Genomic DNA, 57,671 nt, shown 5'->3' with positions numbered 1-57,671 from the left:
AAAACATCTCATCAAATGGTTGATTTTAAGTGGCAAGATGTCTCCGGCGATTGGCAGCAATTTAGCCAATGGGTGCAGGGGCCAAGCTATGTATTCCTTGGCTTCTTAGGCTGTTCAGAAGTCTGCTCGATGCGAATCGGACAAATGGGCCAGTTGAACAGTTGGCTGGATTCTTTGCCTGCATCTCAAGGACAAAAGGTAAACTTCTTGTTTATCACTATCGATCCTGACAACGATACTCCAAGTATTAGAGCTCAGCTTATTGATTCTCGTTCTGACCGTTTTTTTAGTGCCACTCTCCCGCCAAGCGAATTAACTAAACTACAATATAGTTTACGAGAAAAGCTAAACGCTGATGAGGCTACGCTAAATCATGTTGGTAATTTATATTTATTTTCGTCGAATGCTACTTTGCAGCGTATTTACACGCAATGGCAGCTGTCGGTCGAAAGTATGCAAGCCGATTTACAGCCCCTATTATAATAAAAAGAGAATTAATCTATGAGTAGCGATAACGTTAATACTGAACAAACTTTGCGTAACGATGTTTATGTTTTGCGATTACTGTTAATTCAGCCGCCAATATTATTCATTAGTGGCTTATTAGGCTCGCAACTTACCTTCTTTGCCATTATTAGCGCTATTGCTATTTTGCTCATTACTTTGGCAGCCTATCAATTGCTTAAAGGTACCCACCTTTTTGGTATTGTGGCGGCAGTATTGATGATGACTACGTCAGCTGCATTGATTCAAACCCAAATGGGAATGATTGAAATGCATTTTCATATTTTTGCGTCGATGGCCGTGTTTCTCATTTATCAACGGTGGCAGCCCTTGCTTGCAGCCCTATTAACGGTTGCCGTACACCACCTTTTGTTTACTTATATTCAGTTGCAACAGGGCAGCATGTTTGGCCAACAAATAATGATTTTTGCGGGTGAATGTAATTGGAATATCACTTTTATTCATGCAGTATTTGCCGCAGTAGAAACGGCCATATTGATGCTGCTTGCGTCTTTTATGCGTCGTGAATCATCGGCTAATCAGCGTATTGCCATAGCCATTAAAACTATCTCAGAGAACAAAGACCTCACTATTCGTTTGAATTCTGAAAGCAGTTCCGCTGAGCTGGCGTTTAACTCGATGTTAGATCAATTATCGCAGCTATTTACCGATTATAGAGATATAGCAAAACAAATGAGTACCACGACAGACGAGCTTAAGCACACCAGTGATTTAACTCAGCAAGAGGTAAACATTTACGAACAGCAAGCCAATACTATTTCACATACCGCTCAAGATGTTATTCAGCGAATTAATGAAGTAGCAGATAATAGTCACATGTCAGCCACCCAGGCTAAAGAAGCGGCGACCTCTAGTATAAGTGATAGGCAAAGCGCCTTAAACGTAATGAAAGATATGGGCTTACTGGAAGCGAACACTACAGAAGTGAGGGGCTCTCTAACCGATTTAACTTCCGAGGTGAGCGCCATTACTAACCTGTTGGAAGGCATTCGTAGTATCTCTGAGCAAACCAATTTATTAGCGCTAAACGCTGCCATTGAAGCCGCTAGAGCGGGGGAGTCGGGTAGAGGGTTTGCGGTAGTAGCCGATGAAGTAAGGTCATTGGCGCAACGCACCAGTCAATCTACCGATGAGATATCTACCGTACTCAATCGGCTCAATGTAAGTATGCTTAAAACGGTCGAATCTATGGACCTTGGGCAAAAACGTACCGAAGACAATGTAAAACACACTAACAATATAGCTGAAGGTTTGGGGCTACGTTCAGAGCAAATAGGTCAAGTAGCACAGCTAAGTGAACAGGTGGCAGACGAAACCAAGTCACAATCTGCCATTTTGACCAATGTGGGTAATGATATATTAGAGAATACCGATTCCATTCAAAAGTTAGCTTTACAAGTTCAGGAATTAGCGAGCGCCGCAGAGAATATTCAGCTTATTGCCAAAGCTTACCAAACTAAGGCGGCCACTTATAAAGTCTAGTAGCATTGCTCGCTGCAAGCTTGCAAGTGTAAACCCCAAGTAGATAATAGGGCTTTAACTAAAAATAAAAACCAAGCGCTGGGCGCTTGGTTTTTTAATAGGCATTGTTTAAGTTTGTCGCTTACTTAGAACTTGTACTTAACACCGATACGCGTTTTAAGTTGACGTTCGTTGGTTTTACTACTCACGCTTGAGTTCCATAGCTCGAAGTATGGGCGCCAGTTTTCAATTTGGTAGCCAACAAATAGACCTAAATCCCAGTTGTCTGCACCATTATCAAACTGTCTGTCTTTGCCTGTATCAACGTCAAATTCATGGCTGTACCAGTAGTTGGCTTCATAATCTAATTTAAGATTAGGCATGCTCTTAATTTTATAGCCACCGGTTAATGTTATCTTAGATTTATTCCAAGTTTCACCACCGTAAGAGCTTGCTTCTTCCGAGTATTTACGGATTTCGTAGCGGTAACGAAGCGCAGTTTTTAAACCAAAATCAGACTTGTAACCAACGCGAAATTGCGGCTTATAGGTAATTCTGTTGTTGCCGAAGGTAATCGGCATCCCTGGATGTACATACCATTTTTTGTTTAATTTGTGCTTATAGCCCCAATCAAACTCTGAATCACCACGTTGTAAGTTTTGTAAGAAGCCACCCTCGGTGCCATCGGCGTTTTCACCGCTTTCAAACTTCATTTCTACGCTGTAGTTCCAGCTACCTGCGTCACTCACTTTTGTCGAGTCACCGATTTTAATACGTCCAGCATGCTGTTCAGTTTCATGCTTGTATTCAGTACGGATATCAAGCTGTCCGGCGACGGCTGTGCCACTTAAAAAAACAGCGGCAATGGCAATTGGTAAGGTTTTCATTTTATTCATGATAAAATCCGTTTTGTTATAGGGCTTTATAAAGCCCGAGTTTTAGGTTTTATTTTTAGTTTTACTACTTGTTAAGGGTAAAGCAACTCTACGTCGCGCTCAGCCCATATTTCTGCGAGGTTTTTCTTTACGGTGTACTTCGATAAATCACCAGATTTAGATAAATCTAACAATTGTAGATTACTTTGCTTCATTGATGCAGGCACCGCGTCTGAGTTTAGGACCTCACGGTTTGCTTTTATCACATCTTCATTAATAAAGACGAAATCTGCTGCGGTTGCTACTGAGCTAATTGCAAGGCATACGGCGATAGCAAGAGGTTTATAGCTTGTCATTGAGGTTCCTTGTCGACACGGTCACTATGTAGTTATGTAATACAATTGAATGATATTTAGAAATCACAGGCTTATCTGTGAACTCGATCGAATTATTAAGTATTTTTGTATGATTTATTGCTGGGGTGTAAAAAAGTGTGCACTAGGTAGCATATACAGCATTTCCCATGTGCCGTTCGGCGGGTAATCAACCGTTACTTAGTGTAGGAGGGCAAGCAATAAATAACTAGCGCAAAGCGCTTTAGTGCTGGTGAAGCGTTAACTCCTCATAGTTAGGGTTTTATAGTGGGCTTGTGCTTTAGTTAAGCTTATTCGTATGCTGGCTATGAAACAGATGTGCTTTCGTATCGGAAGGCAAGTCTAGTTTGAAACCTAAGAGAATCCATGGTTGTTGTGACTCACTTGCTTGTTACTATCTTATCCAATCGCGGTCACGCCCACCCCTAGTGTTAAGCACACTACTGTTGATTGCGCAGGCAACTGCCAGTGGTGCTGGCATCAACTAGCCAAGATCACTTTTAAGCTCTAGCCCTTCTTTTGTATGACTAAATGTTTATATTCATGTGAGTTAAGGCGGATGAGTGCTGAGCAATTTTTCTCAACAAACCGGTATGTTAAGTGCTTCAACAACAGATCCCCCTCTTAAACCCAGTTATTAAGCTTCCTGTAGACTTTTTTAACTTAGTTACTTGAAATCAAAATGGCTTACCCCCATATCGTTTATCAACTAAAGAAGTATGTTTAAAAGCAAGGAAATATAACGATGACTGATGCAGTTCATGCTGAGACTCATGGCTTTCAAACTGAAGTAAAGCAATTACTTCAATTGATGATCCACTCCCTTTATTCCAATAAAGAAATCTTTCTACGCGAATTGGTGTCTAACGCCGCCGATGCCGCCGACAAGCTTCGTTTTAAAGCTCTAGAAGATAACTCGTTGTTTGAAAACGATGGTGACTTACGGGTACGTGTAAGCTTCAACCAAGATGCTAAGACCATTACATTGTCGGATAACGGCATTGGTATGACACGCGATGAAGTGATCGAGCATTTAGGTACAATTGCTAAATCTGGTACCAAAGAATTTTTTGGTCAGCTAAGTGGCGATAACGCCAAAGACTCTCAACTGATTGGCCAGTTTGGTGTGGGTTTTTACTCAGCCTTTATTGTTGCTGATAAGGTGACCGTAGAAACTCGTGCAGCTGGGGCTGAAACAAGCCAAGGCGTACGTTGGGAAAGTGCAGGAGAAGGTGATTACACCGTTGCCGATATCACTAAAGAAAGCCGTGGTACCGACATTATTCTGCACCTTCGCGAAGACGAGCAAGAGTTTTTAGATAGCTGGAAAGTTCGCTCTATCATTACTAAGTACTCAGACCACATCTCTATTCCTGTGCAAATGTGGAAAGACGAAACCCCTGAGTCAGATGGCCCAGACGGCGAAAAAATAGCGGCGGTACCTGGTGAGTGGGAAGCAATAAACAAAGCCACTGCGTTATGGACTCGCACTAAAAATGACATCTCTAAAGATGAATACAACGAGTTTTATAAGCATATTTCACATGACTTTGCCGACCCGCTAAGCTGGGCGCATAACAAAGTTGAAGGTAAGCAAGATTACACCAGCTTGTTATACATTCCGAGTAAAGCGCCGTTTGATATGTGGAACCGCGAGCGTCAACACGGGCTTAAACTGTATGTACAACGTGTATTCATTATGGATGACGCTGATGAGTTTATGCCGGGTTACCTGCGTTTCGTGAAGGGTGTGTTAGATTCAAACGACCTTCCGTTAAACGTATCTCGTGAAATTCTTCAAGATACTAAAACCACCGCTAATTTACGCAGTGCGTGTACTAAACGTGTGCTTACTATGCTTGAGCGTATGGCGAAAAATGATGCTGAGAAGTATCAAAGCTTCTGGGCAGAATTTGGTCAAGTATTAAAAGAAGGTCCCGCCGAAGATTTTGCTAATAAAGATCAAATCGCTAAGTTGTTGCGTTTTGCTTCTACGCATAGTGATAGCAGCGAACAAAACGTTTCGTTTGCCGATTACATCGAACGCATGAAAGAAGGCCAAGATAAGATTTACTATGTTACTGCAGATGGCTACGCCGCTGCTGCTAACAGCCCGCACCTAGAAATCTTTAAGCGTAAAGGCATTGAAGTATTACTGATGCATGACCGTGTAGATGAGTGGTTAATTAGCCACCTATCAGAAGCTGAAGGTAAAACGTTGGTGTCGGTAACCAAAGGTGATTTAGACCTTGGTGACTTGGATGACGAAGAAACTAAAAAGCAAAAAGAGCAAGATGAAAGCGAATACGCAAGCTTTGTGACTCGCGTTAAAGACAGCGTTGGTGACAAGGTTAAAGATGTGCGCTTAACGTACCGCTTAACCGACACGCCTTCTTGTATTGTTGTTGATGATAACGACATGAGCACCCAAATGCAGAAGTTGATGCAAGCGGTGGGTCAAGATGTACCAGAGCAGAAGTATATCTTTGAGCTTAATCCCCAGCACGCTCTTGTTAAGCGCATTGCCGATGAGCAAGATGAAGAGAAGTTTGCTGAGTGGGTAAGTCTTCTGCTTGATCAAGCCACCCTGGCTGAACGCGGCAGTTTAGAAAACCCTTCTGATTTCATTAAGCGTGTAAACCAACTACTGGCATAAGCGTTTATTTGAGCTATAAAAGCAGCACTCAGTGCTGCTTTTTTTTTATTTAAGTAAATAATCAGAGAGTTAGTGCAAAGATAAAGCGATAGATCGTTGCTACAATAAAGCTACAAAATCAATTTATTTTGGGAAGAATGATGCGAATATGGTTTCTAGTATTGAGTTTGACATACAGCTGTTTCGCAGTCGCTACTACTAAGGTCACTTTGTGGAATGCGCATAACCCTTCAGCCTATCTTGACGCTGCGATTCAACAGTACGAACAATCCCACGATGTGCTTATTGAAAAAAATAACTTTTTATCTGAAAAGCTCCGTGAAGAAGTGTTAAATCAAGCGAGAACCAACACTCTACCAGACATTCTTTATGTACCGAGTGACTTTGTGGGAATGCACGATCTGATTTCTTTAACGCCAGTGCCTAAGGATTGGTTGTTGCCTACCACTGATGCTCGGGTATTAGGAGCAGGTTATACCGATGGGCATCAGTACGGTATACCGTTGTTTCAAGGAAATCATTTAGTACTTTATTACAACAAGTCACTGGTAAAGCAACCCGTGGATAACTGGTCGGAATTGCTGAAGCAACAGTCACAATTTACTGAAAAGGGTCTGCAAACTATCGTTTGGAACTATTCCGAAATGTATTGGTTTATCCCATTTCTTACGGCCTTTGATGGTTGGCCAATAGATAATGGTAAAGTGACTTTAGATACACCTCAAATGCGTAGCGCTTTGGCTTATTACAAACAACTAAAAGATCTGGGTTTGGTTGACCCTAACTGTGATCATGACTGTAGCGTGCAGCGATTTAAAGACGGTGAAGCTGCTTACATGATTAATGGTGATTGGATTTACAACGACCTTAAACAAAACCTCGGCGAGCAACTGGGTGTTAGCTTGTTACCTAACATAGAGGGAAAACCTATGTTACCGATGTTTTCTGGCTATGTGTTGAGCTTTCCTCGCTTGTCTACCAGTGATCATAATTACCAACATATAAAATCGTTTGCTCTTTATATGCAGAGTAACGCTGCACAAGATATTATTTATCGTGAAGGGGGGTTATTGCCCTCGAATGTCGATGTTTTACAACAACAAACCGCTGAGCAAACTGAAAACGATAAAAATATGTTAAAGCAAATGGAATCTACCAAAGCGATGCCAAGCGACAGAGAGATGACGATAGTATGGCTAGCTATACAACGAGGTTTTAATCGTTACCTTGAGCACCATTACTCTATTGATCAAGCGACTCAATTAATGCAAAAAATCGCGGATAAAGAAGTCGCGAAACTCGGAACAATGAAATGACCATCAGGCTTCGGTCTATTACATTCATTCTACTGATATTGGTAGCGATCGTACCGGTTACGGTATTGTCTATTACTCTGTATAAACAGATGTACAATTTTACCTACCAGTCTGTCGATAGTCGTTTGGCGGCTTCTGCTAGCCAAATAACCGCGGAGCTTTCACATAGTAATGAAGTATTAACCAATGGTTTGCGTTTATTAGCAGAACAAGACAGCGTTATTAAGAGTATTGATGAACTTTTATATTCTATCCAATTACCAGCCATACTCGGTAAGTTTGTTGCGGATACACCCTTAGTTGAATCACTCTATCTCGTGGATGCAGATGGTTTTGTTATTGAATCATCGGGCGGCAACATTTTAGCGTTAGAACAGTCAAACATCTTACATCAAGACCGTGCCTCTCCCTTTATCACCGAAAAGATAGGCACCAAAAGTAAAATTTACTTAATCGATAATTACTCCTTGGTGACACGCAGTGGCATGCATCATAGCCTCGTTCATGTAGTGCCTATTTATAGTGATAATGCCATGGATCATGTGAATATAATGGGGTATTTGATAGCCGTAGTGCCTGTGTACGCACTCACAGATGCAGTCAGCATAGAATTACAAGATCAAGAAAGCTTAGCGATTTATTTCAAAGGTCAGCAGTTAGAAGGTAACTTAATCGGTGATGACAATTATGATGTCTCTCACTCTAGCAGTCTAATTTTGTCGGGTAGGGCTTATCAAAACTCTGTTTGGCTAAGTATTAAAGTAGGGCAACGACTAGAAACGCTAGACGCTCAAGTTCGCGACTCAATGGCACCAGGCATGGCGAGTAGCTTGATTGTCATTATCGTTATTATTGCTGTGGTGATGCTATTTGCCCACTTGGTCTCAAAAGCATTTGGTCAACTATACGCGCTTATTAAAGATTTTGAAAAAGGTCGCCAATCAGAGTGGTTGGGTGAGAGCCACATTGCCATACAAGAGTTTGCAGATGTCGCCGCCTTACTCGCAGAAATGAAAAGTACCATAGGCGAACAGTTACATACGGTTAATAAGAAGAACAAAGAATTGGCCCGGATCGACAAGTTACGAGCAAGCTATTTAGAAGAAGTACAAAGCCTTAACAGTAAGCTAGAGTTTAAAGTAGAAGAGCGTACTAAAGATTTAGAGCAGTCTATGGATAAGCTCGGGCAAAGCCATTTTTTCTTTCAGCAGTTAATTCAATTTAGGCGTATTTTAGAATCTAGCGGCGGCAATCGAGAGATAGCAAAAGCGGCGATTCAAATATTAGCTGAATGTTATCCTAATGGCGGAACCATCATACATTTGCCTGCGTCACGCGGTCATCGAATGGTCAATGATTGTTTAGGGGTAGACGTTGAAAACTTTGAGTTGTTGCAAAGCCGAGTACTGGAAAAATCGCGGCGCAGTTGGGATCGGTTTAGTATCGAGTTTAAACAGCAATTAGTGAATGTATTTGGTATACGCTGTGGCAACGGCAGGATGGGTTGGCTGTTACTTAATGAAACCAAATTAACTGAAGACCAAAATAACCAAATATTGCTGTTTATTACCGAATTAAGCGCGTTTTTGGAAAATCGAACCTTAAATGAAGAACTCGATTTTGTCGCCCGCACCGATTCATTAACGGGGATTAAGAACCGTAAAGCGTTTGATGAATTACAGTTCTCTCTTGAAACGCAGTTAGATGCCGAGGTAGGGCTGTTTATTATTGATGTGAATGGCTTAAAGCAGATGAACGATCAAAAAGGCCATGAAAAAGGTGATCAACTGATTATCTCGGTAGCTAGGGTACTGGGAGAATGTTGCACAGGCATTACCGCTCACTTTTACCGTATTGGCGGGGACGAATTTGCTGCGGTACTTTCAGGCGAACAGTTGGCTTTAGCTGAGCAGTTAGAAGAGCGTTTAATGGCACGGCAAAACAACCGCGTTGGTATTGAGTTGGACAGCTTCGCAGGAGAGCCGTTAGTGAGCTTTTCGGTTGGTTACGCCTCTACCAACGATGTCGATTTTAGCGACCTTTATAAGCTGGCTGACCAAAACATGTATCACAACAAACAATCTTATTATTCAATACTTCGACAGACTGAACTTTAGTCTTGCTCCACTTGTAGTATTGGCTTCAGCAGTGTAAATTCACGTTTCGAATAAAAGCACTATAAAACTAGACCAAGGAACAGCATATTATGCGCATCATTCTTTTAGGCGCTCCTGGCGCGGGTAAAGGCACCCAAGCACAGTTTATTATGGAGCGTTACGGTATCCCTCAAATTTCTACCGGTGACATGTTACGAGCAGCAGTCAAAGCTGGCACTGCCCTAGGCATCAAAGCAAAAGAAGTAATGGACGCCGGACAACTAGTCTCTGATGAGCTTATTATTGGCTTAGTAAAAGAGCGTATCCTAGAAGACGACTGTGAGAAGGGTTTCTTGTTAGACGGTTTCCCTCGCACTATTCCTCAAGCTGATGCGATGAAAGACGCGGGTATCAAAATTGACGCGGTTTTAGAATTTGACGTCGCTGACGAAGAAATCGTAAAACGTATGAGTGGCCGTCGTGTTCACCCTGGTAGTGGCCGTGTATACCACATCGTATACAATCCACCGAAAGTGGAAGGTAAAGATGACGTAAGTGGTGAAGATCTTGTGATTCGTCCCGATGATGAAGAAAGCATTGTTCGTGACCGCTTAGCTATTTACCATAATCAAACTAAGCCTCTAGTGAGTTACTACGGTAAAGAAGCAGAACGAGGTAACAGTAAATACTTTAAACTAGATGGTACTCAATCTGTTGATGCTATCAGTAATCAATTAGTTGAATTGCTAGATTAATTGCTAATAATTCAGTAAAAAAAAGCGGCCTTTGCCGCTTTTTTTTATCCCCTAGATTACCGTACACTGTGCTTTCAACTTTGAAGGAATAATTGAATGCCGCAAAACGACAATGATTTAAAATGTGCAGTGGTTTTAGTTAATCTTGGCACCCCTGATCAAGCAACACCGAAAGCGGTAGCCAAATTTTTAGGCCGTTTCCTATCAGATAAGCGGGTGGTAAACCTCCCAAGAGTCTTATGGTTACCGCTTTTATATTGTTTGATATTGCCACTTCGTTCACGTCGTGTTGCTAAGTTATACCAGCAAATTTGGTTGAAAAATGGTTCTCCGCTGAAAGTAATTAGTGAGCAAATTCGCCATAAAGTTGCTAACAAGTTAAGCGGTAAGTACGAAGTGTATTTAGCAATGACGTATAGCTCACCGGATATTAAAGAAGTGATTGATCAACTGCTGGCTGCTGGCCACCAAAAAGTGTTATTGCTACCGCTGTATCCACAATATTCGGTATCAACCACTGCGCCAGTATTTGACGCCTATCATCGGGCCTTAAAGAACACTTATAATTTACCTGAGCTAAGAACCATTAAAGAATACTATGCCGAGCCAGCCTACATAGACGCTTTAGCTAATTCTATTAAACAACACTGGGACCTCACTGCCAGAGGGGAAGTATTGCTGTTCTCTTTTCATGGTATACCTGAACGTTATGCTCGAAATGGTGACCCTTACCCGCAACAATGTGAAGATACCGCGGCAAAAGTTGCAGCCGTTTTGGGATTAAAGCAAAACCAGTGGCGACTATGCTATCAGTCGCGGTTTGGAAAAGATCCTTGGATTCAGCCTTACACTGACCAACTGTTACGCCAACTAGCAGAGCAGGGAGTTAAAGCGGTGGACATAATATCACCGGCATTCTCGGCTGATTGTTTAGAAACCATTGAAGAAGTGTCTTGTGAGTTACGCGACGAATTTATCAATGCTGGCGGCGAGCAATATCACTACATCTCAGCACTGAACGATAGCGCGGATCAAATTGAGCTAATGTGTCAACTTATCGAAAAGCACACTAAGGGCTGGTAGCAATAAAAAGCATCAGCTTCAATAGCTGATGCTTTAGCCAATCACACATAGATAATGGTGTGTTATCTAAGCTACTTTCTAAATTTGCCTAATGCGTCTTCAAATTCATAAGGCGATAAAATGAGGCCTTCTTCTAGGTCATTAGGGAATACTGCAATGTATAAATCATCGCCAGTTAACCCTTCAGTCCATCGGCTTCGCCACTTGTTTAATGAAATAGCTTCTGCTTTACAATGTTCCCATTCTCCAGTGGCCCAAGCCTGAGCAAACTCGCGATTAGGCCAAATGGGCACACAGTCTTCATCGTCTGAATTAAGCATGACACAGCCATCGTCATCGATCAGAATCCATAGCTGATTTTGAGCTTTCACTTCTTTAAGCAAATACTGGTAGCGGCGTTCACTGTCGAACTGTTGGATGTTAGCTTGTTGAGATGGGTCGATAGAATCAGACATAGTGAGTCCTTTTAAAAAGCAGATAGGATTAGCATAATTGAAATGTGTTAGGCCGTCATAAAAATCCTCTCTAAAACTTTTAATTGCTCAAACCATCGACAAATGAACGATCGATTGATTATGCTTATGTGATCTTTGTCGTAATACGTGCGATGTTTAACCAAGTTGTGGCATAATGCGCGACCAAACTTTTAGTAAACAGTTTACGCGGCGATTTAAGCGGGCGTAACTTAACCAAGCGGAATTTATACATTGCTTACTTCTTCTAATATCACCATGCAATTTGGCGCTAAGCCATTATTTGAAAATGTCTCAGTAAAATTTGGCGAAGGTAATCGGTATGGCCTAATTGGGGCGAACGGTTGCGGTAAATCTACCTTTATGAAGATTTTAGGTGGTGATTTAGAGCCAAGTGCCGGCAATGTATCCAAAGATCCTAACGAGCGTATTGGTAAACTAAAACAAGACCAATTTGCCTTTGAAGATAAAGACGTTATCGACACGGTTATTATGGGTTATGAAGAGCTGTGGGCGGTAAAGTCTGAGCGCGATGCTATTTATGCAAACCCTGATATGACTGAAGAAGACGGCATTCGTGCTGCAGAACTTGAAGCAGAATTTGCCGAAATGGATGGTTACACCGCTGAAGCCCGCGCTGGTGAGTTATTGCTAGGGGTGGGTATTCCAATTGAGCAGCATTACGGCCCTATGAGCGAAGTTGCGCCAGGTTGGAAACTTAGGGTGTTACTGGCCCAAGTGTTATTTGGTGACCCAGATATTATGTTGCTTGATGAACCTACCAACAACTTGGATATTAATACTATTCGTTGGTTGGAAGGGGTGCTCAACGAGCGCAATTGCACCATGATTATCATTTCGCATGATCGACATTTCTTAAACAGTGTTTGTACCCATATGGCTGATTTAGACTATGGTGAGTTGCGAACTTTCCCTGGTTCATACGATGAGTATATGACGGCTGCTACCCAAGCTCGTGAGCAAATGTTGTCTGATAATGCCAAGAAAAAAGCCCAAATCGCAGAGCTTAAAACTTTTGTTAGTCGTTTTTCGGCTAATGCATCAAAATCTAAGCAAGCGACTTCTCGCGCTAAGCAAATTGATAAGATCCAGTTGGCCGAAGTTAAGCCATCTAGTCGCCAGAACCCCTATATTCGTTTTGAAGAAGAGAAAAAACTTCACCGCTTAGCCTTACAGATAGAAGGCTTAGAAAAGCGCTATGAAGAAACTCTATTTAAAGATTTAAATCTAATGGTCGAAGTGGGTGAGCGGGTAGCAATTATTGGACCTAACGGTATCGGAAAAACGACCTTACTAAAATGTTTAGTGGGTGATACTGAGTTTGGTGGTTCGATTAAATGGTCTGAAAATGCCCAACTTGGCTACTATGCTCAAGATCACTCCGCAGATTTCGAACAAGAAAAAACCTTGCTAGATTGGATGTGGCAATGGGGCAAAGAGGGGGATGATGAGCAAGTAATTCGCGGAACCTTAGGCCGCTTATTGTTTTCACAACAAGAAATCAACAAGTCGGTGAAAGTGATTTCTGGTGGTGAACAAGGCCGCATGCTATTTGGTAAAATGATTTTGCAAAAGCCAAACATCATGGTGATGGACGAACCCACTAACCACTTAGATATGGAATCTATCGAATCGCTAAACTTAGCCTTAGAAAATTTCCCGGGTACTTTGGTGTTTGTTAGCCACGACCGAGAGTTTGTTTCTAGTTTGGCGACGCGAGTTATTGAAATGACCCCTGAGGGTATCGTAGATTTCCACGGCACTTATGAAGAGTACTTACGAAGCCAAGGCTTAAGTGCTTAAGCTAGGTAAGTGTTAATAAAGCAGCCTAGGCTGCTTTTTTTGTGTCCAAGGTTTAGCATTAAACAAAAAGAATCCATAAATTAACTAACATGAGCAGCACAAGTCGCTGTGATTGGCAATTTGTTTAATGAAGCTTTAGAATTGCCACTTTATTGGCTAGTGCCACACTTTAAAAATACCAAGGAACTTTACATGACTATCGCAAAAGACGATGTTGCAATTATTGAATACACCGTAACCGCCAATGGCGAACAATTAGACACGTCTGAAGGCAAAGAGCCACTCGCAGTAATTGTTGGTTTAGGTCAACTGGTACCGGGTTTAGAGCAAGCCTTATTAGGTAAAAAAGTCGGTGATAAATTTGATGCGGACATTGCCGCTGAAGATGCCTACGGTGAGCGCAATGATAACTTGGTTCAAGCTGTGCCTAAATCTATGTTTGGTGATGTTGAAGTGGAAGTTGGTATGCAGTTCCGCGCGACGACTGACGAAGGCGAACAGTCTGTAATTATCATTGGTATGGAAGAAGACGAGGTGATTGTTGATGGCAATCACCCATTGTCTGGTATCGACTTGGCGTTCACTATTGAAGTGATCGAAACCCGTAAAGCCACCGAAGAAGAGTTAGCACACGGTCACGTGCATGCTGAGGGTGGTTGTGGTCACCACCACTAAGCACTAATAATACTTATAGTTGGTCTTCTACCGGTAGTAGGCCAACTATCCACGCTTGAAACTTCCGCCATAGGCTAGCCTTAGGTTCTGAGGTATAAACCGCTTCGGCTTGCTCTCGTCGCTTTTCTATCCACTGTAAATCTTGCTGTTGATCTAATTGCACCCGGTAACTTTTATAAGGTAAATCGGCATTTACCCCTTTAACGATGACCTTTGCTAAGTTGGGGCAGGTGAGTAATAGACCCATTTCTGTGTTGAGATTAATAGATCTAGGATCCCAGTTAAACGAGCCAATGAATATTTTTTCTTCATCTACCACAAACATTTTGCTGTGTAGGCTGGCGCGTGAAGCACCTTTACCGAAAAAGGCCAAACGTTGTTTTTGTTTTGCATCGGGCTTCACTTCGTATAGAAACACATTGCCGGCGACTAATTGTTTGCGGTATTTTTTATAGCCGGAGTGCACGGCTGCCACATCGGTTGCGGCTAAAGAGTTAGTCACGACACTCACATCAATCCCTTTATCTGCCAAGGCAATTAGCCCCTCTGTTCCGGCTTCACCGGGTACAAAGTAAGGCGAGCTAAGTAGGATTGATTGTTCTGCGGCCTCTAACACGCCAGCTAAATTAGTAGATACATCAAAGGGGTAATTGGAATCTTTGTTGGGATGGTCGACCAATACTCGGCCGTCACACCAGTAAATGAAGTCGCGGAAGCTTTGGTTTTCGAGTATTTGTTGATGTTTCAAGTGCGCCTTAACAAAAGACTTAACGCTGTGCTTGAACATCTGCTGCTCTAAGCGTCGAAATTGTGCTTGTACGTCAACGTCTTTGCTATTGAGCGCTTCAATTGGGTAAGCTCTAACATCATTCCAGTATAAGTCGAAAGCTTGGTTAACTTCGGCCACTAGTGGTCCAATAGCAATAGCGTCTAAATCGGTAAACTCTAGGTCATCTTGAGCGCTGAAGTACTCGTCACCAATATTTCTGCCTCCTACCACGGTGACTAAACCATCGATGGTTAGTGACTTATTGTGCATTCGACTATTTAGGCGATCAAAGTCGCCTAGCATATTGGTACCACGAAAATTGCGGTCGTAAAACGGGTTGAATATGCGGATTTCTATGCGGTCATCTAAGGCTAAGGCCTTAAGAACATCATCGTAGTTAGACGTATTGATATCATCTATCAGTAGTCTTACTCTTACTCCTCGGTCGGCCGCTTCCAGTAGGTAGGCGAGAAAAATTGCGCCAGTCATGTCTTCTTTGATCATGTAGTACTGTGCGTCAATCGTTAATTCGGCTTGTTTGATAAGCGCAATGCGTGCGGCAAATGCGCTAATACCGTCTGACAGAATAGTGATGGCGGTTTTCTCAGGCTGATATTGAGTAATTTGCCGAACTTTGCCGTTGTTAATAGATTCACTATCTGCTGTTAGCGTGTAGCTAGGATGTTTGAATTGGGCAATCAGCTCATCACTAGGGCGTTGAGCACAGGCTAATAACAGCTGACTGATAAAAAAAAGAAAAATGAGATGTCTCATAGGTACGAGCAAGTCCATTTGGTTAACGCAATATAAGCAACTAAATATTATAAGAAATTTTAGACTATTTCGTAAACCATAGCTACTAGATGGCGTTATACATGGGCTTGATTTGTTAACTAGCTGTTAATCCGTTTCCTACCTACTTAGATTACGTATATAATGTCGCGCTTACTTTTCTGAGAATAAAATATGCACACTGCTGAAACCTTGTTTAAACCGGATACTTGTGTAAATCGTCAACGCGCCGCTGCGCCATTTTTGCCGATGTCTCGTAAAGAGATGAAAGTATTAGGGTGGGACAGTTGTGACATTATTTTGGTCACCGGTGACGCTTATGTTGATCACCCTAGTTTTGGTATGGCGGTCATCGGCAGAATGCTCGAAGCCAAAGGCTTTAGAGTGGGTATTATTGCCCAGCCCGAGTGGACCAGTAAAGATGCCTTTATGACCTTGGGCAAACCTAATCTATTTTATGGTGTTACAGCCGGCAACATGGACTCGATGATCAATCGTTATACGGCTGATCGTAAACTTCGTCATGATGATGCTTATACACCCAACAATGAGGGCGGTAAACGCCCAGATAGAGCGGTTATTGTATATTCTCAACGTTGTAAAGAAGCTTACAAAGATGTGCCCGTTGTATTAGGTGGCATTGAAGCCAGTTTGCGCCGTATCGCTCATTATGATTATTGGTCGGATAAAGTGCGCCGCTCAGTATTGTTTGATGCCAAGGCAGAATTACTTATTTATGGCAATGCAGAGCGCCCTTTGGTTGAAGTGGCATATCGCTTAAGCCAAGGCGAAAACATTGCTGACTTATACGATGTTCGTGGCACCGCCATCATACGTAAAGAAGCGTTACCCGGATGGAGTGGCTTAGATTCAAGCCATTTAGACAAGCCCGGTAAAATCGACCCTATTCCTAGTCCCTACACTGAAGTTGAAGAAAGTTGTTCATCAAAAGAAGAACCGGCAGCAGATAAAGGTGCAGATCAAGCGAAGCCGATAGTGGTGCAAATGGAGAAGAAGCGCCCATGGGAAAATGTCTATATTAATTTACCAGCCTTCGAGCAAGTCAAAGTTAATCAAGTGTTATATGCACATGCCTCTAGAATTTTCCATCTAGAGACGAATCCCGGGTGTGCGCGTGCTTTAATGCAGCGCCATGGTGATCGCTATATCTGGCTTAATCCACCTGCCTTACCTTTGAGCACCGAAGATATGGACGGTGTATTTGGCTTGCCTTATCAGCGTATCCCGCATCCGAGCTATGGAAAGGCAAAGATTCCTGCTTATGACATGATTAAGTTTTCAATTAACATTATGCGTGGCTGTTATGGTGGCTGTACTTTTTGTTCGATTACTGAGCACGAAGGCCGAATTATTCAAAGCCGTTCGGAAGATTCCATCATCAATGAGATCGAAGAGATCAGAGACAATGTACCGGGCTTCACTGGGGTTATATCTGATTTAGGTGGGCCTACTGCCAACATGTACCGCTTGAACTGTAAGAGCCCAAAAGCTGAGGAAACATGCCGTCGCTTGTCTTGTGTTTACCCGAGCATTTGTCATCATATGGATACCGACCACCAGCCCACCATTGATCTTTATCGACGTGCGCGCAAAGTAGAGGGTATCAAAAAGATCTTGATTGCCTCTGGTGTACGCTACGACATTGCGATTGAAGATCCTCGTTATGTAAAAGAGTTAGCCTTGCACCACGTAGGTGGATACTTAAAGATTGCGCCAGAACATACTGAAGAAGGGCCTTTATCTAAGATGATGAAGCCGGGTATGGGCACTTACCATAAGTTTAAAGAGCTATTCGATAAATACTCTAAAGAAGCTGGTAAGAAACAGTACTTAATCCCTTACTTTATCTCTGCCCACCCCGGAACCAAAGATGAAGACATGGTGACGTTAGCTTTGTGGTTAAAGAAAAACAAATTTAGGCTTGATCAAGTACAAAACTTTTATCCTTCGCCATTGGCTAACGCAACCACAATGTACCATACAGAGCGAAATCCATTGCACAAGGTTAGCCATACTAGCGAGCGTGTATCGGTGGCGAAGAAGGGCAGGCAGCGTCGCTTGCATAAAGCTTTGTTGCGTTATCATGATGAAAAAAACTGGCCAATTATTCGTGAAGGTTTAGCAAATATGGGGCTTAGTAAGCTAATTGGTAGTGGCTTACAACACCTAGTGCCTGCAGAAAACCGTAAAGGGGCTAAACACAGTAATAGCCGAGGCTTTAAAGGCGCTAAAAATAGCAACTTTGCAGCTACCCGTTTTACCAGTAAACAATTCAAACAAAACCGCTCGTAGCAAGGTGTTTTACTCAGCTTGAACTAAGCACGCTACCTGTTTACCTCGCTAGACATTTAAGTCACTAGCGAGGTAATCAAATTGGCGATCTTATATTACCTGGTGGCGTAAAGCTGTTTTTTAATCGCTGCTGACAATCAAACGCTAAAGTGCGTAACCGTTTGTTTTTCTGATTACTTACTATCTAGTTATTAAACCGACATCACTGGCCTAATCGTGTTAGGGTGTAAAGCTTATCTTTTTTAAACACATCACAGGTAAGCCGCCTTATCTTGTCTGTCGACTTTGTGATTTTAATCCTTCCGATTTGAATTCATCTCATAACTCCGACCTATGGTCCTTTGTGGACTCCACTTATTGGATGATTGAAATGAAAATTGAAATAGTAACTGCGGTAAGCCCAGCTCTGAAAGAAACTGGGTTTGGTTCGGCATTGGCTTGTAACGATGTATTAGCGTCTTTAACTCTGCAAGGACATGTGGTGCGGCTTAGCGAGTGTGGTTCTTTAAAAGACTTAGATGCCGTCACTCATCGTGAACCAGACCTGGTTGTTTTAGCGGCAAAATATATGCCTATAGAAGGTGGTGATAAGCTTTGGTTTTCTGATTATTTCGCGCAACACAACATTACGTTCTCGGGGTCGACCAGAGAAACCCTAAACTACGATTCCGATAAGGTTCTGGCTAAATCACGCCTAAGCAGCTTAGGTATAAAAACAGCTCGCTACTTTACGGCAACACCCGGTGAGTTTTCAGACGAGGAAGAATTGCCGCTTTCATTTCCTTTGTTCCTTAAGCCCACCGATGCGGCCAATGGTAATGGTATCGATGACCAATCGTTTGTAGAAAACTTCAGTCAATTTCAAAGTAAAGTCTGTGCTTTGTATGCAGTGTATAAACAACCCATACTCGTAGAAGAGTTTTTAGCAGGTAAAGAGTTCACCGTAGCTGTGATTAACAGCACTGACGGAACCTTATCCATTTCTGCTATTGAATTAGAACCTCCATTGTCTAGCGGTAACTTAAGGATATTGGGCGCTGTTGTTAAAATCCAGGACACTGAAACGCTCAAAAAAGTTAATGCAGAGCAATTAGAGGAAGTTCAGCTATTAGCTGCTCATTGTTACCGTGCCCTAGGTGTTAGAGGGTATGGCCGTATTGACGTAAAAATGGACCTCAAAGGCGTCTGTTATTTTATGGAAGCGAACCTCGTCCCTGGGATGAAACGTGCTAGCAGCTATTTTCCCAAAGCCTGTGAGATAACTAACCAGCTGTCCTATGACGAGGTGATTAAATTAATGTTTAATGAATCCTTTATGCGTGTCTTGGCTAAACAATCGCTCGACACCATGTTTGAACCAGCACCTCTTAGCTGCGCTGTTTAGCCAGCTGATAATATTTCCCGCCCACATTAATAGAGAGTCGGCGAGTAAAACACCGACTTTCGACACGTCTAAACGTTTGCTCGCAAGCAAACGAAAATACATGGCCTATAGGCGAAATTGATCATTCGTTCATAAAGTCACACCTAATAAAGTATTACCAAGGATAAGACGACATGAATACATTAAAAGTAGGAGTCATTGGGACTTCAAGAAAGCCAGACGAACGCCGTTTTCCCATTCATCCAAGGCATTTACATCGCATTCCTGAGGCATTGCGTCAACAACTCGTCTTTGAAGAAGGTTATGGCGCGCCTTTTGGGGTGTCTGATGATGAGATTGCAGCCTTAACCGGCGGTATTGCCTCTCGCCATGAGTTATTGGCTGAGCTTGGAACGGTCATCATTGCTAAGCCGGTATTGGCCGATCTACAAGAGCTTCGTGAAGGTGGAACACTTTGGGGGTATGTACATTGCGTACAGCAACAAGACATCACTCAAGCCGCCTTAGACCGTAAACAAACCTTGATAGCTTTTGAAGACATGTTTATTTGGTCTCCTAATGGTCATGCCGGTCGCCATACTTTTTACAAAAATAATGAAATGGCGGGTTATTGCGCGGTATTACATTCATTGCAGCTTAAAGGCATTGATGGGCATTATGGTAATCAGCGTAAAACCATAATCTTTGGTTTTGGTGCGGTGAGCCGTGGCGCAATTTATGCTCTTAAAGCTCACGGATTCAGAGATATCACCATTTGTATTCAGCGCCCAGAAGATCAGGTGCGAGAAGAAGTATTAGACTGTCGATATGTAAGAATTAGAGCCGGTAGCGATGACGAAGCTCGTATGATGGTGGTCGAACACGATGGAACATCTAGACCGCTAACAGATCTAATTAGCGAAACAGATATCATTGTAAATGGTACCTTTCAAAATACCGAATGTCCTACCCATTTTGTCACCGAAGATGAAAGTCGCTGTTTGAAACCAAATAGCCTGATCATTGATGTGAGTTGCGACGAGGGAATGGGTTTCTTTTTTGCAAAACCTACTACCTTCAAACAGCCCATGTTTAAACATGAAACCATTGATTACTATGCTGTAGACCATACTCCGAGCTATCTTTGGGAAAGCGCCACGCGTTCGATTTCAGCAGCTCTTATTGTATATTTACCCGTTGTTTTAGCCGGTCGTGATAGTTGGTATGAGAATGAAACGATTCGCCAAGCTATCAATATTGATGGTGGCGTTATTCAAAATCAATCCATTTTGTTATTTCAACAACGTGAAGAAGATTACCCTCACTTGTATACTAATGCTGATAAATCCCTAGTATTAAATAACATCGCTTAATAGCAGCTTGTAGGCGTTTGTTCGAAAAGTATGTAGCTAAAGTAGGCCTTGGGTAACATCTCAAGGCTTAATTAACAACATAGTGCTAATAAGACGTCGAATCCTTTACTGTTCATCGCTCATACATAGTGGTCACGGTGTTGAGTCAAATTGAAATTAGATGTGTTTAGCTACTCGCAATGCTTTTGGTGTATTCATCAATAGCTTTGGTGAGTGATTTTTTGATTTCTAGGATAGGTTTTGAGTGCGGGCACCACAAAGCAATTGGGATAGATATCCCATTTCTCACTTTGGTACATTGTACTCTGACCAAATTTTTAGAAATGTAGCCAATAGTTTCACTCCGTTTTGGCAGCGCGGTCCAGCCCAAATTCATTTGTACCAATTTAATAGTCATTGCTAATTGGTCTACTTCGTCATAATTCGCTGACAGTACCACTAAGCTATTCATGTTTTCATCTAGTAAGGATTTGAGAACAAATTGACGAGTAGATTTTAAAGCAGCATATTGTTCGTCATCAGACATATTAAGCACTTCGCTGTCTTTACTGACGTAAGGGACAAAATCGATTCCACCAAGTAGGGTATAGCTTATATTACTCATCGCTTTTGCATTAGTCACATTTACAATAGCGAAATGGATGGTCTCTTGTTCGAATCCTGCTCTGATTTCTGCTTGTGATCTTACAATGAGGTTGACTCGCATACGTGGATAATCGACAGCCAGTTGTTGACGAATGAGTGCCAATACTGTGTGTGGTATAAAGCTGCTGTAAGCAATGGTAATAGAGTCGAGCTCTCCGAAAGACAAACTAAGAGCAACCTTGTCGAAGGTTTTTGCTTGTTCTAAAGCTTGTTTCGCATAATGGTAAAGCAATTTGGCATCTAGAGTCGGTTCAACCACTCTCGGCGTCCGTTGAAATAACTCTACCGCCAGCATGTCTTCTAAGTTGGCAACAACTTGCCCTACCGTGGTTCGATGCTTATCCAGTTTTATAGCTGCTTTGCTAAATGATCGTTCTTCATATACGGCCACAAAGGCTTGTAGCTGTTCTAGGCTAAAATTCACTGTCTAATTCCTTTTAGGTAAAAGCGCGTTAATCACATGCTGTGTTATACACCGCTTTCCTTAGTGATTGCGGCAAATACTTATCATCATACAAAGCTTGGCTTGGAAATATTAGGGTAATGCGGACGCAATGTCTCATTAAGCCAAAAATTAACCTACATCAAAGCTTGGCCACTTTTTGTTTTCAATCGCTAATTTTGCGAAGTAACCATAATTAATTAGTGGTCTTTCTATCTATATTAGTAATCTATAAATAAGTATTTATTAAATTAGATAAATCTATTTTAACTGTGTGTTTGTCGATATTTTGGTTGGTGCAATGACGTTGGGATGCGAGAAGTAAACATTACAGCGATTTATGATAGCCAAGAGTCACTTCGCCAGAGGGTATAAGGTATTACTGATAGATGAAAAAACAAATAGCATTGCTGGTGTTATTATTAGGGGGCGCTGAGCTTGGTTTCGCCTCAACGATAGAGTCACACACTAGTCCTAGAAAACCTGTCAGCTCAATTGCCAGTACCGCCGATCATTCAAGTTTTGAGGTGTTAAACCAAGAGTTTGACTATGCACCTGATGTTACCGAAGCCTGCTTAGAATGCCACACAGAAGCGGCCAAGCAAGTACATCAAACTTTCCATTGGACTTGGGCTAAAAAAGTGGATGGCATCGATGTTGGCAAAGCCAAAAATGGCTTTAATAACTATTGCGTATCGGCTAAAGGCAACGAGAGTTGTACCCAATGCCATGCAGGTTATGGTTGGCGAAATGAAGACTTTGACTTAGAAGCTGAAGAAAATGTCGATTGCCTAGTGTGTCATGATACTACCAGTACCTATAAGAAATCGGCGGCTTCATCTGGCCATCCATATTATGAAGATCAAGTCATCGGAGGTAAGCTCCAAAAAGCCGTAGACCTGCAATATGTTGCCACCCATGTTGGTCAGCCAGAACGTCAAAACTGCTTAGCTTGCCATGCAAATGGGGGCGGCGGTAATGGTGTAAAACATGGAGATACTGACTTATCGTTAATTGATCCAGAGTTTGAACTGGATGTTCATATGAGCCCAGAAAAACTAGATTTTTCCTGCCAAGATTGTCATACCGCCAGCGAGCACAAGATTTCCGGACGTTACAATGACCGCAAGGCCTTTGTTGACCACCAACTGAATATGGGGCGAAGTGACAGGCAAGGTAACAACGTCTCCTGTGAGTCATGCCATAGCGCTACTCCACACCAAGATAGGGATATCGATAAGCACACCACCAAAGTCGCTTGTGCTGCTTGTCATATTCCAGAAATGGCGCGAGGCCCTTATTTAACCAAGCTTTCCTGGGATTGGTCCACCGCTGGCCAAACTAGAGATGGGAAACCTTTTGTAGAAGATCAAATATTTGATGGGGTTGAGCAACATGCCTATATGAGTAAAAAGGGGACGTTTACCTGGGGGAAAAACGTGGTGCCTGAATACCATTGGTATAAAGGCGAGCTTAAACAGATGACCTTGTTAGATACCATTGATCCAAGCCAAGCGCCCATCGACATTAATCCACCTACAGGCAGTTATAAGGACCCCGATGCTCGAATCTGGCCGTTTAAGGTACATAAAGGCAAACAGCCTTATGATACCGAGTTCAACCGTATTTTGCCGATTAAGTTGTACGGTAGAGCGGGTACCGGAGCATTTTGGACGGAATTAGATTGGGATAAAGCGCTGGCCGCTGGGGCCAAGCTGAATCACCTTGAATTTAGTGGTCATTATAGTTTTATCGAAACTAACGGGTATTGGCCGATTAAACACATGGTAGCACCGGCAAATAAATCGCTGGCTTGTTCTGCATGTCATAGCAGAGATAGCCGCTTGAATGGGCTAACCGATTTTTACCTGGTGGGCCGCGACAGTAACCGTTTCGTTGAATATTTTGGCGCCTTGGCTATCTGGGGCGGATTAACCGGCGTTTTATTACATGCCTTGTTGCGAATATTTACCCTTCGCCGCCGTAAACCTAAGCAGCGTTAGCAGCGATCAGTACAGGACATAATTATGAGTAAAGCGGTGTTGATATTTAAACGTTTTGAGCGTTTTTGGCATTGGGCACAAGCGGCTTTGGTATTATTGCTGATGCTTACCGGGCTTGAACTGCATGGGATTATTGAGCTGTTTGGCTTTGGCCAAAGTTCCCATTTTCACCACTGGGGAGGCTTTATTTGGACAGCGTTGGTGATACTTATTTTTACTTGGGTATTTACCACTGGTGAATGGAAACAATTTATGCCTAATAAAAATGGCATAGATGGGGTGCTAAGGTTTTACCTATATGGAGTATTTGTAGGAGAGGCTCACCCTCATCATATGTCGGCCGAAGATAAGTTTAATCCTTTACAACGTTTGGCGTATTTAGGTTTGTTGTTTGTATTGATCCCATTACAAATAATCACTGGGCTTATTTTCTTCTTTTTTCCAGAGTTACGTGCTGCAGGGTACATTGAGCAAATCGGTACTATCGCGATTATTCATACTTTTTGTGCTTATACGCTTATCGCATTTCTGGTCGTGCATCTTTATCTCATTACTTTAGGCCGCAAGTTGTCTAGTCATATGCAAGCCATGTTAACCGGTAAAGAGTCAGCAGATGAATCAGACAATCACTAAATGAAAGTGTAAGAGGAAGTAAGCATGAACAAGCGATTTGTTATTAATAAACTCCTACTGGGTGGTTTTATCGCACTACTGTCTAGTGGGGTTTTAGCTGACTCAGCAAAGGGTCAAGAGTATTACCTAGAGTATTTGAAACCGTTATTTGGCTATAACGGTCAAGACTTTGCTGCTCAGCACTTAAAGGTAGAGTGGAAACGCTACTTTAAGAAAGATGCTAAGAAGTTTATAAAAATGTATACCAAGAAACACCCAGAAGCGAGTGAATTTCTGCAAAGTGAAAAATTTCTAGAGATAGCACCAGACCTAAAAGATTTTGCGATGAAATACGCTGCCGATAGTGGCGAGCTTGCGGCTTGTGACTAGCAGTGCCGTCAGTCAATAACCTTAACTAAACCATTTATTTTGGGTTTGCTCGTGTTTGAGTAACTTAGAAATCTGGAGGGATCCCATGTTGAATAGAATGATGATTATAGCGACATTACTGCTTACACCTATGTCGTTGATAGCAGCTGAAGTGGTTGGGAAAATCCAATCTATCTCGCAGAATGCGAAGGTGATTCAGTATTTAAATCCAAAAACCAAACAGGTTAAAGTCATTAAGTTTAACGATACCACTACCTTAATTGATGCCGAATCATTTAAGGATCTAACGGTGAATACTAAATTTAAAGCTTCGGTAGATGAAAATGACCTAGCGACTAGCATTAAACGTATTTTGGTTAAATTACCCGCTGAACAAATTATTGATACTGATGCGTTGGCCGACTTATTGGATGAAGGTCAATCGGTGTTTATTGGCGATGCACGACCGTTGGCTATATACCAACAAGGGCACATACCGAGTGCCATGCCAACGCCTTCAAATAAACTGGCAGATAATCTAGATTGGCTGCCTGAAAATAAAGATCAATTAGTGGTGTTCTATTGTGGAGGGGTAACGTGCCCCTTAAGTCCAAAGGCTTTAAACATTGCCCAAGCTAATGGTTACACTAATGTAAAAGCCTATGTTGAAGGTTTTCCCGCTTGGAAAGGCGAAGTGTATCCGGCGCACGTTAATGCTGATTGGTTAAGCCAAAATTTAGACAAGCACCATGTGATCCTAGACGTTCGCACAAAGCCCGCTAAATCTATACAGGGCGCAGTGAATTTACCGGCTGAACAATTAGCTGCTATGCACCAGCAAATGAATCAAGAGAAAGTAGCAATTAGTCAGCGTACAATTTTTGAATTAAGGGATAAAAAAGCCCCCATTATTGTGGTGGCTGATTCGGGCGACGCTGAGCAAGCCATTGAAGCCTATGAAATACTAAGTTTTTGGAAGTTTAAAAATGTGACTATCTTGCAGGGTGGGATAAACCAATGGCTAGCGGCTAACTTACCGAGTGCTGAAGTTGTTAGTCAATTAGTTTACGAGAAAAAGCTCGCCAAAGGCGCTATTACAGAAGCGGACTTTGTTAAAGCGGCTAAGCGAGGTACCGCTACCATTATCGATGTGCGTGACGGCGAAGAGCTTAGTCATGGCAGAGTAAAAGGGTCAATACATATTCCACTTGCTGAATTGGACCAACATTTAGCTAAGATCCCGAAAGAGGGCCTGGTGATTTTTCACTGCGCTGGTGGTTCTCGGGCGTCTTTGGCCTACACCTTGTTAACCAACAAGGGCTATACCAATGTTGGCTTTTTAAACGATAGCTTCGCTGATGTGGCACAAGCTAATGGCATCGAGCTATTGTAGCTTGGGTAGGCATCCGTTAATTTAATACCGCTCAAGATCTTGAGCGGTATTATGAGCGCATCGATAGTGGGGGATAACACCCCCGCTTTGCAACACGGTAATCACCCATTCAACAGCCAGTCGTGCTGTAGCAAAGCCGTGATTATAGCGTTCGTTCTCTAAATGATAGCCAATCGCTAAGGTTCGTTAACAGTGTTAACCGTCTATCTCTGCCATAAAGATCTTGGTGATTATGCAGGGCGGCGACTTTCATTGAAGTAGACGTAATGCCTACACGAGCCAATATTTGTATTACTGGCTTATCACACCCGCTGTGTGCATATTTAATTGGTGATGATTTCATCCTCTGCAGACGATTATAGAAAGAGTGTTTCTGCGATTAATCTTTGTGCAACTTAAATCAAGCACAGAGACCAAAGATATGAATACGTCAGCTTTTAGAAAACTTGTTATTGGAACGGCCTTACTTAGCGGATTTAGCTACGCAGAAGAACAAGCTCCAGACCATGACCCATCTGACTTAACCAGAGCCACCACATCGGCTTATGCAGCAATGAGCAACAACGGCGATTTTAAAGTGTCTGTTTCTGGTTCCTTTCAAGTTAACGAAAAGCAAGAAGCGATGCTAACTGTTGAAGGTACCATGGATAACCAAGGCCATTACAGTGACAGCCGTATTCAATATTTCCATGTTTTTTCAGTCGATAACAACATCGTGCCTAAAGTCGCCGCATCGATAGACATTATCGATAATTCTGCGTTTACCACCGCGGCATTGGGTGGCATTGCAAATTTCCAAACGGGCAGTGACAAGATAAACCTCTTTGCTCGCGCAGGCGTATTGGGTGGGGAGTATAAAAGTGATTTTACAAAAGTGATGGGTGAATCTGACAGTGTGACTTACGGTGCAACCGGCGACATATTTCTTATTATGAAACCAGGTAAAGACGGGACATATTTCATGATAAATCCAGAGTATACCTACATGGGCGGCAGTATAAATACCTCGGTGTTAAAAACGACATTATTGGCTTCTACTCCACTATCTCAAGATAAAACGCGTTGGGGGCAAATCAAAATCGAGAATACTTACGGTACCTCAGAATCTAACCATTATTCCCTAAAAACCGATGACACGGTGGTATGGGCTTTGTATAAGGCGTTCTTCTAAGTGATTAGAGAGCAGCGCTCATGTAGAAAAGATATAGCGAGAATCCAACAACATACAGTGACCACCTATAGGGTCGCTGATGCGGTCAGCGAGTCCAAATATGGAACGCTATGCCCTACCAATGACTCAGGGTTGCACGTTGCATTCAATGGTTGTGTTGTTGGCTCCCGCTTATTCTGCAGAGTGGTTTTGGTAGCGATTGCCAAGATTATTTGGATGTATTTTTATCTATTGGTAAGCTGATTAGCATTCTTGATTGGACGTTAATAGGCTATCGTTTTACTAAAGTACACACAGAATTTAACCATTAGGGTAAGCCTTCATCACTGTATATTTAAGGTCTGTGGTATCAAACTAAAACAACAAATTTTCTCTTTTTTACAAAGGCGCTAATCGATGATTAGCGCCTTTTTTGTTGCCTACCACCCACTAGGGGGACTTTTTTCATTTCAGCATTAGTTCCAATTGTTTGTTGTCTAGCGACTTCACCCGCTGATTTCTTTAATGGTTTTTCTGGGAGCGTCCTAGTAGGGCAATCGTTTAGCCGCCAGTTTTGACGCCTTTTGTTCGTGGTGATGATTCAGTGCTCTGCAGCGCATTAACCCAAATTCGAAAGCGCCAGTATATTAGCGAACGAGTTAAGGATGGTTGCAATGAGACAAGCCATTCGATTTATCAGACAACAATAATTGTAGAAAAATGAGGATTTACCATGAAAACAAAAAACTGCTTAACTCCACTTGCTTTAGCTATGGCTTTAATCGGTTCGGGCGCTTACGCACAGGACTATGATATTGCCATCCTTAACGGCCGAGTTATGGATCCAGAAACTGGTTTTAACCAAGTTGCCAATGTTGGCGTGAAAGACGGAAAAATTGCCGTCATTACCAGTGACGAGATTATAGGCAAAGAAGTGATCCAAGCGCAGGGCCATGTAGTCGCCCCCGGTTTCATCGATACTCACTCGCACAATTCACATATTCCGTTTGGACAAAAGCTGCATTTACGTGATGGCGTAACCACACCTCTTGAACTGGAAGTGGGCGTATATCCGGTTGATGCGTTTTACCAAAGCTTGGAAGGGCGCTCGTTGACTAACTTTGGGGCGACCGTGTCACCAGCGGGTATCCGAGAAAAAGTGGTCCACCCAGAGTACAATTCTACAACGGGCTCGATAGTACAAGATATCTTTCATGCAGAGTCGCACCAGCATTCTCATGTGACCATGGAAGTGCAAACCTTTGTACCCAATGCTGAACAAATAGACCAGATTAACCAAATGGTAGATGAAGGCATTAAACAAGGCGCTTTAGGTATTGGTGTGCCAGTGGGGTACATGAGTAAAGGTGCCACCTCAAAAGAGACAGTATCTTGGCAACAAATAGCCAGTAATTATGGCATGTCTACCTTCTTGCATGGCCGTTTTTCTAGCCAAATGCCTGATACAACCGGTGTACTGGGCTTCCAAGAAATGATTGCTAGTGTTGGAATTTATGGTGGTGGTTTGCTCATTCAGCATATTCACCAGCAAGCACTAAACAAAACGCCAGAAGCGTTAGACATGATTGCTGATGCTCGTAAAGCGGGCCTAAATGTATCGGCAGAAGTCTACCCGTATTATCAAGGTGCAACCATTGTGGGTGCAGACTATTTAGTCCCTGACAACTATGGGCCTAATATGGGCAGAACATACTCAGACATTATAGAAGTTGAAACCATGAAGCCGCTCACCAAGGAGCGTTACGAAGAGTTAATGAAAACCAACCCCGGAGCATCAGTTATCTTTGCGGGTATCTCTGAAGAAGGTTTGTTTGATGCAATGGCAAATCCAGCCACATTAATCGCCAGCGATGCGTTTCCTTTAACTGTAACTGCAACCGGTGATATGGCGATTGATATAGATACTGCCTATGAAGCGGTACAGGGTCATCCTCGTGCTGCTGGCACGCACGCCAAGGTATTACGATTGACCCGTGAAAAGAACATTATGCCGCTGATGACAGCAGTGTCAAAAATGAGCTACATGCCGGCTAAATACTTAGAAGAGAATGGTGTGAAAGCCATGAGTAACAAAGGGCGTGTGCAAGTCGGTAAAGACGCAGACATTACTATCTTTAACCCAGATACAGTACGTGATAACTCTACTATGGAGGCCGCTGGCTTGCCTTCAACGGGCATCCCATACGTATTGGTTAATGGTACTATCGTCGTAAAAGACTCTAAGGTATTGACCGATGTTCGTCCGGGCTTAGCGGTAAAATCTAACTAGGCATTACAACTTGCTAATGCGTATATGACACCTATAAATGCGGTAAAGATGTGAGGTCTTTACCGCGTTTTTAGATTGATGGGTCAATCAAGCCAATTGAAAGTCACCCGCTCAATCTCCCGATTAATTAACATGGCTACGATGTTTATTGGCTAACAGACGAAACAATCCTCCTACGGTACCTATAATCATCAAAGCCAAACTGATCATAACAATCGCTTGAGTGACCAGTTGTTGATTATCTGATAGTACTGGATTAAGCATTAACCATTTGCCCAACATTAGCAGCAATATACTCCAAATCAATGAACTCGCGGTACTGGCTAACACGGTTTTCCAGAAGCCAAGTTTAGAAATACCCATTAACATGGGGGTAAGTACTCTTACGAAAGGGATAAACCGCGATACGAACAGAGACAGGAAGCCGTATTTACTCAATAGGTATTTTGTTTTAGGCAGGGCCTTTTCAGGTAGAACGCGCTCAACGAATAAAAGTAGCGAGGTTTTCTGTAATAGTCGACCTTGCGAGTAGGCACAAATACACCCTAAAGACGATGAGAGACAAAGCGCTGCAATAGCGGGGTAAAAATCCAAGATCCCCATGCCAATTAACCCGCCAACAAACAATACTAGGCTGTCGCCTGGTAAAGGCAAGAAAACGAAGCTGGATTCCAAAAATAGCACCAGCGCCAACACGAGTAATAGCCAATTTAGTGAGTTTATGTGTAACAGTGTTTCATAATCGTGGTGCCATATAGCATACAAAATATCTAACATATTAAAATTTCACCCTATTAGAATGGAGGTTTACCTTGTGCCGAGGCACAAGGTTTCTGTGGGTCGAACAGGTTTATTCAAACATCAATATTAAGTAGGCAAAAAACAGAACTAAGTGGGTCGCCCCGTTTAAGGAGTTCGTTTTACCACTGCTAAAGCTTAAACTCGCCACCATTAATGTTGCACATAACAGCACCATTTCGGAGGGCCTGAGGCCTAAGTGTATAGGCTGGTTAATTAGCCCAGAGAGGAGTAATACTGCGGGCACTGTCAAGGCGATGGTGGCTAAAACCGAGCCAAAGAACAGATTCATTGCCCGCTGTAATTGATTGTTTAGCGCCGCCTTCGCAGCGCCAACGGCTTCAGGTGCTAAGACCAGTACCGCAACGACAAATCCACCAAGTGCTTGTGGAGCACCTAACAAGTTAATGGTGCTATCGATGGGGATAGCAAAACTCTTCGCTAAAAATATAACGACGATGAGGTATCCAATCAGCAGTAGTGCGTGATACAAATTGCTGCCAATTGGGCCATGGAACTCCTCTTCATCCTGATGATCTTCATCGATAAAAAAGTGGGTATGGCTTTTAGTTTGAATGAACAAAAACACGGCATACAGTGAAATTGACACTAACACGAGGGTAGCGGTCATTACCGCCGACATAGAGCCCGCGTCATCCACTCGAGTGAAGTTGGGTAAAATCAAACACAAAATCGCCAGTGGGATGATAGCGACCAAGTAAGACTTTAATCCTTCGATATTGTATTTTTGGGTATGATACTTAAGCCCGCCTAACAGCAGGGTTAAGCCCACTAGGCCATTTAGTACCGTCATAATAACCGCAAACATGGTATCTCTGGCCAATACTGGGTTGGCGTCTCCAGTCAACATGACTGACGAGATCATCACCACTTCAAGTATCACCACTGAAAGGGTCAGTATTAGCGTGCCATAGGGGTCACCAAGCTTTATTGCTAAAGCATCAGAGTGTCTCACTACCGCAAAAATTGACGCCATCACCACCACAAACAGCACCGCAATTAGCACAACACTAGGCACTGATGTGATACTACTGTGCAGTAACTCGTCACCCATTAACTTAAACAGTAAAACAGTCAGAATACCGACAACTAAAACATATTCTTGTTTGAGGAAGCGGCTCATAGGTAGGCCTCTTTAGTATCAATATCTTTAACTTGATAGTGCTCTGGTTTTAAACCAATCATTTGTGGCAAGGTCACCCCCAAAGACACTGAAGACCAAGTCCCACTGGCAATACCTAGACATAATGCGATGGCAAAACCTTCTAGCGCAGGGCCTCCTAGTAGCCACAAACTTGATACTGTGGCTAGTGTTGTGCCAGAGGTCACTAAAGTTCTCGACACGGTTGCTCTTAATGTGTCGTTAATAATGATATTTGTATCGCCTTTCGGATTGGCTCTTAACAGCTCGCGGGCCCGATCAGCAATGATGATAGAATCATTGAGCGAATAACCTAACACGGCTAATACTGCCGCTAAAATCGTCAGGTTAAACTCCATGCCTGTTAAGGAAAACAGGCCTATAACGATCACTACGTCATAGATCAATGCCGACAACGCGCCTAAAGCGAGGCGCCATTCAAATCTAAAGCTCAAATAGATCATGGTGAGTATAAAACAAGCAAACATGGCTAAGCTTCCTTGTTCGACCATATCTTGGCCAACTTGTGGGCCAACAACGCTACTATTTAGCACTTCTACCGACTCACTGATCGACCCCAAGGTGCTGGCGAGTGGCTCGCTAATTGCGTCGGGTTGGTTGTAACGAACCAGCCATCTGCCAGATTCAGCTGAGCTAATCACCTGCACATCTTGAGCTAGAGAACGATCAAGGTGCGACTTAAGCTCGTTAAGCTTCAGTGATTTATCTAGCCTGACTTCAGCGACCACACCGCCAGTAAAATCAAGCCCCCAGTTAAAGCTTTTTACACTAATTAGCGTTACCGCAAAGATGAATAGAAGGACTGACATACCAGACATCAGCAAGCGGATACGAGTAAGCAAATTATTAGAAATAGTCATTGTCTATAACCTTAGGTCACGGCGTTGATCACGCCCCCAAACCAAATTGATCAGTGCTCGAGAAGCAAAAATCCCAGTAAACATGCTGGTTAGCAAGCCTAAACCCAGTGTTAGAGCGAAGCCTTGTATGGGGCCATTGCCGATTGAGTAAAGGGCAACGGCAACAATCATGGTGGTTAAATTGGCATCGAAAATCGAACCAAAAGCACTTTGAAATCCTCGATCAATAGATTGCGCAAAAGTTCGACCTTCTTTCATTTTGTCTTTTATGCGTTCAAAAATTAGCACATTAGTATCTACTGCCATGCCAACAGTTAGCACCAGTCCAGCAATACCGGGTAGGGTAAGAACGGCACCGGGTAATAAGGCTATCAAGCCAAATAGACATACCATATTGGTTATCAAAGCAGCATTGGCCACCCAACCTAAGCGCCTGTACCACAGCGCAATAAAGCTGAGGGTTAGGCCTAAACCTAGGGCTAAGGCTCCAAAGCCATTTTTTACATTTTCAGCGCCGAGTGATGGGCCTATGGTTCTTTCTTCAATAATAGTGACCGGTGCAGTTAATGACCCAGCTCTTAGTAACAGAGCCAGTTCTTGAGCATCTTGCATGCTGCCAGCGCCAGTAATTCTAAAACGATTACCTAACTGAGATTGAATAGTGGCCACACTGATAACGGTACTGACTTTTTGACTATTCCCCTTTGCGTCTCTGCTGTATTCGCTGTATACCGTGGCCATCGGCTCGCCGATATTTGCACGAGAAAAGTTAGCCATCATTCTGCCGCCTACAGAATCAAGCGATATATTAACTTCGGAACCCCCCATTTCACCCATACCGGCTCGCGCATCAATGATATGTTCTCCACCGAGTACGGCTCTTCGAGCAATTGACAAACGGTTGCCATCACTGTCGAGCAATTGTTGGGTTTGCTGGCCCACATTTCTAGGCATCGCGTGGAAAGCCAGCGAGGCGGTGGCTCCTATCACATCTTTGGCCGCCGATGGATCTTGTACTCCTGGCAGTTCAATGCGAATTCGATTTTCGCCTTGGCGTTGCACGATAGCTTCAGTAATACCGAGCTCTTCGATTCGGCTACGCATAATCTGTAGGTTCTGCTGAACCGTTAAATTTCTGAGGGTGGCTTTCTCTTCTTCCGCTAATTGTAGGGTGACGGTTTTACCAGAAGCGCTTAACTGCCAATGGGGAAAGTTCTCACGAATGTGTTGGCGAACATGTGCAACATCACCGCTAGATGGCAGGGTGATTCGTGCGATTTCATCTTGCTGACGACCACGACTTCGCGGGATTTCTTGCCTAATTTCGTCAATAAGCATTTGAGCGTGAGCTTGATAGACAGGCTTCATATCAACCTCTAGAAGAAACTGTACGCCACCTCTTAAATCTAGACCCAACGATATCGGTGAGAAACCAGCATTCAACAGCCAATTTGGTGCCGCCGGCTCAATGGCCAGCGCCACAGTAATATCGTCTCCTAGCTTATTAGCCAATAGTTGTTGAGCCTTCGCCTGTTGAGCGGGTTGGTCCAATACCACTACCGTTCTATCGCCTTGCTGATAGATGTCTAGAAAATCAATATCGCTATCATTGAAATAGCGCGCAAGGTTGGCCACGTCGGTTGTTTGATTTCTGCTAGTAATATGCAGTGCTGCATTGTCACCATACCAAGAGGGTAGAGCACTCAAAGTCATAACCACTACGCTAAATATAAGCACAGCATATTTCCATTTAGCATAGTGATTTATTGGGGAACTGGTTTTTTTCACGGGGTAATTCTCTTTTAGAAAAAATAAAGTACGCAAGCTCTGTCAAAAATGTCATTCAACATAAACAACAGCTTATAGATGTATTTGCGTTATTTTTATTGCCCAAATTGATTGGGCGAAGAGAGTTAACTTAGGTGTGAATTATTGTGGGTATAAAGCGTGTTTGCTTCTTTCCATCCGGAAATTCTTGAGCGTGTAGTACTAACGTTAGCAGTCCAATGAAACTGGGTTTTTTGAATCGGACTAGCAAGTTGAGCAAGCTCAAATAGAAGGGGGGGCAATAGAGCGAATAATAAAAAGTAGTCGGGACTTACGCCATAGGCAGCACAATGGTCACTAGACTCAACACGCCTTAAGGAATTTAGAAAATAGGACGAAAAAGCTTTTAATTGTGAATGTTCGTCTTCACTGTCTAAGTAGCCATTCTCATGTTCAATACTATTAAAGGACTTTTGACTGACCAATGAATCTAAAGCTTCAATTTGAAAGGTAGAGAGAACCGAGTTATCCGAAGGCGCAGATGTAGCCACTTGAGCTGTCACAATGTGAGAGCATAGTGTTATAAGGCTAACTAAGAAAAACTTACGCCAAAAATATTTCAACGAAACACCTATCAAATAGAAGGCCAATATTTTACTAAAAACTGGCTTTTCAAGCAATGGTAAAATCTGTTTTTCGGACTAATAAGTGGGGTTTTATCCTATTCTTCTAATGTTTGCCTAGCCTGTTTAACCAGCCTCTGTTTACATGGTGGGGTTTTATAACTGGCGGTGCGCTTGATCAATTAGTGAGTATTTTTTGTCAATAGATACCTGGTAATGTTCTTTAACCATTTCTTAAGTGTGATCATCGCCAAAAAGTAAAAGAAGGTTGCTTTATAGCTTCCTTCTGCGTGAAAACGGCTAGTTAAAAATTATTGCTTTAACTCGTAAGGGTAAACAACCTTCCAATCATTTTTCATATCTACTACAGGCCAACTGTTTTGCTTAGCATCAATGAGGCCTTGATCTAGTTGGCCAATAGGTGAATCGCGGTCATAAGCCCATTCACGTGTGGCATCAGTATGATGAATATACACACTCATACTTGGCGTAGAATCTGAAGTTGTCCAATGTAACATAGCAAGATCACCGTCAGAGTTACCAAATGCCATAATTGGCTTACGACCAATGTGGTGGTTAATCGCAACCGGCTTCATATTTTTGTCGTTAACAAACTGTAACTCGGCTTTTTTTATCAGTACCGCCTTTCCGTCATGCATTTGATACTCGGTTTTAAAGCTGCTGCCAATGACTTGCTCTGGAGGTATACCGTAAACTTTTTCGGCCCATGGACGAACAAACTCTATGCCTCCACCAGAAACAATATAGGGTTTAAAGTCGTTGGCTTTTAGATAGTTGATCATCTCAATCATGGGTTGATAAACCAGCTCGGTAAATAGCTTATCCTTTGTTGGGTGTTTAGCCGTACTTACCCACGTTTCGACCATTTGGTGGTATTCGCTGACAGTCATTCCGGTAAACGTGTGTGAGGCTAGATATAGTAGTGCTTCATCTCCTGCTGCTAGTAATGGCTTGATGTCTCCTTTAAGCGCTGCTGCATAGGGTTCTTGTTCGGCCAGTTTAGGGTCCTTTATCGCCAGTTTTTGTAGCCTGTCTAAGGCGAAATACAACTGGAAATACATTGGCTGTTCACTCCATAGGGTACCGTCGTTATCTAGGGTTACTATGCGCTCGGCCACTGGCACGTAATGAGGTGAATTTTTATCGGTCACTTGGTTAACGAAAGAAATAATACTTTGTTTAGTGTCACCGTTATTCCAAGAAGGCAAAGGGTCATTGTCGGCATAGGCCTTGAAAGCGCCCAAAATACTTATAGAAATAATAATTAATTTGATTCTACTTAACATATATTCACCCAAAAGAGCTTATGAAAAAGCCACTGTTAAAGTGGCTCTAGTAAGGTTTAGTTGGCAACGTTACCGCGCTTACTTGCCAGCGGCTTGCTCAAGTTGATTCAGTTTATTTTTCAGCATGAATACATCTTGATTAAAATTGCCTAGGTTTAGTACTTGGCTTGGTTGGAAGGGGTATTGATTAACTGATTCAATAAATGGTTGCACCTGACTAGCTACAGGTACGAATAACCACATATTATCAGCCATCCAACGTAGGTATAAACCTGACTCGTGAGGGGCTTTTTCAAATGGGTCAGCACGGAGGTGAACAATTTGTGGCCAGTTAGGTTGAAAACGAACAGCATCGGAGATGTTACCTTCCATTACTGCGAATGAAACCTTAAAATCATTCCAACGAACTGCATTTAACTCAGCGTTTGCAGAGAAATAAAACATAGAGTCGCGCGGGCCTTTTTCGGTTTTTCCTTCAAAGTAAGGCATAAAGTTGTAGCCATCTAAGTGAACTCGCCAATTCTTTCCGTTGTAACGAGCACCGTCTTCAGATTTAAGCTTTTCTACCACTTGGTCATCGCCAGCAGCGGCTAATAGCGTTGGGATCCAGTCTTTATGTGACATGATATCGTTAATTTTTGCGCCGGGCTCGATAACTCCAGGCCAGCGTACTAGTTGTGGAACGCGCATCCCACCTTCGTAGGTTGTGCCTTTTTCACCATGAAAAAAGCTTGCGCCGCCATCAGGCCATGACGCTGTTTCAGCGCCATTGTCCGTTGAGTAAATAACGATGGTATTGTCGGCAATTCCTAGATCATCGAGTTTGTCTAGAAGAATACCCACATGATCATCGTGTTCTAGCATACCGTCGGCATAAATCGATATGCCTGAAGCGCCTTGATATTTCTCTTGCAGGCGTGTCCATACATGCATACGCGTGGTGTTATGCCAGATGAAAAACGGCTTATCCGCTTTAACGGCCTTTTCCATAAAGGCTAAAGACTCCTCTAAAAATTCTTCATCGGCTGTTTCCATACGCTTACGCGTCATTGGACCGGTGTCTTCAATTTTGCCGTCGGCACTTGACTTAATGACGCCCCGAGGGCCGAAGTTTTTGCGAAACTCCGGGTCTTTAGGGTAGTAGTAAGTTTCAGGCTCTTCTTCGGCATTAAGGTGATAAAGGTTACCGAAGAATTCATCAAATCCATGATTTGTTGGGAGATGTTTATCTTGGTCGCCCATGTGGTTTTTACCAAACTGGGCGGTCATGTAGCCACGTTCTTTTAACAAGTCGGCAATTGTCGGAGCCCAGTCAGGAATGCCGTGGTCTGAGCCGGGCATTCCAATAGTTAACAAACCGGTACGAAACGGTTCTTGCCCGGTGAGAAATGCGGCGCGTCCCGCCGTACAGGACTGTTGTCCATAATGGTCAGTAAACAGAGCGCCTTCGCTGGCAATACGGTCAATATTGGGTGTCTGGTAACCCATCATACCGTTGTTGTAAGCGCTGATGTTAAAGATGCCAATGTCGTCACCCCAGATCGCAAGAATGTTGGGTTGAGAGGCAGCAACTGCAGCGCCGGAAGTAGCGATTAAGCCAACACCCACTGCGACTTTGTTTATATGGGTAGTCATAAGGACTCCATCTGTAATTTATTATTGGGAATAGAAACGTTAAAGATCGGTAACGTTTGTCAGCGATTAAAGTAATCCCAATACCAATAGCTGTCGCTTTATAGTGACTATAACCAAATGTTATGAGGCCTTCAGTTAAGATCGTTATAACAACATTGGTGGGTAAACTATGAACCAGACACAGAGTCAAATTAATCAACTAATTTCAGCGATAGAACAAGAGGTTGTTGGACAAACCCACGTAGTACGAGCTTTAGTCATCGGCTTATTAACTAACGGGCATGTTTTGCTTGAAGGGGTTCCTGGTACCGCTAAAACGCGATCTGTTAAGGCATTAGCTAATAGCTTAAATAGCCACTTTGGGCGTATTCAGTTTACCCCTGACTTGTTGCCATCTGATGTGACGGGTACCGAAACGTATCAAGAGCTAGAGGGTAAGCCACAGCTTAAATTTCAAGCCGGTCCTATCTTCAATAACATTGTTCTGGCCGATGAAATAAATCGTGCTCCGCCTAAAGTACAGGCAGCGTTGTTAGAAGCGATGGCCGAATCAACAGTAACTGTTAGTGACCAAACACATCGCTTACCTGAACTTTTTATGGTGTTGGCTACCCAAAACCCGGTTGAGCAAGAGGGTACTTACCCATTACCCGAGGCTCAAATGGATCGTTTTATCATGAAGATAAATGTTGATTACCCAGAAGATGACGCTGAATTAGCGATTATCCGTTTAGTAAGAGGTGAGGAAACAAATGCCCCAAGATCTAATGTTGATGGTGCCGTTGTAACAAGCATTGAGCCAGAAGCGATTTTTGCGGCAAGGCGCGAATTAAGCAATATTGATGTTTCTGAACTCGTTGAGAAATACATAGTTGCCTTGGTGATGGCTACCCGTAAACCCGCTCGGTATCCGGCCACACAATTAGCACAATGGATAGACGTAGGCGCTAGTCCTCGGGCATCGATAGCACTGGATAAATGTGCGCGTGCCTATGCTTGGCTCGAAGGGCGTGATTATGTGCTACCAGATGATGTGCGAGCGATAGCTACTCAGGTGTTAGGCCATCGCTTTTGTCTATCCTACGATGCATTGGCCGACGGGATTGATCATCAAACGGTGGTAAATACCTTGCTTGATCATGTAGTAATAGGCTAAAGGTGACCAAGCCATGGTGAAGCCCCGCGCTAACAATATATCTAACAGCACAGACTCAAGGATCCACTGTGATTATGCGCAACTTGTGCGCTTGCAGTCTCAGGCTCAGTCATTGAGCCTATTGCCAAGGCTTAAGGCTGGCAGTGTATTGTCTGGACGGCACCAGTCTAGGTTTAGGGGCCGAGGGCTCAATTTTGATGAGTTGAGGCACTATCAACTCGGTGATGATATTCGTCATCTAGATTGGAAAGTAACCTTACGAACCGGTAAGCCACATATTCGTAATTACACTGAAGAGAAAGACCGCAACGTTTTAATTTGGGTTGATCAAAGAAGCAGTATGTTTTTCTCTTCTATTCAAGTAATGAAATCGGTGGTTGCTGCAGAAGTGGCTGCGTTGTGCGCATGGCGAGTACTAAAGGACAATGACAGAGTAGGCTTTGTCATTTCTGACAAGGACAAAATTAAGTGGAGTAAAGCTAAACGTTCACAGCATGACCTGTTAGCCCAATTAAAAGCAATTGCAGCCGCCAATCAACAGCTATCGGTAAGCTCTGTAGACTCACCCGAGTCCCACTTTAACGGAATAGTTCATTTGCTTACTCGTTTGAAACTTAGGTCTACTACCTTGATTTTAATTAGCGATTGGGCTGATGCATCAGTGTCACAACTGTCGCAGTTAATCCCATTGCGGCAACACAATGACGTGTTAGCGATCTCTATAACCGATCCCCTAGAACTAAAACTGCCTAATGCGGTTTCAAAACAAAGCTGGGTGATGGGTAATGGCAGCCACCAACTCGCTATTGATAGCCAATCTAGCGTGGACAAAATTAACCAGCAGCTGCGCTTAAGGGCAGATAGTACTCGTCAACAATTGGCAAAGTTGATGCTGAACAACAACATTCCACTGGTAGCGCTGAATACCTCTGGCGACCATATCTTACAATTCAAGAAGATGGTAGGTGGGCGATGATCACAGAGCATAACGCACCCAGTACCTATATATTGCGAGACTTAATTGACGTCGCGATCCCAGAGTCCGTTAGTGGGTTACCGCAAACTATGGCGTGGAAAGTCGTCGCGCTATTACTGATGGTTATCGCTGTTTGTGCAGTGAGTAAATGGGTGATGTTTTGGTGGTGTAACCGTTATCGGAAACAGGCGATAAAAGCGCTGCATAGCATCGACATCAATCAACAGCAGTTTGGCTATCATTTGTTTACCATAACAAAAGCGGCGTTAAGCCATTTAGATAGGCGCGCAGGCAGCCATTTTGGCGAACAATTTCTGTTATCGTTAGAGCGCTATTCATCCCCTATGACAGCAAACTTTACTGGTGAATTGGGTCAGTTATGGATGCTCTCAATTGTTAACGCCAAAGTTAGCCTGACTAATCAACAAAAGCAGTTGTTACTCAAGCAGTTGGTATTGTGGCTACGCCACCATAGTGGACCAGCCCATGATTGAGAGTAGCCTTGAATTTGCTTACCCATTTTGGTTTTTAGCCTTACCGCTTCCGCTGGTGGTTTATTGGTTTAGTCCTGCCTATCGCACCAAACAGCAAGCGACAAAGGTGTCGTTTTTCGAGCTGATTAGTCAAGCTATCGGAGAAAAACCCCAGCAAGGCGCACAACAACTAAAAGCCAATGCTTGGCAAAAAAGCATTCTTATTTTGTCTTGGTTATGTTTGGTTAGCGCGATGGCAAAACCAACGGTATTAGGTGAACCATTGGTTAGGGAAAGCTATGGTCGTGATGTGATGGTGGTGATTGATTTGTCGGCGTCAATGGCTGAACAGGATTTTGTTTCTAGCGACGGAGAAAAACTAGACCGTTTAACGGCTGTTAAGCATGTCCTAAAAGAATTTGTACAGTCTAGGGAAGGCGATCGCCTTGGCATGATTTTATTTGGCGATGCGGCATTTGTACAAACCCCGTTTACTTCTGATCTAGATGTTTGGTTGGCTTTACTCGACCAAACTGAAGTCGCAATGGCTGGCCCCAGTACTCATTTAGGCGACGCCATAGGGCTAGCTATAAAGGTGTTTGAACATCAAGATTATAGTCTTAACCAGGATGAGCTACCTAGAGAGAAAGTGGCGATAGTGTTAACCGATGGCAATGATACCGGTAGCTTTGTTGAGCCCATTGATGCCGCGAAAGTTGCCGCTGTTAAAGGGCTAAGGATCCATATGATTGCCATGGGAGATCCGCTTACTGTGGGTGAGCAAGCCCTCGATATGGAGACCATTGTTCGAGTAGCCAGTGAAACCGGCGGTGAAGCCTTTGAAGCGATAAATCGAAAAGCCTTAAGCGAGGCTTATTCGCGAATTTCTGAGTTAGAACCTTCTCTCTACGAAACAACGACTTTTCGTACTCAACAAACGGTATACCAATACTTAGTGATGTTTGCCGTTTGCATAAATATGACGGTATTTGGCTTGTTGACTATGGCAAGGCTGATCAGGCAAAAAGTAACTAATATTCGCCAGTCGAGCTTACAAGGAAAAACTGATGTTTGATTTTTCTATATTGTCGCAAGCACTGTCACAATTTCATTTCTTACGACCTCATTGGTTGTTTGCGCTGCTTCCTATGGCAGTCGTGTTTTTTGTGCAATGGAGAATGGCCACCAAGCACCAAAGTAACACCTTTTTGCCTGAGCATTTAAAAAAAGCGTTAACCATAAATCAACGCGGCTGGAAAAACCTACTACCGCTTAAGGTATTGGCCATTGGTTTTAGTGTACTTATCATCATTTGTGCGGGCCCAACTTGGCAACGCTTGGTTTCACCTTTCAGTGAAGATAAGGCAAGCCTGTTGGTGGTGTTGGATGTGAGTGAAAGTATGCTGCAACAAGATATTGCGCCAAACCGCTTAGAGCGCGCAAAACACAAAATTCAAGACTTAATGGAATTACGCCAAGGCGGCAGAAGCGGGCTGATAGTGTATGCCGGTTCGGCGCATTGGGCGATGCCAGCGACCCAAGATAAGCAGGTGTTTGCGCCATTTTTATCGGCTATCAGCCTCGACATTATGCCAGTAAGGGGCAAATCTGCCGAGCAAGCTTTGTCGCTTATCGATGAGCAGTTCAAGGGCCAGCAGGGTAACACGGTACTATTGATGACCGATGGCGCGACACCGAAAACAATTGACCATTATCAACGCTATTTTAAGGATAGCCCCAACCAATTGTTGGTACTCGCGGTGGGTAACCGAGACATCATCAGCCAAAGCCCCTTAGATATTAGTTCTTTAACAAAGTTAGCCCAACTGTCAAAGGGGCGCTTAATTGAAGCAAGCATCGATGACACTGATGTGCGGCAATTAAACCGTTTAATCAACAGTCATATGACCTTAAATGGTGAATCAGCCATGCCCTGGAAAGACATGGGATACTACTTACTGTTTCCTGTAGCCTTGTTATTGTTACTGTGGTTTCGTAAAGGCTGGTTGGTCCAATGGTGTTTTGTCGCGCTTGTTTTGATCCCCGGTGCGTTTCCCCTAAGTGCCATGGCTAATGATGTGAATTTTACACGTGATGATAACAACCAAGCTTTGGTTCAAGACATATCTCCTGCACCGTTAGGCGAAACCATCACTTTAAGCAGCAAAGTGACTCAGTGGTGGCTAAATTTATGGCTCACGCCAAATCAACAGGGACAGCGGCTACTTAATCGACAGCAGTATTTACCTGCCGCCAAACACTATTCTGATCCTTTGCGTAAGGGCGTTGCTTACTATTACGCCGCAGAGTATAGCTTGGCACACAGTGAGTTTCTTAAATTGGACAGTGACTTAGGCTACTTTTACGCCGCTAGCTCATTGGCTCGTCAACGTGAATATATAGCAGCAAGGCACTTACTGACAATGCTGCTTGAGTCATCGAGTCTTAGTCATGACTTGAGCGAACAAGTGCGTCACAATCTAAATGTTATTAATGGAATAGTTGAAGAAATTAACCGTTTAAGCAAAAGCCAAACAGGAACGACCGAAAGTATGGAGGAATCCTTTGAACTGGATGACAACCCGCAAACGGCTGATGGCGCCGAAGAGACAACAATCGCTGAGTTGATGGTTAAAGAAACATTGAATGCAAATGAAATTTTGGGTAGCGAAGAACTCGCAAACAAATGGCTGAAACGTGTAGAAAGTGATCCCAAATTGTTCTTACATGCAAAATTCCACATTCAATACCGTGATCAAAATAAGGATGGAGATACCAATGGTCTATAAGCGGCAATTACGGTGTCTTATTAGTGTATTTCTTATCCTAGCGTCTTTTTTTGGGGGGAGTGTCTCTATTGCGAAGGACGCAGGGGATAGCGCGAGTAAGCAAGTAGTGTTGCAAGCGTGGCTGGGGGATCAAGAGGCAAATAATCAAGTCTTTGCGGTTAATCAACAAGTCGTGCTTACTATTGATGTGGCTACGCCACGTTGGTTTACTAGAGGGACCAAAATTAGCGATATTGAAATAGCCAATACGATTGTTAAACAAAGAAATCCTATGGCGACCAATTATACCGAGCGTATCGATGGCCAAACATGGTCTCGGCAACGCTGGGAGGTCACGCTCTATCCTCAAGTGTCAGGAAGCTACAAGATTGATCCGGTGGCTATTCAGGTTCAATACTCTATGCCTGACAATAAATCAAAGTCAGCAACTTTGTATACTAAACCGTTATTTTTTAATGTGAAAATGCCAAGTGGTTTGATTACAGATGATCACACATGGCTCTCGGCAAGCGCAGTGAACTTGAGCCAAGATTGGGATATGTCGAGCAATACTCTTAAAGTCGGGGATGTAATAACTCGAACCATCGCCGTTGATGCGGTGGATACACTGTCGATTTTAATACCAGAGTTACTGCCAACCACTGCGAATAAAGCCTATCAAACCTATACCTCACCGATACGTTTACATGACTCTCATGAGCGTGGCCATTACCAATCGTCGAGAGTAGAGCAACATACATATGTTCTTCAGCAGGGGGGCGAGCTTGATTTCCCATCTTACACCGTGTTGTGGTGGAACAGTGATGCTCAACAGCTAGAAACCATTATTATCGAAGGGCATAGCGTTACAGTTGGCCACACCATTAAGTCTTTTCTATTGAGTTATTGGCTAGAATTAACGGTTTTTCTGGTGGTTGTAGGGATTTCCATTCTGGTTTCTTTTTACTTACAACGATACTTTCAACGTCATGGGTATCCGGAGAGCGTAAGGCTAGCGTTAGCGTTGAGACAAAAACGTTGGTCACTGGCAAGATTGGTTATCTATAGACAGTTGCGTAGACAAAAAGGTGTTGTTGAGTTATCCCGCTTTAACCAAGAACGCAACTGGGTAACACAGAGTGAACAGATTCAAAAAGGCAGTAACAGCAGAACCTTACATTGGCTGGTTTGGCGTGGTGTTAGCCAGACTATCAGCAGTAAAACACTGCGATTACCCCGCGCACTGAAATGGCTTAAAGATAAAAGTTCTGCTTCTAAATAGTTGTTTTAGCGTATACTTTACTGAATGTTTACTATTTACTGAGATGACCAAAGCGACGCGAATCTATACGTTTTGGGTTTGTCACTTAAGCGGCAGCATATGAAAAGTATCGAGTTTAATCTTATTCCTGTTTTTGTCGCCATTTATGAAGAGAAAAATCTCACTAAAGCGGCAAATAGGTTGAGCATCAGCCAGCCAGCGGTGAGTAAATCTTTATCTAGGCTACGGGATATCTACGATGAACCCTTATTTCATCGTAATACCTCTGGCGTAGAACCCACCACCTTTGCGATGGATATTTATCCAGCCATGTTAGCGGCGCAGAAAAATTTTGCATCCACATTGGTAAACTCAAGAAGTTTTGAACCTAAAATCTCTGACCGAATATTTTCTATTGCTTGCGTGTCACCGGCTTACTATCAATTAATCCCCAAGCTGTTCCAATTGATCAACAAAGCAGCACCTAATATTTCGCTTGAGGTTCATCCACTGTTTACAGAGGACTACGAGTCAGATTTACGTTTACAACGGCACGATTTAATTATTGATATGATGCCAAGAGAGAGAACACTACTCAGTTTTGAGTCCGTTTTGTCGGAAGATTTGGTGGTGGTGTGTAGCGCCGACCACCCAAGAATCGGTAGCAGTATTAGCATTGAGCAGTTTCTTGCTGAAGAGCATGTGGTTATATCGCGGTGGCATGCTCGTCGCAGTCTATTAGGGGCTGATGATTTTGGTGATTTAGAGCAACGTCGAATCGTATATCGAGCACCTGGTGCACTCGAAATGCTCCCTGTTATTGAAGGCACCGAGCTAATTGGTATGTTGCCTGAATCAACCATTAAAGACTTCGCCAATAAATATAAGCTTAAGGGCGTTCCATTGCCTTTCGACTTACCCAATATTGATCTTTGTATGATATGGCACCCAAGCCGCAGTAACGAGAGCGCCCACCAATGGTTAAGAGCAAAATTGAAAACCGCGGCAAAACAGATGCAAGGTGAGCGATAGCATGTGAGTGTTTCTGCTAAGCCAACTTAACAATAAATCAAATAAAATCGATATTTTGGTCAGTGGCTTAGCGACGTTATAGCGTGGCTAAGGCTTACCGATTGTTAATGGTCTTTGGCTAAGCGTAAGCCCATATCAGACATGATGATGGATTGGCTGGCAAAGTCACGTCGGAAGTTTTCAGACTGATCCGCGCTATAAGAAAAGCTCCCACCACGAACCGATTTATGGCTAAGATTTATATCGCTCTCTTGGGCGTTATTAGGATTGCTGTTGGGTCCATATCGGTAGTAGTTGTCATCGAAGGCGTCAATAACAAACTCACCAACATTGCCCGTCATATCGTACAAACCTAATTCATTTGGCGCTTTTAAACCGACCGCTCGGGCTTGGTTGTTTGAGTTGTCTTTATACCAGGCAACGTCTTCAATATTATTCGAACCACTATAGATATAACCTTGGCTATAATTACCGCCCATAGCTGCAAATTCCCACTCTGCTTCGGTAGGCAGCCGGTAGGTTTCACCGGTTAACGCATTTAAGCGTTCTATAAAGTAGTTGGCTTGCTGCCAACTGAGGTTATTTACCGGCATATTGTCACCTTGGAAATAGCTCATCGAAGATCCCATGACTGACTCAAATAAGCCTTGAGTCACCTCAAACTTGGCGATGTAAAAACTATCTACTTGGACTTCTCTAGCGGGTTGTTCGGCTTTCGATGCGTGCTTAGCATCTGAGCCCATTATAAATTGGCCTCCCTCCACAAGTACCATATCTTGCTCAATGGATGCCGCGATGGGATGCTCAGGCTTTGTTGCGCAAGCGCTGATTATTACGGGCAAACTTAGTGCAATAATCATCTTTAAATACCGGTTGTTGAACGCTGTCATTGCTTACCTTATGGGGTTTACCTAATGCCTCTAGTTTAGCCCTTTCCACTATTCCTAATGGTTATAAAGACTATAACGAGCGTTGGTATCGATGAACAATTAAGCTACAGATAACCAAGACACATCTGGCAGACAAATATGCAAATTATGCAAGGCCCTCAATTTAACGGTAAAGCATCAAAGCGACTTCATGTTATGGCAAAGCCAATTGGTGCCGCCTGTAATATCGATTGTAGTTATTGTTATTACCTAAGCAAACAGGACTTGCTGGAATATAAAAAAGGCTGCTCACCTAAAATGGATGACCAAACCTTAGAAACCTACATTCGTCAGTACATCGAAGGACAAAATACCCCTGAAATTATATTTTCTTGGCAAGGCGGAGAGCCAACACTACTGGGTCTAGAGTACTTTCAAAAAATTGTTGCCTTACAAAATAAATACCGTCCTGCGGGGATTCAAATTTCCAATGACTTGCAGACCAATGGCACATTGCTAAATGCCCCATGGTGTGAATTTCTGAGCGCTAATAATTTTTTGGTTGGCTTGAGCATCGATGGTCCAGAATTACTGCATAACGCCTATCGAACCAACAGGGCTGGACGCGGTACCTTTAAGCAAGTGATGAAGGCGGTTGAACTATTACATCAACATAAAGTTAACTTTGCGACCCTAACTTGTGTGAATAAGCTTACCAGTCAAAACCCATTAGACGTTTACCGTTTTCTGCGTGACGAGGTTAAATCACCGCAGATCCAGTTTATTCCTATTGTTGAACAAAAAACATTTCGTACCGAAGCGCCTCAGGCGCCAAAAACGGCTCAGCAGCTAAAACAAGGAGACAAGCGGCTTTTCCCCGGAGATAAAGATTCCATTATGGAGCCTTGGTGTGTCTCTGATTTGGCATGGGGGAATTTTTTAATTGCTGTGTTTGATGAATGGGTAGCAAGAGATATTGGCAGAGTTAATGTTCAGTACTTTGAAGCCAGTGTTGCTACGTGGATGGGGCGGCCTAATCCTCTTTGTACCCTCAATGAGTTGTGTGGCAAAGGCTTAGCAATGGAGCCGAATGGTGACGTATTTTCTTGTGATCACTATGTATACCCAGAATATAAAATAGGCAACATACATCAGCAACAATTAGACAGCTTGGCATTTAGCCACAAGCAACAACGGTTTGGTTTTGCTAAATCCCGAAGCTTAACATCTCAGTGCCAGCAATGTGATTACAAATTTGCCTGCCATGGTGAATGTCCTAAAAACCGTTTTATTAGCACGCGCAACGGTGAACCCGGTCTAAATTATCTGTGTGCAGGGTGGCACAAATTTTTTGCTCATGCAGATAAAATGTTGGCATGCCTGCTTCGCGCTAGCGGAAATCCAGTGAAAAAAGGTCTCTACAGCGATGAAAAACAACAAGAGTTAAGCCTTCATTGTTTAGACAATAAAAGCAGTAATAGATTGATTAGCACCTTTGAAACTAAATACTAAGGCTGAATAAATGACTAAACTTATAGTGTTTGTGCTGCTGTCTGTTGTTGCTACCTTAGCCTATGCTGAAGCCGATAAAACAGTGGCGGCGAGTGAAGCAGGAGGTCAAACGAGCAGCTTAAGCCAACAGCAAATAACGCAGTTATCTTATATCGCCCAAGACCAAAATGAACCACCACAAGTCCGAGCGCAAGCATTACAGGATTTAGCTAAATTCCCCAGTCAAAATGCCTTGGTGGCTGTGGTGAGAGGTTTAAAAGACAGCTCTTCTGTTATTAGAGAGGCTGCGATTAACGCATCTGAACCTTACCCCTTAGAGCATCGCTGGCGTATGGTCTCTCCCTTGCTAAACGATGACCAGCAATCAGTCAGAGTGACGGCAATGATCAACCTAGTACCTGACTATATGCGTATCAGTGAGGAGCAACGCGATCAATTAAAGGCTCCGTTAGCTGAGTTGATTCAATACTTGGAACCATTGTCAGATGAGGATGCTCAACTGTTGTTAGCCGATGTATATCGCTGGCACAATCAGTGGTTTGAAGCTGATAAACGCTATCGATTTTTACTAGACAGCAATTCGAATAACCCTGATGTATGGTTGGGTTTAGCCGACAACTATCGAGCTCAGAGCCAAGATAAACAGGCGCTTGAAATACTTGATTTGGCGATAGCGAACATACCTGACACACCATCGTTTCACTATTCGAAGGCTTTGGCTTTAGTAAGATTAAATGATAAAGCAAGTGCCGCAGATGAAATTGAATTAGCTGCCAGCCTGGCAGAGGTAAATAGCTACTTTTGGTATTTAAACGGCGTATTACAGGAACCGTTTGATATTGATAAGTCGGTACAGTCTTTTGAAAAAGCCTATTTGATATCCGGTTCTCCAGAGCAGCTTTACGCGCTATGTGACATTTATGTGCGACATGCCAATGCTAAATCTGAAGCTTGTTTAGACGAGCTTGCTAAAGTAGCGCCGAACCACGTCATCAACCAACTAAGGGCCAAGGCTTAACAGGGGAGTGGGGGTACAGGCGATACTATTGAGGTATTAGGCTTACACCCACCTATAGCGGGTGGGTATGAGCGATTAGTTTCAATTCATATTGCTAGCTTGTGATATTACGGCGAATGGCTTTGCCTGGCATGGCTTCCATTTATTTTAATCAACTTCAGTTTGATGGTAACAACTAAAAACCACTGCCTACATTAAAATATACAGCACTCTCTTCTTTACTAAATGCGGTATCAACGCCGATATACAAGCCATAACGACGGGCTATTTGATAACGAAAACCAGCTCCATAGGCATCTACTTTGTGTTTTTGCTTTGACTCATCTTGATCAGAGGTGCGGCCTTGGCCGTAAAAGGCTGATACTGTCCAGCGGTGGTCTATGGCATACATGACTTGCGACTGAATAGTGAATACTTCATCCCCTTGATAGCGGTAAGATGACACGCCACGTAAGTCAACATAGGGGCGAACGGTGGGAGATAAAAAGCTCTCATTAGAATGAAAATATTGGTAGTTTCCTGCAAACGCTAAGGTCCAGCTGTTAGCTAAAGGGATAAATACTTGACCGTCTACAGCTAAATTTTGATAGTTCCATTTACTGCCTATAGCTTCGTCGTAGACCATGTATTCTGCGTTTACGGTGTAACCCTTAGTAGGGAAAAATAAATTGTTGCGCGTATCATATTCAGCTATTAATCCTAAGCCCGAGGTCATCGAGCCTTCCCCTAACGCGAGTTTTAAAAGCTTATCTATTATTACGTTATCAGACTCAACTGAGCTTTTGCCAAATATCTGTTTTACTCCTAGCATCAGCGGGGTATCGGCCACTCTAAACTGCAACTGTTGCATGGCAAATACACCAGAAGTTTTAGTACCAATTTTAAGGGTTTGATTAAATAAAGAACCGATTGATATATCTTTGTAGATGTCGAGATTTGCTTTGCCAAGGCCTGCTCCACCGGTATAACGAATCGAATCGTTTAGCCAGGAATGACGATGGCCAGCAAAAGCAAACCAAGTGCCATTTTCAGTACCAGCTGCACCCACCAGAGTAATGGCAGCAGGCATCAGCTGTGCGCCACCATCTAGTGAATTCATAGCGAGTTCTTTTCGCTTATTTTTTTCGGTCTCGGTTTCGTGCAGAAATAAGCCCATCGCACCACCACCATACCCCACCGCAGGTTCAGTGATCAAAATAGGTATGGGCAAAAAGCCATGAGCGTTTTCAGCGAGGTGATGGCCCAAATCAAAGCGTTCATCAACCGGGTCTTTGAACGAAGCTATGCTAGGTAGTGTTGTTAATAAGGGTACCAACAAAGCAGAAAAAATTGTGAGTTTGTGCATGAATCAACCTGTAATTGAATATGGAAACTGTTTGGTAAACATTCAAGGTGCTAAACATTGGAAGCGACTTTACAAGAGAAGAAGAACAGTACTAACTCGCGTAAGAAGGATTAAATCCTGCAAGTAAGCCTTGATGCTTTGCGCATAAGGGAAACAAGCTAGATTGATATCTACGTTAGCGTTGCCATACAAGGTCATTCATGCCGGGGATTTACATCTTCGCAATAGCGATGAAAGAGCGGGGCCTGCAAATGTGATTGTGGGGATTGTTTGAATGCTATTTCAATCTCATCCAATGGGAAAGATCTAGTGAATGGGCAGCCAATTAAATGACTAAACACAAGACTCCTAAGCGAGAACAACAAGATATTTTGTCTTTTACCGACCGATTACATCAATCTGGTTGTGCGCCTTATTCTGTGGCTCACTACAGCAAAAAATATACAAAAAACTTGGTATTGGAATTAACATTGACGTTAGTCCACCCAAGGTGATGTAACTTAAAAACCCTCTTCGGTTAATCTTCGTCAACGGGTGTCTACCTTCAACTCCATGAAGACGGGTGAGGTCATGGGTAATGAGAAAACTTATTCTGAGTTTATGTTGTGTATAGCCAATGTACTATTGCCACCTAGTTATTTAATGTTGGTGGGTAGTACTCATAGAGGCAATCATTCGATCAATTAGCGGCGACCTTCCACTTATACCCTTAATGTACTGATTTACGCTAGTAGGTAGGCGTTTAATTGCTGTGCTTATCCCTAGTAGGTGTTGTTTATTGATAATGGAAAAATGCGCTTTTAACTGCAAAAAGTGCAGTGATGTTGATTCAAACTAAATGATAGACCAGATATGAAGGATAGCGTCCTTCATTAGCGATTAACCTGATTGTATCTAGCAACTTATTATACCTCCATCGCAACAGGGCGATCTTAATCTAGAGGTAGATATGTTTAATTCACACACTCAACAAGGTTTGCACATCAGCGTATCTACGTCGATGGCAGCACCACAACATCAATGCGGGGGTGCACTATGAGCATCGCCCATCAGCTTATTCAAAGCTCTCCATATATTGCTTTATTCATCACTTTAGCCCTTGGCTACTTAGTGGGTAAAATTACCATCGGCCGTTTTGTGCTTGGTGGTGTAGCCGGTACTCTTCTTATGGGGGTATTGGTCGGTCAGCTAGGTGTTAGCATCGACCCTGGTGTGAAAAGTATCTTCTTCGCCTTGTTCATTTATGCTGTTGGTTTCCAAGGTGGGCCTCAGTTCTTCGGGGCACTTAACCGCAAAACGGTTAACGTATTACTGTCAGCCGTAGTGATGACCACTGTGGGTTTGTTAGTGGTGCTTGGCGCGGCTTGGATGTTCGACCTTGACCGTGGTACAGCGGCCGGTCTTGCAGCGGGTGGGTTAACACAGTCTGCGATTATTGGTACGGCTGGTGATGCCATTGGCAAGTTGGGCGGTATTACCGAACAAGCAAAAAACATCATGCAAACCAACGTAGCAGTGGGTTACGCGGTCACTTACATCTTTGGTTCTTTGGGCCCAATTTTAATGGTCACTTGGATTATCCCAACCCTAATGAAATGGGATATCCGTAAAGAAGCACTAGAGTTAGCTGAAAAGAATAACGCCGGTAAAGCGGAGTTGGCAGCCGGTGAATTTAACGCCATTACTGCCTTAGATTCTCGGGCCTTTAGCATCAACGAAAGCAGCACACTATTAAATCAAACCATTGCACAAGCCAATGACAGCTTAATAGATACGGCTATCGAGTTGGTACAGCGTGACGGTCAACAGTTAGACGCTGATGAAACCTTAAGGGTTCAACAAGGTGACGTTGTTGTCGTGACGGGGCGTCGCACAGCGGTGAAACAACAAGCTAGCCAGTTAGGTGATGAAATTGAAATCCCACCTTCAGTAGAATTGGTGGAAGAGAATCGTCAGCTTATCGCGACTAACTCGACACTGATTGGCAAAACGCTCGGTCAAATCAAGCAGGCCGCTCAAAAATCACTGACCCGTGGCGTGTATGTGACTAGCATCACCCGTGGCGGTAACAGTTTAGATATTAGCGCAGACTTAGTGGTTGAGAAACACGACATTGTTCAAATCACCGGTAAAGCCGCAGACTTAAACCGTGTGGCAAACACCATTGGTCAGCGTTTGGGCTCAGCTTATGTGACTGACTTTGTATTGCTCGGTCTTGGCATGGCGGTAGGTTTATTAATCGGCCTGATTCATTTTAAAATTGCAGGTATTCCGGTCACTATCGGCTCAGGCGCAGGCTGTTTAATCTCGGGTCTAATGGTGGGATGGTTACGTAGTAAAAACCCTAAAGTCGCGGCGTTCCCATTGGGTGCATCAAACTTCATACGTGACTTTGGCCTAGCAGTATTTGTTGGTATCGTAGGCTTACAAGCCGGTCCTCAAGCAATTGATGCTATCCGTGAGCACGGTTTAACATTGTTGATGTTGGGTGCAGGTGTTACCTTAATTCCACAAATCGTTGGCTTCTTCTTCTCTTACTATGTATTACGAGTAAGAAATCCGATTGAAGCCTTGGCAGCAGTGGCCGGTGGTCGAAGTGCAAACCCAGGCTTTGCAGCGCTACTAGAAAAAGCAGGTAACTCAACACCGGTATTTGCGTTCACTGTGACCTATGCCATCGCAAACGTATTACTGACGTTATGGGGCCCGGTGATTATTGGTATCATCACCACGAACGTAGCCATGTAATGTAAAAGTTTTATGCTGAGTATCATGCTCAAGCACGAGAACACAACAAGCGCCTTAGGGCGCTTGTTGTTTTTTTGCTTTATATAAGAGCTGGCAGTTAATTAATGATCTGGGTAGCAGTATTTTCAGCGCGGTGTGGTGTTCTCCTTTTACTAAGCCTCCACATTGTAGGCTCAGTTAAACAAGGTTATTGTTCCGCAAATGGTGCTAGCGCTCGCTATAGCATTTCTCCCTTATTAGCATTGTTGTGAATATCGCAATGGATAAGGCTTTAGTGGCCGTTTCGCCATGTATTCCATTTCTCTGATAGACACCCGCGGGCGAACTAGCTTTGCTTGATGGGCTAGGGCAAGCCTATGTAGACCTGCTATGCCTGAGCCACTTTTTTCACTTATTTCACGGCTATGAAGCTAAATAAAACACGCACACAGATTTTTTAGCGCCAATCTATCGCCGTGCTGTTTTTTGCCGTACCTACCATTAGTTATTACATATCAACGCCTTAAGTTATTTGTTTTGCCGCGTAATTCACATGGCGAGACGTAATCACACAGACATTATTGGCCGCGAACGGCCCATGAAGGATAGCGTCCTTCATCGGTGATTAACCCGATTTTCCTAACCCTCTTACTATACCTCCATCGCAACAGGCACTGGCCTGGCGAACACCATTAACATGTAAACTAAAAGGTAAATTAATATGTTAGATATCGACTTCACTCAATTCGCAGACCTAAGCCCATTTGAATTAAAAGACAAATTGATTGACCTCGCGAACACGGTTCCTGACCGTGCATTATTAGACGCGGGTCGTGGTAACCCTAACTTCTTAGCCACCTTGCCACGTAAAGCATTTTTACGTTTAGGTGACTTTTCAATTGAAGAAGCAGAGCGTAACTACGCTTACTTAGATGGCGGCTTTGGCGGTATCCCTAACGGTGAAGGCATTGTTGAACGTTTTGATACCTTTGCAAAACAATATGGCACTAAAGATGGTGTACAGTTTTTACAAAAAGCCCTTAGCTACGCAAAAGACCGACTGGGTATCGAGAAACACGATTTCCTTAACGAACTCGTATTGGCCTTCCTAGGCTGTAACTACCCGGTCCCTTCACGCATGCTTACCAACATTGAGAAAGTGGTTAAGCAATACATTGGTGAAGAAATGTACGGCTCAGTCCCCATGACCACGAACTTTGACTTGTTCGCGACTGAAGGCGGCACAGCGTCAATGACCTATACCTTCGCGACCATGTTCAACAATGGTTTGTTGAAAAAAGGCGACAAAGTAGCCCTTATTACGCCAATTTTTACCCCTTACTTAGAAATTCCTGAGTTGGCTGAATACGACCTAGAAATTGTTGAACTACGCCTAGACGAAACCACTTGGCAGTTACCTCAATCAGAAATAGAAAAACTGGCTGATACCGACATTAAATTACTGTGTGTCGTAAACCCTGCGAACCCTGCATCAGTGAAAATGTCTGACGACACCTTGGCCCTGCTCACTGACTTTGTTAATCAGCAGCGTAAAGACTTATTCATTATTACTGATGATGTATACGGCACCTTTGCCGACGACTTTGTATCGTTGTTTGCAACCTTGCCTTACAACACCTTGTGTGTGTACTCGTTCTCTAAATACTTTGGCGCAACTGGCTGGCGTTTAGGCACCATCGGTATTCACGAAACTAACGTGTTTGACGATGCCATGCGTGCACTACCTGAAGCGCATCAAGAACGTTTAGATGACCGTTACAAAACGCTAACCCCAACCCCACGTGATATTAAATTTATTGACCGTATCGTTGCTGATAGCCGCGCAGTAGCGCTTAACCACACTGCTGGTTTGGCCTTACCACAACAAGTACAAATGGCCTTATTCTCACTGACTTGCCTAATGGACTTAGAAGATAACTACAAAGCGGCTTGTAAACGCATTATTCGTGAGCGTTACAAAACACTATACAGCGCCATGGGTTTAGAAGTGACCGAAGATAAAGACCGTGTTGATTACTACACCTTGCTAGAGCTTGACCGCATTGGTGGCCAACTTTACGGCGAAGACTTTGTACGCTGGTTTAAAGACAGTGGCAAAGGTCAGTACTTCTTGTTCCGTTTAGCCCAGTCTACCGGGGTAATTTTATTACCTGGTAAAGGCTTCGATACGGTGCATGCCTCAGTACGCGTATCGTTAGCGAACTTAACTCACCACGAATACGAGTTAATTGGCCGCGAAACCCGCAAAGTACTCGACGAGCATTACGCTGAGTACACAGCGCAGTAACTGCAAAGAAACAAGCGCCTGAGGGCGCTTGTTGTTCTCTTTCTTCTCAATGTGTTCAAACGGTGGCGCTATCATGAAAGGCATTATTTCTATTCAATCACATGTTGTATTTGGTCACGCGGGTAATAGCTCGGCGGTATTTCCCTTGCAGCGTATGGGCTTTGAAGTCTGGCCAATTCATACGGTCCAGTTTTCAAATCACACCCAATATAGTCAGGGGTGGACAGGGCAAAGTCTGAAGGCACACCAAGTGACAGATTTAATTGATGGTATTGATGCAATTGGTCAGCTAGATAATTGCCAAGCGGTGCTGTCGGGCTATTTAGGCAGTGCTGATCAAGCTGTATCACTGATTGAAGTTGTTGAGCGAGTAAAACAAAGCAACCCTCGTGCTATCTATGTATGTGACCCAGTCATGGGCGACCCAGAGAAAGGCTGTATTTTAGCGGAGGGGGTGAGTGATTATTTGGTTGATGAACTGATGCCTAAAGCAGACGTAATCGTACCTAATCAGTTTGAACTAAGCCGATTTGTAAAGCAGCCAATCAATAATCTGAATGATGCAGTTAGCGCTTGCCAAAAGGCCTTAAGTTTAGGCCCTAAAGTAGTGTTAGTTAAGCATTTACATAGTTTGTCTGACCAGCAATTTAGCATGATGATGGCCGACGCAACCGGTTGCTATTTGGTCACCCGACCAAAGCTGGAGTTTGCTAAATCACCTGTGGGGGTAGGCGATCTTATCTCTGCTTTATTTACTGGCGGTTTGATGAAGGGGTGGCCACCAATTATGGCTTTTGAGCACGCTAATAATGCCTCTTATGGCGTCTTAGAAGCCACTTACCAATGTGGCGAATGGGAATTACAAACGGTGTTTGCACAACACCAAATTGACCTGCCAAATTCAAGCTTCGCCGCTAGCAAAGTCGCGTAGTTTATAGATAACTCATTTAAACATAGAGCACTAAAAATGAATAAATTCGCTTTTGTTTTACTCGCCAGTATGGTCGTTAGCGCATGCTCCTCAAATCACGGGCTTGATCAACGGGTTGATCAAAGTAATTATCAACAAGCTGTATTTGGTGCTAACAATGGCGATCTTGTTCACGAACCGTTTAGGTTTTGGGGCGACGAAAGGCCTGAGTTTTTATTTGATGCGCAGAGCAATACTACAGCGCTAAACACTGAAGCTGACGCCCTGAATATCCTGGTGTTGTCAGGCGGTGGAGCTAATGGCGCCTTTGGTGCAGGAGTACTTAATGGCTTGCGTGAAGTGGGTTCATTGCCGAACTTTACCATTATTACTGGCGTGAGTGCTGGCGCGTTAATTGCGCCTTTTGTTTATACTGGCGATGATGATCTTGTCACGATGAAGCGGGTGATGTTGGATATAAATGATAAAGAGATATTAGGAAACAAAAATTTTCTTAATGCGCTTTTCAAAGATGCGTTTAGTAAAGGGGACGGACTATATAGTTTCATAGAGGCCGCTTTTAACCCTTCTATGATCGAAAAAATGGCTAAGGCTCAACAAAGTGGTAAACGTTTGTTTATTGGTACAACCCATTTTGATTCAGGGCGACAAATAGTATGGAACGTAGGTGCAATTGCTAACAGTAAACTGCCAAATAAACAGGCTCTCATTCATCAAATTCTCACCGCCAGTGCGTCGATACCAGGGGTATTTCCACCACAATTTATTGATGTTGATGTAGCTGGCGAACTACGCGAAGAATTGCATGTTGATGGCGGCTTAAGTGCTCAAATGTTTATGGACCCATCAGGTTATGATTACAACAAATTAAGTCAAGCCATGGGCTTAACAGCATCGCCTCAAGTGTTTGTTGTACGTAATGGTGCCTTAGCTTTACCTTACAAAGAGATCGAGGATAAAGGAGTAGCCTTAATGAGTCGCAGTGTGCAAAGTTTAACTATTGCGCAAACCAAGGGGGATCTTTATCGCATGTTGTATAGAAGCGAAATAAATGATTTTGATTTACGTTTTACTTTTGTAGATGTAGATTTTTTGGCGCCGCAACGTAAAAAGGTAATGTTTGATCAAGATTACATGCAAGCACTGTTTGATTATGGTTATCAAAAAGCTATCAAGCAGCAACTATGGTTAACTGAGTTTAACTAAACGACAAACTGTTGGCTTAACCAAACACTTTGCTATTAACCACAAACCAAGCGACACCCAAAATGAGCAGGCAGGCCACGTTTATCGTGGTCTATCTAGATCGTGGTCATATATAAAATCATTGATTACTTCGGTAATGTGCTTCTTTATATCTAGCATTTGTTTGGAATGAGGTAACCACAAGGATATTGCAAAACGAAAATGACTTTTGATTTCGTCTACTTTTAACTCGCTAATGTCTAAAAGATCGGTAATTTGGGCGACATTCACTCTGGGTAGTAAGGCCCAA

Annotated in this window: 47 protein-coding genes (2 of these 47 only partly in view); 31 read left to right on the top strand and 16 right to left on the bottom strand. The window is 43.2% G+C overall.

Going from position 1 to position 57,671, the window contains the following annotated elements; genetic code table 11:
* On the top strand, positions 1-483 hold the 3' portion of the coding sequence (locus tag M0C34_RS10885; protein ID WP_248711709.1) for an SCO family protein. The gene continues 111 nt to the left of window position 1, outside the view; the window shows 483 of its 594 coding nt (coding positions 112-594); its start codon lies beyond the left edge, outside the window; it ends in the stop codon at positions 481-483.
* A gap of 18 nt (positions 484-501) precedes the next feature.
* Positions 502-2,007 carry a methyl-accepting chemotaxis protein gene (locus M0C34_RS10880; protein WP_248711708.1) on the top strand — a complete coding sequence of 502 codons (1,506 nt, stop codon included), beginning with the start codon at positions 502-504 and terminating at the stop codon, positions 2,005-2,007.
* Positions 2,008-2,132: 125 nt separating this feature from the next.
* On the opposite strand, the gene M0C34_RS10875 is transcribed toward M0C34_RS10880, so the two are convergent.
* Together M0C34_RS10875 and M0C34_RS10870 are read right to left on the bottom strand one after the other, a co-directional pair.
* Complete coding sequence (locus M0C34_RS10875; protein WP_248711707.1) at positions 2,133-2,882, bottom strand: oligogalacturonate-specific porin KdgM family protein; 750 nt, start codon at positions 2,880-2,882, stop codon at positions 2,133-2,135.
* A gap of 71 nt (positions 2,883-2,953) precedes the next feature.
* Positions 2,954-3,217 (bottom strand): hypothetical protein, encoded by a 264-nt coding sequence (locus M0C34_RS10870; RefSeq protein ID WP_248711706.1) that lies wholly within the window; start codon positions 3,215-3,217, stop codon positions 2,954-2,956.
* A 763-nt stretch (positions 3,218-3,980) separates the two neighbouring features.
* On the opposite strand from M0C34_RS10870, the gene htpG reads away from it, so the two are divergent.
* From htpG to hemH, 5 genes are all read left to right on the top strand, one after another.
* On the top strand, positions 3,981-5,891 hold the full coding sequence (gene htpG / locus M0C34_RS10865) for a molecular chaperone HtpG (RefSeq protein WP_248711705.1): 1,911 nt from the start codon (positions 3,981-3,983) through the stop codon (positions 5,889-5,891).
* 161 nt (positions 5,892-6,052) lie between these two features.
* Positions 6,053-7,207, top strand: coding sequence for a sugar ABC transporter substrate-binding protein (locus M0C34_RS10860; protein WP_248711704.1), 1,155 nt, complete (start codon positions 6,053-6,055; stop codon positions 7,205-7,207).
* The gene (locus tag M0C34_RS10855; protein ID WP_248711703.1) at positions 7,204-9,324 is read left to right on the top strand and encodes a sensor domain-containing diguanylate cyclase; all 2,121 of its coding nucleotides are present in this window, start codon (positions 7,204-7,206) and stop codon (positions 9,322-9,324) included. Before M0C34_RS10860 ends, M0C34_RS10855 begins: the two co-directional genes overlap by 4 nt.
* An 89-nt stretch (positions 9,325-9,413) precedes the next feature.
* Entirely contained in the window at positions 9,414-10,058 is a 645-nt protein-coding gene (gene adk / locus M0C34_RS10850; RefSeq protein ID WP_248711702.1) for an adenylate kinase, read from the top strand.
* Positions 10,059-10,154: 96 nt separating this feature from the next.
* A complete protein-coding gene (gene hemH, locus M0C34_RS10845; protein WP_248711701.1) occupies positions 10,155-11,141 on the top strand; it encodes a ferrochelatase in 987 nt (328 codons plus the stop codon).
* Between the two features lie 71 nt (positions 11,142-11,212).
* On the opposite strand, the gene M0C34_RS10840 is transcribed toward hemH, so the two are convergent.
* Positions 11,213-11,596 (bottom strand): DUF2750 domain-containing protein, encoded by a 384-nt coding sequence (locus tag M0C34_RS10840; protein WP_248711700.1) that lies wholly within the window; start codon positions 11,594-11,596, stop codon positions 11,213-11,215.
* Positions 11,597-11,848: 252 nt separating this feature from the next.
* Between M0C34_RS10840 and M0C34_RS10835 the strand changes: the two genes are divergently transcribed.
* On the top strand, positions 11,849-13,438 hold the full coding sequence (locus tag M0C34_RS10835; protein WP_248711699.1) for an ABC-F family ATPase: 1,590 nt from the start codon (positions 11,849-11,851) through the stop codon (positions 13,436-13,438).
* Between the two features lie 156 nt (positions 13,439-13,594).
* On the opposite strand, the gene M0C34_RS21300 is transcribed toward M0C34_RS10835, so the two are convergent.
* Positions 13,595-13,651 carry a hypothetical protein gene (locus M0C34_RS21300; RefSeq protein WP_371923133.1) on the bottom strand — a complete coding sequence of 19 codons (57 nt, stop codon included), beginning with the start codon at positions 13,649-13,651 and terminating at the stop codon, positions 13,595-13,597.
* On the opposite strand from M0C34_RS21300, the gene M0C34_RS10830 reads away from it, so the two are divergent.
* Positions 13,631-14,113: an FKBP-type peptidyl-prolyl cis-trans isomerase gene (locus M0C34_RS10830; protein ID WP_248711698.1), complete on the top strand. Its 483-nt coding sequence runs from the start codon at positions 13,631-13,633 to the stop codon at positions 14,111-14,113. The genes M0C34_RS21300 and M0C34_RS10830 overlap by 21 nt on opposite strands.
* 13 nt (positions 14,114-14,126) lie before the next feature.
* On the opposite strand, the gene M0C34_RS10825 is transcribed toward M0C34_RS10830, so the two are convergent.
* Positions 14,127-15,656: a phospholipase D family protein gene (locus M0C34_RS10825; protein ID WP_248711697.1), complete on the bottom strand. Its 1,530-nt coding sequence runs from the start codon at positions 15,654-15,656 to the stop codon at positions 14,127-14,129.
* 192 nt (positions 15,657-15,848) lie between these two features.
* Between M0C34_RS10825 and M0C34_RS10820 the strand changes: the two genes are divergently transcribed.
* From M0C34_RS10820 to M0C34_RS10810, 3 genes are all read left to right on the top strand, one after another.
* Entirely contained in the window at positions 15,849-17,987 is a 2,139-nt protein-coding gene (locus M0C34_RS10820) for a YgiQ family radical SAM protein (RefSeq protein WP_248711696.1), read from the top strand.
* 370 nt (positions 17,988-18,357) lie between these two features.
* Entirely contained in the window at positions 18,358-19,371 is a 1,014-nt protein-coding gene (locus M0C34_RS10815; RefSeq protein ID WP_248711695.1) for a D-alanine--D-alanine ligase family protein, read from the top strand.
* 173 nt (positions 19,372-19,544) lie between these two features.
* Positions 19,545-20,723, top strand: coding sequence for a N(5)-(carboxyethyl)ornithine synthase (locus M0C34_RS10810; RefSeq protein WP_248711694.1), 1,179 nt, complete (start codon positions 19,545-19,547; stop codon positions 20,721-20,723).
* Positions 20,724-20,889: 166 nt separating this feature from the next.
* On the opposite strand, the gene M0C34_RS10805 is transcribed toward M0C34_RS10810, so the two are convergent.
* The gene (locus M0C34_RS10805; protein WP_248711693.1) at positions 20,890-21,792 is read right to left on the bottom strand and encodes a LysR family transcriptional regulator; all 903 of its coding nucleotides are present in this window, start codon (positions 21,790-21,792) and stop codon (positions 20,890-20,892) included.
* 407 nt (positions 21,793-22,199) lie between these two features.
* On the opposite strand from M0C34_RS10805, the gene M0C34_RS10800 reads away from it, so the two are divergent.
* The 6 genes from M0C34_RS10800 to M0C34_RS10775 all read left to right on the top strand — a co-directional run bounded on the left by M0C34_RS10800 (position 22,200) and on the right by M0C34_RS10775 (position 29,627).
* Positions 22,200-23,813, top strand: coding sequence for a tetrathionate reductase family octaheme c-type cytochrome (locus M0C34_RS10800; protein WP_248711692.1), 1,614 nt, complete (start codon positions 22,200-22,202; stop codon positions 23,811-23,813).
* Positions 23,814-23,837: 24 nt separating this feature from the next.
* Positions 23,838-24,446: a cytochrome b/b6 domain-containing protein gene (locus tag M0C34_RS10795; protein WP_248711691.1), complete on the top strand. Its 609-nt coding sequence runs from the start codon at positions 23,838-23,840 to the stop codon at positions 24,444-24,446.
* A 24-nt stretch (positions 24,447-24,470) separates the two neighbouring features.
* Positions 24,471-24,815 (top strand): hypothetical protein, encoded by a 345-nt coding sequence (locus M0C34_RS10790; RefSeq protein ID WP_248711690.1) that lies wholly within the window; start codon positions 24,471-24,473, stop codon positions 24,813-24,815.
* Between the two features lie 85 nt (positions 24,816-24,900).
* On the top strand, positions 24,901-26,187 hold the full coding sequence (locus M0C34_RS10785; protein WP_248711689.1) for a rhodanese-like domain-containing protein: 1,287 nt from the start codon (positions 24,901-24,903) through the stop codon (positions 26,185-26,187).
* A 421-nt stretch (positions 26,188-26,608) separates the two neighbouring features.
* On the top strand, positions 26,609-27,358 hold the full coding sequence (locus M0C34_RS10780; RefSeq protein WP_248711688.1) for a hypothetical protein: 750 nt from the start codon (positions 26,609-26,611) through the stop codon (positions 27,356-27,358).
* 712 nt (positions 27,359-28,070) lie between these two features.
* Positions 28,071-29,627 carry an amidohydrolase family protein gene (locus tag M0C34_RS10775; RefSeq protein WP_248711687.1) on the top strand — a complete coding sequence of 519 codons (1,557 nt, stop codon included), beginning with the start codon at positions 28,071-28,073 and terminating at the stop codon, positions 29,625-29,627.
* Positions 29,628-29,750: 123 nt separating this feature from the next.
* Here M0C34_RS10775 and M0C34_RS10770 read toward each other — a convergent pair whose 3' ends face one another.
* The 7 genes from M0C34_RS10770 to M0C34_RS10740 form a co-directional block, all read right to left on the bottom strand.
* Positions 29,751-30,404: a DedA family protein gene (locus M0C34_RS10770; RefSeq protein ID WP_248711686.1), complete on the bottom strand. Its 654-nt coding sequence runs from the start codon at positions 30,402-30,404 to the stop codon at positions 29,751-29,753.
* A gap of 73 nt (positions 30,405-30,477) precedes the next feature.
* Entirely contained in the window at positions 30,478-31,569 is a 1,092-nt protein-coding gene (locus M0C34_RS10765; protein ID WP_248711685.1) for a calcium:cation antiporter, read from the bottom strand.
* On the bottom strand, positions 31,566-32,462 hold the full coding sequence (secF, locus tag M0C34_RS10760) for a protein translocase subunit SecF (RefSeq protein ID WP_248715629.1): 897 nt from the start codon (positions 32,460-32,462) through the stop codon (positions 31,566-31,568). Before secF ends, M0C34_RS10765 begins: the two co-directional genes overlap by 4 nt.
* A gap of 9 nt (positions 32,463-32,471) precedes the next feature.
* Positions 32,472-34,256 carry a protein translocase subunit SecD gene (secD, locus tag M0C34_RS10755; RefSeq protein WP_248711684.1) on the bottom strand — a complete coding sequence of 595 codons (1,785 nt, stop codon included), beginning with the start codon at positions 34,254-34,256 and terminating at the stop codon, positions 32,472-32,474.
* 125 nt (positions 34,257-34,381) lie between these two features.
* Positions 34,382-34,858 carry a hypothetical protein gene (locus tag M0C34_RS10750; protein WP_248711683.1) on the bottom strand — a complete coding sequence of 159 codons (477 nt, stop codon included), beginning with the start codon at positions 34,856-34,858 and terminating at the stop codon, positions 34,382-34,384.
* 311 nt (positions 34,859-35,169) lie between these two features.
* The gene (locus tag M0C34_RS10745; RefSeq protein WP_248711682.1) at positions 35,170-36,165 is read right to left on the bottom strand and encodes an HAD family hydrolase; all 996 of its coding nucleotides are present in this window, start codon (positions 36,163-36,165) and stop codon (positions 35,170-35,172) included.
* 78 nt (positions 36,166-36,243) lie between these two features.
* On the bottom strand, positions 36,244-37,800 hold the full coding sequence (locus M0C34_RS10740) for an arylsulfatase (protein WP_248711681.1): 1,557 nt from the start codon (positions 37,798-37,800) through the stop codon (positions 36,244-36,246).
* 169 nt (positions 37,801-37,969) lie between these two features.
* On the opposite strand from M0C34_RS10740, the gene M0C34_RS10735 reads away from it, so the two are divergent.
* The 7 genes from M0C34_RS10735 to M0C34_RS10705 all read left to right on the top strand — a co-directional run bounded on the left by M0C34_RS10735 (position 37,970) and on the right by M0C34_RS10705 (position 45,466).
* A complete protein-coding gene (locus tag M0C34_RS10735; RefSeq protein ID WP_248711680.1) occupies positions 37,970-38,956 on the top strand; it encodes an AAA family ATPase in 987 nt (328 codons plus the stop codon).
* A 13-nt stretch (positions 38,957-38,969) separates the two neighbouring features.
* Positions 38,970-39,932 (top strand): DUF58 domain-containing protein, encoded by a 963-nt coding sequence (locus M0C34_RS10730; RefSeq protein ID WP_248711679.1) that lies wholly within the window; start codon positions 38,970-38,972, stop codon positions 39,930-39,932.
* The gene (locus M0C34_RS10725) at positions 39,929-40,426 is read left to right on the top strand and encodes a DUF4381 family protein (RefSeq protein ID WP_248711678.1); all 498 of its coding nucleotides are present in this window, start codon (positions 39,929-39,931) and stop codon (positions 40,424-40,426) included. Before M0C34_RS10730 ends, M0C34_RS10725 begins: the two co-directional genes overlap by 4 nt.
* A complete protein-coding gene (locus M0C34_RS10720) occupies positions 40,419-41,480 on the top strand; it encodes a vWA domain-containing protein (RefSeq protein WP_248711677.1) in 1,062 nt (353 codons plus the stop codon). Before M0C34_RS10725 ends, M0C34_RS10720 begins: the two co-directional genes overlap by 8 nt.
* The gene (locus M0C34_RS10715) at positions 41,473-43,194 is read left to right on the top strand and encodes a vWA domain-containing protein (RefSeq protein WP_248711676.1); all 1,722 of its coding nucleotides are present in this window, start codon (positions 41,473-41,475) and stop codon (positions 43,192-43,194) included. The genes M0C34_RS10720 and M0C34_RS10715 overlap by 8 nt, the downstream gene beginning before the upstream one ends.
* The gene (locus tag M0C34_RS10710; protein WP_248711675.1) at positions 43,184-44,455 is read left to right on the top strand and encodes a BatD family protein; all 1,272 of its coding nucleotides are present in this window, start codon (positions 43,184-43,186) and stop codon (positions 44,453-44,455) included. Before M0C34_RS10715 ends, M0C34_RS10710 begins: the two co-directional genes overlap by 11 nt.
* 99 nt (positions 44,456-44,554) lie before the next feature.
* Positions 44,555-45,466, top strand: a complete 912-nt coding sequence (locus tag M0C34_RS10705) for a LysR family transcriptional regulator (protein ID WP_248711674.1) — start codon at positions 44,555-44,557, stop codon at positions 45,464-45,466.
* 104 nt (positions 45,467-45,570) lie between these two features.
* Here the strand turns inward: M0C34_RS10705 and M0C34_RS10700 are convergent, their stop codons facing one another.
* On the bottom strand, positions 45,571-46,356 hold the full coding sequence (locus tag M0C34_RS10700) for a formylglycine-generating enzyme family protein (protein ID WP_248711673.1): 786 nt from the start codon (positions 46,354-46,356) through the stop codon (positions 45,571-45,573).
* Positions 46,357-46,494: 138 nt separating this feature from the next.
* Here M0C34_RS10700 and M0C34_RS10695 point away from each other — a divergent pair, with 138 nt between their 5' ends.
* Together M0C34_RS10695 and M0C34_RS10690 are read left to right on the top strand one after the other, a co-directional pair.
* Positions 46,495-47,847: an anaerobic sulfatase maturase gene (locus tag M0C34_RS10695; RefSeq protein ID WP_248711672.1), complete on the top strand. Its 1,353-nt coding sequence runs from the start codon at positions 46,495-46,497 to the stop codon at positions 47,845-47,847.
* A gap of 10 nt (positions 47,848-47,857) precedes the next feature.
* Positions 47,858-48,865, top strand: coding sequence for a tetratricopeptide repeat protein (locus M0C34_RS10690; protein WP_248711671.1), 1,008 nt, complete (start codon positions 47,858-47,860; stop codon positions 48,863-48,865).
* A 175-nt stretch (positions 48,866-49,040) separates the two neighbouring features.
* On the opposite strand, the gene M0C34_RS10685 is transcribed toward M0C34_RS10690, so the two are convergent.
* The gene (locus M0C34_RS10685; RefSeq protein ID WP_248711670.1) at positions 49,041-50,210 is read right to left on the bottom strand and encodes a BamA/TamA family outer membrane protein; all 1,170 of its coding nucleotides are present in this window, start codon (positions 50,208-50,210) and stop codon (positions 49,041-49,043) included.
* A gap of 1,035 nt (positions 50,211-51,245) precedes the next feature.
* On the opposite strand from M0C34_RS10685, the gene aspT reads away from it, so the two are divergent.
* The 4 genes from aspT (at position 51,246) to M0C34_RS10665 (ending at position 57,382) form a co-directional block, all read left to right on the top strand.
* Entirely contained in the window at positions 51,246-52,958 is a 1,713-nt protein-coding gene (gene aspT, locus M0C34_RS10680) for an aspartate-alanine antiporter (protein ID WP_248711669.1), read from the top strand.
* Positions 52,959-53,658: 700 nt separating this feature from the next.
* The gene (locus tag M0C34_RS10675; protein WP_248711668.1) at positions 53,659-55,245 is read left to right on the top strand and encodes a bifunctional aspartate transaminase/aspartate 4-decarboxylase; all 1,587 of its coding nucleotides are present in this window, start codon (positions 53,659-53,661) and stop codon (positions 55,243-55,245) included.
* 73 nt (positions 55,246-55,318) lie between these two features.
* A complete protein-coding gene (pdxY, locus tag M0C34_RS10670) occupies positions 55,319-56,176 on the top strand; it encodes a pyridoxal kinase PdxY (RefSeq protein WP_248711667.1) in 858 nt (285 codons plus the stop codon).
* Between the two features lie 36 nt (positions 56,177-56,212).
* Positions 56,213-57,382 (top strand): patatin-like phospholipase family protein, encoded by a 1,170-nt coding sequence (locus M0C34_RS10665; RefSeq protein ID WP_248711666.1) that lies wholly within the window; start codon positions 56,213-56,215, stop codon positions 57,380-57,382.
* 81 nt (positions 57,383-57,463) lie between these two features.
* Here the strand turns inward: M0C34_RS10665 and M0C34_RS10660 are convergent, their stop codons facing one another.
* Positions 57,464-57,671, bottom strand: the final stretch of a protein-coding gene (locus tag M0C34_RS10660) for a LysR family transcriptional regulator (protein ID WP_248711665.1). The gene runs 704 nt beyond the window's last position; only the last 208 of its 912 coding nucleotides appear in the window; its start codon lies off the right edge, out of view — the gene reads right to left on this strand; the stop codon is at positions 57,464-57,466.

Source organism: Agarivorans sp. TSD2052 (assembly GCF_023238625.1).
Classification (GTDB): Bacteria; Pseudomonadota; Gammaproteobacteria; order Enterobacterales; family Celerinatantimonadaceae; genus Agarivorans.
This window is presented reverse-complemented; position numbering and strand designations above follow the sequence as displayed.

Coding starts and splice junctions, on each gene's coding strand:
- M0C34_RS10700 (WP_248711673.1), bottom strand. CDS start 46,356: ATGACAGCGTTCAACAACCGGTATTTAAAGATGATTATTGCACTAAGT.
- M0C34_RS10715 (WP_248711676.1), top strand. CDS start 41,473: ATGTTTGATTTTTCTATATTGTCGCAAGCACTGTCACAATTTCATTTC.
- M0C34_RS10875 (WP_248711707.1), bottom strand. CDS start 2,882: ATGAATAAAATGAAAACCTTACCAATTGCCATTGCCGCTGTTTTTTTA.
- M0C34_RS10870 (WP_248711706.1), bottom strand. CDS start 3,217: ATGACAAGCTATAAACCTCTTGCTATCGCCGTATGCCTTGCAATTAGC.
- M0C34_RS10790 (WP_248711690.1), top strand. CDS start 24,471: ATGAACAAGCGATTTGTTATTAATAAACTCCTACTGGGTGGTTTTATC.
- M0C34_RS10710 (WP_248711675.1), top strand. CDS start 43,184: ATGGTCTATAAGCGGCAATTACGGTGTCTTATTAGTGTATTTCTTATC.
- M0C34_RS10810 (WP_248711694.1), top strand. CDS start 19,545: ATGAATACATTAAAAGTAGGAGTCATTGGGACTTCAAGAAAGCCAGAC.
- adk (WP_248711702.1), top strand. CDS start 9,414: ATGCGCATCATTCTTTTAGGCGCTCCTGGCGCGGGTAAAGGCACCCAA.
- M0C34_RS10730 (WP_248711679.1), top strand. CDS start 38,970: ATGGTGAAGCCCCGCGCTAACAATATATCTAACAGCACAGACTCAAGG.
- M0C34_RS10720 (WP_248711677.1), top strand. CDS start 40,419: ATGATTGAGAGTAGCCTTGAATTTGCTTACCCATTTTGGTTTTTAGCC.
- M0C34_RS10785 (WP_248711689.1), top strand. CDS start 24,901: ATGTTGAATAGAATGATGATTATAGCGACATTACTGCTTACACCTATG.
- M0C34_RS10690 (WP_248711671.1), top strand. CDS start 47,858: ATGACTAAACTTATAGTGTTTGTGCTGCTGTCTGTTGTTGCTACCTTA.
- hemH (WP_248711701.1), top strand. CDS start 10,155: ATGCCGCAAAACGACAATGATTTAAAATGTGCAGTGGTTTTAGTTAAT.
- M0C34_RS10735 (WP_248711680.1), top strand. CDS start 37,970: ATGAACCAGACACAGAGTCAAATTAATCAACTAATTTCAGCGATAGAA.
- M0C34_RS10825 (WP_248711697.1), bottom strand. CDS start 15,656: ATGAGACATCTCATTTTTCTTTTTTTTATCAGTCAGCTGTTATTAGCC.
- M0C34_RS10795 (WP_248711691.1), top strand. CDS start 23,838: ATGAGTAAAGCGGTGTTGATATTTAAACGTTTTGAGCGTTTTTGGCAT.
- M0C34_RS10780 (WP_248711688.1), top strand. CDS start 26,609: ATGAATACGTCAGCTTTTAGAAAACTTGTTATTGGAACGGCCTTACTT.
- M0C34_RS10740 (WP_248711681.1), bottom strand. CDS start 37,800: ATGACTACCCATATAAACAAAGTCGCAGTGGGTGTTGGCTTAATCGCT.
- htpG (WP_248711705.1), top strand. CDS start 3,981: ATGACTGATGCAGTTCATGCTGAGACTCATGGCTTTCAAACTGAAGTA.
- M0C34_RS10665 (WP_248711666.1), top strand. CDS start 56,213: ATGAATAAATTCGCTTTTGTTTTACTCGCCAGTATGGTCGTTAGCGCA.
- M0C34_RS10725 (WP_248711678.1), top strand. CDS start 39,929: ATGATCACAGAGCATAACGCACCCAGTACCTATATATTGCGAGACTTA.
- M0C34_RS10675 (WP_248711668.1), top strand. CDS start 53,659: ATGTTAGATATCGACTTCACTCAATTCGCAGACCTAAGCCCATTTGAA.
- M0C34_RS10765 (WP_248711685.1), bottom strand. CDS start 31,569: ATGAGCCGCTTCCTCAAACAAGAATATGTTTTAGTTGTCGGTATTCTG.
- pdxY (WP_248711667.1), top strand. CDS start 55,319: ATGAAAGGCATTATTTCTATTCAATCACATGTTGTATTTGGTCACGCG.
- M0C34_RS10880 (WP_248711708.1), top strand. CDS start 502: ATGAGTAGCGATAACGTTAATACTGAACAAACTTTGCGTAACGATGTT.
- M0C34_RS10745 (WP_248711682.1), bottom strand. CDS start 36,165: ATGTTAAGTAGAATCAAATTAATTATTATTTCTATAAGTATTTTGGGC.
- M0C34_RS10820 (WP_248711696.1), top strand. CDS start 15,849: ATGCACACTGCTGAAACCTTGTTTAAACCGGATACTTGTGTAAATCGT.
- M0C34_RS10685 (WP_248711670.1), bottom strand. CDS start 50,210: ATGCACAAACTCACAATTTTTTCTGCTTTGTTGGTACCCTTATTAACA.
- M0C34_RS10840 (WP_248711700.1), bottom strand. CDS start 11,596: ATGTCTGATTCTATCGACCCATCTCAACAAGCTAACATCCAACAGTTC.
- M0C34_RS10775 (WP_248711687.1), top strand. CDS start 28,071: ATGAAAACAAAAAACTGCTTAACTCCACTTGCTTTAGCTATGGCTTTA.
- M0C34_RS10855 (WP_248711703.1), top strand. CDS start 7,204: ATGACCATCAGGCTTCGGTCTATTACATTCATTCTACTGATATTGGTA.
- M0C34_RS10770 (WP_248711686.1), bottom strand. CDS start 30,404: ATGTTAGATATTTTGTATGCTATATGGCACCACGATTATGAAACACTG.
- M0C34_RS10695 (WP_248711672.1), top strand. CDS start 46,495: ATGCAAATTATGCAAGGCCCTCAATTTAACGGTAAAGCATCAAAGCGA.
- M0C34_RS10800 (WP_248711692.1), top strand. CDS start 22,200: ATGAAAAAACAAATAGCATTGCTGGTGTTATTATTAGGGGGCGCTGAG.
- aspT (WP_248711669.1), top strand. CDS start 51,246: ATGAGCATCGCCCATCAGCTTATTCAAAGCTCTCCATATATTGCTTTA.
- M0C34_RS10815 (WP_248711695.1), top strand. CDS start 18,358: ATGAAAATTGAAATAGTAACTGCGGTAAGCCCAGCTCTGAAAGAAACT.
- M0C34_RS10830 (WP_248711698.1), top strand. CDS start 13,631: ATGACTATCGCAAAAGACGATGTTGCAATTATTGAATACACCGTAACC.
- M0C34_RS10705 (WP_248711674.1), top strand. CDS start 44,555: ATGAAAAGTATCGAGTTTAATCTTATTCCTGTTTTTGTCGCCATTTAT.